The organism is Cysteiniphilum halobium (assembly GCF_003574425.1).
Classification (GTDB): domain Bacteria; phylum Pseudomonadota; class Gammaproteobacteria; order Francisellales; family Francisellaceae; genus Caedibacter; species Caedibacter halobius.
This window is the reverse complement of record NZ_QLIU01000012.1, coordinates 1-42289: the sequence shown is the minus strand read 5'-3', so window position 1 is coordinate 42289 and position 42289 is coordinate 1. Positions and strand designations below refer to the sequence as shown.

Here is a 42289-nt window from a genome sequence, read left to right as displayed (position 1 = left end):
TATTTTGGAACTACTATATATCATGCGGACACTATTTATTCTCAATCAATGTATGAGTAAAGGGTGAAAACACTATAAAAAATGAATTAACGCCTTAAAATCACTGGTGCCCACGTCAAAAGTACGCTAAAATGCGCCCGTTTTTGTGTTTAGCACAAATTCTAGAGCAACAATAATTAATATAGAAAATTTGGAGAATATTATGGTCGTAATTCGTATGGCTAGAGGCGGCGCTAAGAAGCGTCCTTTTTATAGAATCGTGGTAACAGACAGTCGCAAAGCGCGTGATGGTCGTCCTATCGAGCGTGTTGGTTTCTTTAACCCATTGGCAAAAGAACATGAAGAAAAAGTGCGTGTTGATCTTGAACGTGTTGACTACTGGTTAGGCACAGGTGCTAAGATGTCTGATCGTGTAACTTCTATCGTTAAAGAAGCGCGTAAAGCAACAGTACAAGCTTAAGTGATAATGAAAAAATAAGTTGATCCACCCTTCACCTCGCCCCTTGAGGGAGAGGTCGCAAAGCATAAGCGTCGCGGGTGAGGGGGAATTAAACTCAACTTATTTTTCATCAGTTGTTAAGTGCAAAACATTAAAAAGCACACTAAGTGCTTATGTTAAATTTTTAAGAAACGCCAATCACGCTCGTATCGTTGATTGGCGTTTTTGTTTTATGTATTTAATTTATTTAGCTAATTACAGAATAGGGTTGTTAAGATGTCACAACAAGATAATGTACAAAATGATGAGATGATCGTCATTGCTAAGGTGGGTGCAACGTATCGTTTAAAAGGAGAATTAAAGTTATATGTCTTGAGTGATTCGATTGAAACGGCATTGTCTTATGGTCAGTGGTATATCAAAAAAGCAAGTGATCGCAATTGGTCAGCATTGACAGGTGAAGCTGTCAGTCGCATAGGTGATAAGCTTGTAATTCAATTTGCCGATGCTAACGTTAAGGAAATTGCGGCTAAATATACCAATGCCTTATTAGCCGTGCCAAGATCGGTGTTAAAAGAGACAGCAGAAGATGAATACTACTGGGTAGACTTAATCGGTATGCAGGTTGTCAACAAAGAAGGGCAGTCATTTGGTAAGGTTGATGATATTTTAGATACAGGTGCCAATGAGGTGCTTTGTTGTAAATATAAAGATCAATCTTATTTGATCCCTTTTGTGAATGACTATGTTATTGAGGTCAATAAAGATCAGAAGCTAATAACCGTTGATTGGCAGTACGACTATTAAGAGTAAGCACAATGATTAACTTTGCAGCGATTACGATATTTCCTGAGATGTTTGATGCGATTACCCAGTATGGCGTTTCAGCACGGGCATTTCAGCTTGAAAAAGTGGGACTCACTACGATTAATCCGCGTCAGTTTGCAACAAATCGTTATCAGACGATTGATGATCGACCTTTTGGTGGAGGGCCTGGCATGGTGATGATGTATGACCCACTGCAAAAAGCTATTGTTGAAGCCAAAAAAAGATTGAACAAACCCGCTAAAGTTGTATACTTGTCGCCGCAAGGAAAACCGTTGACTCAGAACTTAGTTAAAGAGTTTGCTTGTGAAGATGCTTTAATCTTGCTTTGTGGTCGTTATGAAGGTATCGATGAGCGTTTGATTGAGCGTTATGTTGATGAAGAAATTTCAATAGGTGATTATGTCTTAAGCGGTGGCGAGCTACCGGCGATGACATTGATTGACAGCATCGTGCGCTTACTGCCTGGGGTGTTAAATGATCAAGCATCAGCTGTTGAGGATTCATTTTACGATGGTTTATTAGATTGTCCGCATTACACACGTCCTGCGACACATGTGGATGCAGGTGATGTACCAGCGGTGCTGTTATCTGGAGATCATCAAAAAATTCAACAATGGCGATATCAACAAAAGTTGAAACGTACTTTTTTACGACGTAAAGAATTGATTGAGTGCCTATGTCTATCGAATGAAGATAAGCAATATCTTGAGCAATTAGCGCAAGATGAAAAACAAAAATGTGATAGAGAATGCACAATTAGGAGAAAAAAATGAAGAATAAATACTTAGAAATGGTTGAAAACTCACAACTACGTACTGATTTGCCAACATTTTATCCTGGTGACTCAGTAACGGTTAATGTATGGGTAAAAGAAGGTGATAAAGCGCGTATTCAGGCGTTTAAAGGCTTCGTACTTGCGATTAAGAATCGCGGTATCAACTCAGCGTTTACTGTACGTAAAATGTCATCTGGTGAAGGTGTGGAGCGTACGTTTCAAACACATAGCCCAATTATTGACAGCGTTGTTGTCGAAAGACGTGCTAAAGTTCGTCGCGCTAAGCTTTACTACATGCGTGGCTTGACTGGTAAAGCAGCAAGAATCAAAGAAAAAGTATAATTTCAAGGTTGGCATTGCCAACCTTTTTTGTTTTTATGCAGTCAAATTTTGACATCATCAATCAATTTATCGATGATATCTGGCTAAGTGAAGGCTTAAGCCAAAACACTTTATCCTCTTATAAAACCGATTTAAACCATCTGCTTAAGTTCTATCAAGAGCATGATGTAGTAAATCTGAAACTTCCAGAGTTGCAAGCTTTTTTAGCCAAACGCCTAAATGATGGCTATAGTGCCCGATCTAATGCGCGAATGATTTCAACCTTGCATAAATTTTACAGCTGGTGTTACGCACAGCAAAAGATTACAACAGATCCAACACAGAAGTTAATATTACCCAAATTACCAAAGAGTCTACCTAAAGATCTTTCCGAGGAAGATGTAGAGAAGTTGTTGGATGCACCTGATTTAACGACAGATATTGGCATTCGAGATAAGGCGTTATTAGAGCTTATTTATGCCACAGGATTACGCGTCAGTGAATTGGTTAATTTAACCTTAGATGATGTTAATTTACGCCAAGGTGTTGTGCGTGTTATGGGTAAAGGTTCAAAAGAGCGCTTGGTGCCAACCGGTGAATATGCTTTGGAATATTTGCATAAATATATTAATGAGGTGCGTGATGGCTGGTTGCAGGGTTTAAAGCTCGATAAATTATTTGTATCACATCACCGAAAAGGTATTACGCGCCAGACTTTCTGGCATCGTATTAAGTTTTATGCTGATCTTGTCGGTATCAAAAAAGACATCTCGCCACATACCTTGCGCCATGCCTTTGCGACACATCTGTTAACCCATGGGGCTGATTTGCGCTCAGTGCAAATGCTTTTAGGGCATAGTAGTGTGTCGACGACAACGATTTATACGCATATCTCACAAGTGCGATTAATGAATTTATACAAGGAACATCACCCGCGTGCTTAACTTGTTTAAAGAGTTGGGAAGAAGAAAAGTAGCATGTATGGGACTGCAGTTAATATTTGCTCAAAAACACGTACCCTGAGCGTAAGTCGAAGGGCACGTTTGGAGGCAAGATGCTTAGTAATGATAGAGAAATAAGTTGTGTTATTTTTTCACCTCGCCCCTTGAGGGAGAGGTTGGGTAGCATAAGCTGCGCGGGTGAGGGGAATTATAGAGGTTTCAACTGACGCTAAGCCAACGCTTACATAGTAGTCGAGTACATAATACTCCAAGAAGTGTCTATTAAACTTCATCCTTTATTAAGATTTGATGCCTCAAGTAATTTACGCACTTTAACAATTTTGACCCAATAGATAATATAGATCACCACACAAGCAATAGAAGCAAACGGTGATATGATTGGAATAAAGGTAACAATTGGCAATATTACGAATGCTAAGCCTAGGATAAATAAGGTATCACCTCGCAGTTTAATGGTCATATCTTGATATTTTTTAAGTGCGTTGCCAACACCAAAGGGTAAAACGATCCATTGAAAAATATAACCGACGATTGGAATAAGAAAAAGCCAAGCAAACCATGGCTTGGTGACTTGTTTATCCTTGTCGATGATTTTCAGCAGCTTATATACACTCCATGAAAAGGCAATCGAGAAAATATAGAAAACAACAATCATAATTAATAGTGCAACAATCACGCCTAAAACAGCCTGTGGGTCACTTGAGAGTGTTGTGGTTTGGGTGGTAATACTGGTAATGCTTTCCTGACTCATTGTATTTTTAGCTCCATGTGTTTTTTAGAGTTTAATATATTGCAAGTATGACAAAGTCTTGCTATTTTTCAAATCTTACCAAGTTTTAAAAGTGCAATATTTTCATCACGATTAATATGAATGTAACTACCTGTGTTAAACCAGTCACCTAGGACGTAACGTGTATAGGTTTTTTCATGATGGATATTAAGTAAATGTGTGTGTCCATGAATGAGTAATTTATTTTCACCTAAATACCGCTTTATGCCTTTGGGGGTTACATCGATTATTTTGTACTTTGCATTTTTTTGTTTGCTTTTAGTGCGAATTTTTCGTGCGATCCGCTGGCGCATCTTTACCGATAACATGAGGTAAAGCTTTTTCATTAATGTATTGCGAACAAAGTGGCGAAATATTTGATAGCTTTTGTCATCTGTACACAATAAATCACCATGCATCAGCACAATTTCTTTGTGCGTTAATTGCAAAAGATACGGATCATCAATAAAGGTAATTTTTGCTTTTTGCGCAAAGCTTTTACCGATTAAAAAGTCGCGATTGCCATGCATAAAATAAACTTTTAATCCCTGGTCATGGGCATGAGCAAGTGCATTTATAATATCCTCTTGCATCTGGCTTAATATATCATCACCAACCCAGTAATCAAAGAAATCACCTAGAATAAAAAGTGCATTACCCACACTGCCAATATCATCTAGAAAAGTCTTAAATAAATGCGTTGTTTGTGGACGAGACTCACTTAAATGTAAGTCGGCAATAATATAGTAGTCAGTTATCGTCATGTTGTTAAAAGGGAGAGTTTAGTCTTTTTAGCTAGCGTTATGTACAGATCATAAATGTTATTCACACACTTGGTAAGTGCTTTTTTAGATTTGTGCCAGTTTTCTTAAGTTTATGTTAAGATTTTGCTTTTAATTTTGTTGTGTTTTTAAGCATAATTGATCTACTGATCAACAGATTTAAGTTAACCTAACAGTGAGGAGACATCATGAAAAAACTACTATTATCTCTTGGTTTAATTGCAGCATCTAGTGCTGCTTTTGCCGCTACCTATCAAGTTTATAATGAACCAAACACTAATGCTAAAGTGGTATCACAGCTAACTGACCAGAACCAAAATCAATACATTCAGTTTTATCAACAAGGTAATTGGATCAAAGTTGCTGATACGCAAACAGGGCAAGTTGGTTGGGTAAATACAGCACAAATCAAACATGCGCAAATGCAAACACAATACCAACAGGCAGTTAATGCGCTTAATATGCAACAAAAGCAGTTAGAGGAACAGCGCAAAGCATTTGAGCAACGATACCAACAAGCAGCACAGAATATTCAACATCAAATGCAGCAGTTGCAACAGCAAATGAAGCAAGCATCATCTCAAAATACACAAGCACAAAAAGCAGTTCAACCGGTGCAAAATAATATACCAGCAAATGCTAGTGGTGATAATACAAAGAATACTAATCAAGTACAGCGCTCATTTCATGCCGTGAGTATTCAAACCAATAAAGATGGCAAGACTGCTACAGTTACCAGGGAGTGGCTAGGCAAAGATGGCAAAATGCAAAAAGAAGTAAAACAAGTGCCGGTGAGTGAATTACAAAAGATGTCTTTGAATTTTTAATTGATAACTAAATACAAGCTCATTTTCTCAAGGGAAGATGAGATTATTTTTTATATATTTTTTATATTTAACTTACTTTCACAATACGTGAGCGCTGACTCATCATCACACTCACTAAAGCGCATACAGACAAGGTCGATAGAATAATAGCTAAAGGCAGCTGATTTTTTAATGGAATAAAAGCAGCTAAAGCCGTTAACAATCCGGCACCTAAATTTTGTGCACCCCCCAAGACAGCACCTGCAGTGCCAGCGATGCTTGGGAATTCCTCTAAAGCTTTGGTGGTTGCTGTAGGAAAAATAACCCCGCATCCTAAGAAATATAAACAGCCTGGCAATATAATGCTAAGACTGGTTACACCAAAAATGTAGTAGAATAAGCCCAGTGCAATACCACTAATTAATAAGGTAAAACAACCGATTAATAGTAAGCGATCAAGACTGTAGTATCTGGCAAGACGAGCCGAGAGGAAGCTGCCAAACATGTAACAAGGCAGAGGAATAATAAAAAATAAGCTAGCAACTGCTGGAGAAAACTGTAATACAGAAGTAAACAACGCACCAGAGCTGACTTCAAATACGGCAACACCACCATTAGCAACAATCAGCAAAATAAGATTGATAATAAAGTTGCCATTAGATAATACCGTTTTGTATTTGGCTAAGAGATTGCCTTTGCTTGATTTTTGCTGATTGGTTTCAGGAAAGAAAAGCCATTGAATGACAAGAAGCAAAATACCGTAAATTGTTAGAAAAACAAAAATAGCACGCCAGCTGTGAAGATCGGTAAAAAGTCCGCCTAGCAATGGTGCAATTAATGGGGCAAAGATAAGGGCAATGGCCATAATACTATTAGCGCTGTGAAGTTTCATGCCAGAATATAGATCACGCATAACCGTGCGTGCCATGACACCCGCCACAGCAATCCCACTGCCTTGTAGAAAGCTTGCAATCAAGAGGCTTACAAAATGGGTTGAAAAAACAGCTAAGATTGATCCTAATGTAAAAAAAACAATACCGATTAAAATCATTGGTTTGCGCCCAAATCGATCGGAGTAGGGGCCATAAAAAAATTGTAATAAACCATAGGGAAATAAATAACAGGCAATTACTGCTTGCATTCTACCAGGACTGACAGCAAATTCATTTGCCATTTGTGTCAGTGCTGGGACATAAATGGTATTGGTCATTTGCCCTGCAGCAGTGAGCAAAATAACAAGCAATAAAATATGATAAAAATGACGATCAAAAGTAGCCATGTTTATACTTCAAAAAATAGTCTCAGATGCATTTGCTGCCATCATAACGCAAACCATAAAAAATAATAGTGCTAGACACTTAAAAAACGTCGATTAATACTGTAATTAGATTAATGATATGTATATACTGCAACATTAAACTAAGCGGGATACTTATAGAACAAATGTTACTTACTTTAGATGTTGGCAATTCGCATATCCATGCGGGTGTTTTTGATCATGATGAATTAATATTACAATTTCGTTATACCACAGCATCAGCTCATGGTAGCTCTGATCAAATAGGTATTTTCCTAAGGCAAGCATTAAGCGAAAATAGTCTTGATCCAAATAAAATAACAGGAGTTGCGATTGCCTCTGTTGTACCGGCGATAAATTATTCGTTGCGTTCAGCTATTTTGAAATACTTTGAGCTTGAGCCATTTTTCTTACAACCGGGTGTAAAAACAGGTTTAAAGATGCAAGTAGCAACGCCCAAAGAAGTTGGTGCTGATCGAATCGCTGGATGTATTGCTGCTGTTGAGCTATTTCCTAACAAAGATATTTTGGTGATTGATTTGGGTACTGCTACTGTTTTTGATGTGGTACGCAAAGATAAAACCTATTTAAGCGGGGCGATTTTGCCTGGTGTTCGAATTTCTCTGGAAGCTTTAAGTAGCAATGCCGCCCAACTTTCTTCAGTGAGTATTGTCAAGCCGACAATGGCAATAGGCAAAGATACTGATACCAATCTCCAATCAGGTATTTACTATGGCCACTTAGGGGCATTAAAAGAGCTAAAATCAGTGATGATTCAAGAATTAAAAACAGATTCAAATGCTGTTATAACGATTGCAACTGGTGGTTTTTCTCAGCTGTTTAGTGTCCCTGGGTTGTTTGACGCCATTGTGCCGGATTTGGTATTACAAGGTATTAAAATAGCATTTGATAAAAATAAACAATAAAGTGAGCGCCATGATAAAAAAAATAAGTGCTCAACAAGCTGAGCAAGCGATTAAAACCTTATTAGAATATATTGGTGAAGACCCTTGCCGTGAAGGATTGATTGAAACTCCGAAACGTGTGATCAAGTCATATGCTGAATTTTTTAAAGGTTATGCGGAAGATCCAGATAAAATCTTGTCAAAAACGTTTGAAGATGTTGAGGGTTATGATGAGATTGTGCTTTTAAAGGATATGCGTTTGGAGTCATATTGCGAACATCATATGGTACCAATTATTGGTAAAGCGCATGTTGCTTATTTACCCAATGGCAAAGTTGTGGGCATTAGTAAAATAGCACGTGTATTGGATGTTTTTGCTAAACGCTTGCAAACACAAGAACGTTTGACAATGCAAGTTGCTCTGGCGATTGAAAAAGCACTAGCGCCCAAAGGTGTTGCTGTAATTATTGACTCAATGCATCAATGTATGACAACAAGAGGAGTGCATAAATCTGAAACTTCAACAGTAACAAGTTGTATGCGAGGGATATTCAGAAAAGATGAGAAGAGTCGCAGTGAATTAATGTCACTTATTTCCGGCTTATAAGAAAAACCAAAAAAACGCAGCAATAGCTTGGACTGAAAAATATAATCTGTATAATATTTGTATCGTAAGTTTTATTTTTAACACAAATGAAGAAGCTTTTTCTAAGTATTTGCTTTTTAATCACAGGTTGTGCAAGCACCCATCAGATTGTTGCTAATTCGATGCAAAAGACGGTGGCAGCACAGAATAATGATATTCACTTTCTTGATGGTTTAGTCAAATTACCAACTAATGCCACAGCTTATATGGCATATCCCAATAATGGCTATGATGACTTACATAGTTACCCCGAAAGTGCTAAAGAAACATTATTGGTTCTAAATGACGCCTTAAAAAACCATTTTAAAAAGTTGACTCTTGCATCACATTTCCAATCGGCACAATTTGAATATTTAGCAGCTCGTAGTCAAAAATATGATTATTTTATCTTACCTAGAATAGTCAAATGGACAGAGAGCTATACGCTATTGACTGGGGTTGCTGATCAAGTTAAATTAAGCATTAAGATATATGATCTAAGAACAAATCAGCTTATTGATGAAATTCACATCAAAAGTACCAGTTCCAAAATGCCAGGCTTTGAGAAAAAACCTATTGAGCTTTTACATGAACCATTAGCAGCAATAGCCAAAAATTTATTTATGCAAGGGAAATCATCAAATGTCTGATAATAATCAAAAGCTTCACGAAGCCTATACAATATTGCCAATAGAGTATGTAGAAAATAATAAGCGGCCATTTTTTCTAGAATGTGCAGAGCCTATGCTTGTTTATGGTGGACATGATGTTTTAAAGCGAGATTATTATATGCATTGTGAGGCATATCATGCGTGGCAGAATATGCAAAAAAGTGCTCAACTGGATAGCGTTAACCTTATGGTTGTTTCAGCTTTTCGCAGTTATCTCTATCAGGCAAATATTATTTTAAATAAATTAAATAAAGGGTTGTTACTAGAAGATATTGTAAGGATCTCAGCATTACCTGGGTTTAGTGAACATCATACCGGTTGCGCTTTGGATTTTACTTCAGATGAGGAATCAGAGCTTCTAACAGAAAATTTTGAACAAACTAAAGCATTTAAATGGTTGTCAGCGCATGCCAGTGAGTTTCGATTTACTTTAAGCTATCCGCGTGATAATACTTACGGTTTTATTTATGAGCCGTGGCATTGGTGTTATCAATTATCTTAAGTTGTGCTAAGATCCACGACCTCAGGGAATACTTATTTTTAGAATATGCAAAAACATTATGCACTTGTACTTGAATATGCAGGAACCAGTTATTGTGGTTGGCAGCGCCAAAAACATAGCAAGAGTGTACAAGAGTGCTTAGAAAAAGCATTATCGATTATTGCCAATGAATCGATTGAAGTCATATGTGCAGGTAGAACAGATGCCGGTGTGCATGCCACAGCACAAGTGATTCACTTTACTACCTCAGTGGTCAGACAAGAAAAGGCATGGGTATTAGGTGTTAATGCGCATTTACCCAGTGATATTAATGTTTCTCATGTCTATGAGGTTGATATAGATTTTAGTGCACGCTTTAGTGCGTTATATCGACGTTATCAATATGTGATCTATCAGAGTAAAACACCCAGTGCGTTATGGCATAAGCGAACAACTTGGATGAACCAGGTTTTAGATTTAAACAAAATGAACACAGCTTGCACATATTTGCTTGGTGAACAGGATTTTAGCAGTTTTCGTTCATCACAGTGCCAGTCAACAAGTGTGTATCGCAATATCCATCATGCATATTTTACTCAGCATGCTCAGTTTATTATTTTTGATATTCAGGGAAATGCTTTTTTGCATCATATGGTAAGAAATATCGTCGGATCAATACTAGAGGTAGGTTTGGCTAAAAAGCCACATGATTGGATCAAAGAGTTGATAGTAGCAAAAGATCGCACACAAGCCGGTATCACAGCATCACCACAAGGCTTATATTTAATTGAGGTGGGTTACCCCAAAGAATTAGGGGTTATTGCGTATCAGGAGGTGCCATTTAAGCATTAATAGAACGCCCCTCTTTGATAAAGGGTGAGGTGATAGGTCAAGTAAGTTATTTTTTGCATTATTATACAAGTGACAATATTTTTTGATGGATAGTGAGAATTTGAGGGTTAAGAGCAGAAATATCAGCATTATTTTCAATGACAAAATCACTAAATGTACGACGTTCATCATCGTTAATTTGACTTTGCACCATTAATAAGGCTTGCGCTTTAGTTTGGTTATCACGAATTACAATGCGATTGAGTTTTGCTTCAAGAGGGGCACACACGGAGATAATCTTCTTAAGATAAGGGTAGTTAGTCAATGTTTCTTTTGTTAACAGTGGAATATCTACAATCGTATAAATTGACTGACTTTGAGCAAGCCTTGATTCAATTTGTTGACGAATAATCGGATGCATAAGATCATTCAGCCAGGATCGTGCCGATGAATCATGACTTATGGCATTGCGTAATGCTTTTCTGTCAACAATGCCATCGGAGCTTATCATATGGTGACCAAATTTGTGCGTAATGGCATCGATGATTTCGGGTAATAAAATGACTTCTTTGGCAATTTGATCCGCACAGATAATATCAATGTTATAAAGTGTATTAAAAAGATTAGCAACCGTTGTTTTACCGCTGCCAATACCGCCAGTCAATGCCACGGGAAACATGTTTTAATATACCTTGTTATTTTTTCCTGATAGGATAGCGCTGTTTGCCTGATATGCATAGAGTAATTAAAGTAATTAAACACCTTAAGGGATGAATTATGCTTAAGACGATATTATCAAGCCACAATAGCACAACAAAACATCTTGTGAGCATTAAAGATTTAAAGCGCAATGATTTTGATCGGTTAATGCGTCTTGCGCATGATGCACAACAAGGCAAACTGTTAAATAGTTTAAGAGATAAGATTATCGCCAGTTGTTTTTTTGAGGCATCCACACGTACGCGTTTATCATTTGAGGCAGCTATTTATCGATTGGGTGCTAAGGTAATTGGTTTTGCTGATGCACATAATACTTCCTTTGGCAAGAAAGGGGAGAGCCTAACGGATACGATTCAAATGTTGAATGGCTATGCAGATGCGATTGTTATGCGTCACTTTGAAGCAGGAAGTGCCCAAATCGCTGCAAATATTTCATATATCCCTGTGGTTAATGCTGGAGATGGTGCTAATGAGCACCCTTCACAAACTTTACTTGATTTATTTACGATAGAGAAGAAGTTTGGACAAATTGATGGTATTAAAATTGCAATGATTGGTGATTTGTTCTATGGGCGTACCGTGCACTCATTAAGCTATGCATTGCTAAACTATCGTGATATTACAATTTACTATGTAGCACCTAAGGCCTTACAAATTCCACAAGAGATTTTAACTCAGTTTAAAAGTAAAAATATTAGCGTTCATTGTGTTGAAAACTTAGCAGATGTTATTGGTGTGGTTGATGTATTGTATATGACACGATTACAAAAAGAACGCTTTTCCGAAGAAGATGACCATATGATGGATTACGTCCTTACAGCGGATATGTTGGTCAATAGTGCACACGATGATTTGATTGTGCTGCACCCACTGCCACGTGTGCAAGAGATTTGTAGTTCAGTTGATACCACTAAATATGCCTGGTATTTCCAGCAGGCTAAAAATGGTGTGTTTATGCGCCAGGCCATTCTTTGTGATTTATTTGCTTAGAAGTAGAAATGCTCGACGAATGATGAAAAATAATAATGATCCATGTGTTATCAACTGGTCTGATTTGCATCTGCCTGACGGTTGGGTTGACACTTTAAATTTCAAATCACCGGTTTCATGGTTTAAGTTGATAAAAGCAATATGTTATCCAAAGCATAAAGCAGTTTACTTAGATCAAAAATTATTGCAGGAAATGCCCATTCCTAAGTATGTCTTGCAAGAGTTTCATAATATTCCTTGTGGTAATTACTCAAAGCTTTTAACTCGCGGTTATATCAAAGGATTTGATATTGCGATGCTTAATCAAGTTGATCCTATGCGAGAAAAAATAGCACAGTATCTTAAAGATTGTCATGCAGTTTTGGATATCGGTTGTGGTGGTGGCAACACTGCTCAGATAATTTATCAAAAAGGTATTAACGATATATGGGGTATTGATCCTAGTCCTTATTTACTAAAGCATGCTGCGTTAGACTATCCACATATAAAATTTATTCAAGGTATTGGCGAGTCATTACCATTTATCGATGAACGTTTTGATGGTTTAAGTGCTTGCTATGTATTACATGAAATCCCGCCAAAATATATCAAAAAACTCATTGCAGAAGCCTCACGTGTACTTAAAAAGGGTGGAGTGTTTGTCATTGCTGAACCATCACCGGTGCAGTATCAAGATAAAACATGGCAATTATTTAAAAACCATGGGATAAAAGGTGTTTATTTCAAATTGTTAGCACGCAAGTTAAATGAGCCTTTTGTCAAAGCATTTCATCAGCTGGATTTACATGCATTGTTTGTTGAAAAAGGATTTGAGATTGTCATCGATCAAAAAGACATGCCACATCGATTTGTTTGTGTGAGGAAGCTATAAAAGTTACTATTTTTCACTGCTTGATTTTAAAGCTAAGAAATTTAAAGCATTTGCAACATCAAACGCTTGAGTTTTATTGTAGATATAGATCTTATACAGTGCACGATTTGATGTGTTAATAATGTTGATAATGAAATAACTATTTTTCTTGTAAAGTTCAACTTTAGAGATTGAAGTATAGTAAATACGTTTATGTTTCTCATATGTCAGTGAAGATGATGAACTGCTTCCTCCAGCTATGACAGTAGTGGAGTTTAATATTGGAGTTGCGGAGCTATAACCTCTTCCACTGGCGGTGGTCGCTAAACCATAGGATAGTGATATGTAATCATCGTTAAAATAGACTGCTGCAGGCTTAAATTTTTCAGGTTGCTCCATAATAGCTTGTTCAATTATTGACTGAGCTTTGAGTCTGTTCTCAATAGACTGATTTGGGTAAGGGATAAGCTTCGCGCAACTTGATAATATTAAGATTAATAATATTGCAGTGATAAGTTCGTAATAGCGAGGGACTCTAACTAATTCATTTAATTTATTCATTAATTATTTGATCCTTAATCTCATTGCTGACTAATATTTGCAGTATAGATAAAGAAATGGTATTAATCTAAAAATGTTAAATTTTGGAAGTTATTACATTAGCTTTTAATGCTACGCCTGACATCCATAAACCATTGTCACAAACGTAAGTGTCAGTACTTGAAGTCGTGTTATTTTTCCAATTTGATTGGATATTAGCAACGGCATTGCCACCCATTTCTTTGGCTTGATTTTCTAAGCTTAGAAGTGCTGAGTAGAAAACCCAGTTACAAGAGGCAACAGGGTCTTTAGCAAAGGCATTAGAACGGCGACTTGTTGTAATTTCCCCTAAATCTTTAGCGCCAATAGGTGCTGAATTTTTACCGAAGTAAAACTTAAAATCATTGGTTTTCATTTTTACTTTTGTAGGCATTGACGTCAGTGCCTGATTAATATTGTAGTTGCCCAATCCAGTGTTTGATGAACAAGCACTAACAGCCAGGGCTGTTGTTACAATGAGCATGGATAAAGTTGTATCAATTAGTTTAAATCTTTTCATTTTTTAATAATTTAAGTGTGAGATCAGTGGTTGAATTATATCCGTATCAGAGCTATTGTAAATATATAAGTTGATAATCATCAAATAAAAGTTATGATATAAAACATAGGGTTATAAGTAAGTTTATTAATGAAAGCAAACCAAACTCCATCAGTTAAATATAGAGATAGAATTAAATCTTTAATGTTGATATTTAGGGATGACTTTTCGTATTTAATAAACGTAAACTATTAAATACAACTAATAAAGAGGCGCCCATATCAGCACCAATTGCCATCCAAATATTGGCAAGCTCAAGAAGTGCTAATACCATAAAAACAACTTTGAGCCCTAAGGCAAAGGTGATGTTTTGTTGGATAATAGCCCTAACACGTTTGGCATGTTTAATCAACCATGGCAATTTGGCTAGATCATCCGACATAAGCGCAATATCAGCCGTTTCAATAGCTACATCACTACCGGCATCACCCATAGCAAGACTTAAATCAGCAGTTGCTAAAGCTGGGGCGTCATTAATACCGTCACCAACCATAGCAACAATTTGATACTGTTGCTGTAATATTTTGATTTTTTGCACTTTATGCTCAGGTAAAAGCTCAGAATATACTTCATCAAGTCCAGCTTCTTTGGCAATAAACTGTGCAGCACCTTTATTATCACCGGTTAAAAGTGCTGTTTTAATACCTAGTGCATGTAATTGTGCCAAAGTTGCTTTAGCATTTTTCTTGATGCTATCAGCAACGGCAAACAAACCAAGAATGTGATCATTATTAGCAAAGATAAGCAAAGAATGCCCTGTTTTTTCTAGAGATAGAATCTGATCATGAAAAACGGTTAAATCGGATGTGATTTCCGTTTTCTCATGTAGATATTGATGACTACCAATCCAATAATGATGGCCATTAATCTGTCCAGTAATCGCTTTGCCTTTGATGACTTGAATCCCGGAAGCATTATATCTCTTATCTAATTTTAGTTCTGCCATTTTATCAAAAATCGCATGTGCTAGAGGATGATTACTACCTTCTTCTAAGGCTGCTGCAAGTTGCAATAACGCATTATCATTATACTCTTTTGAGATATTAATAATCGATTGAATAACCGGTTTACCTTGAGTAATCGTGCCGGTCTTATCAAAGGCAATTGCTTTGATTTTCGCTGGTAACTCAAGAAAACTGCCACCTTTGACTAGAATACCATGATGCGCAGCAGCGCTTAGACCAGAGACAATGCTCACAGGTGTGGAAATGACTAAAGCACAAGGACAAGCAATGACAAGAATCACCAAAGCTTCATAGATCCAGTTGTACCAGCTACCACCAAATAATAATGGCGGCACAATCGCCACTAATAGGGCAAATAGCATCATCAAAGGCGTGTAATATTTAGCAAATTGTTCCACCCACATTTCAGATTTTGCTTTATTGGCTTGGGCTAACTCTACTTGACGAATAATGTTTGATAGTGTTGATTCGGTGGCAAGTTTGGTTACTTTGACATATAACAGTCCATCTTCATTTAAACTACCGGCAAATACAGGATCACCTTGCTTTTTTTCAACAGGTAGTGACTCACCAGTAATTGGTGCTTGATTAATAAAGCTTTCACCTTCTTTAACAATACCATCTAATGGCACGCGTTCTCCAGGTTTGATAACGATGGTTGCCCCAATATTGACTTCCTCAACTTTTTTCACATCGATGTCTTTGTGATGTGTACAGTAGACATTGGCAGTATCAGGGGCTATTTCTAATAGTGCTTGAATGGCTTTGCGGGCTTTGCCAACACTCCATGATTCCAATAATGATGCAATGGAAAACAAAAATACAATCATTCCTGCTTCTAACCATTGACCTAAGAATATCGCACCAATGACTGCGATTGTCATCAAAAGATTAATATCAGGGCGTAAGCGTTTTAGTGCTGCCCACGCTTTAGGGTAAATAAATATCCCTCCGACAATCAAAGCTATGACATAGAAAATAATCGAGCTAACAGGCTGGGCATTTGCCACACCATGCTCACCAATAAGGGCATCTAAAAAACCGTGATAACTACCATGAATGATATAGCCTATTATTAAAAATAGTGCGCAAATCAGTGTTAATATGCTGCGTATATGTTTTTGCCAAAAGCTTTCACTGTTGGTTTGTTGTTTTATTTCATATTGTTGCCAACTAATAAATTGGTAACCTGTTGCCTTAAGCCTTTTTTCAATTTCATCCTGTGTGAATTGTTTTGTTTGATCGTGGATCATGAGCTTGCCTTTTAAGAGATTAAACTGCAAAAGGTCTTCATCTTTTACATAAGGGATGAGCTCACGTTTCACAACTGACACCTCATCTAAACAATCCATGCCATAAATCTTATATTCAAACATTTTATTTCCCCATTAATTGATTAATGATTTTCATCTGACCAGTGTTTATACATATCTTGTAAAATACAGTGCACATGCTCATCATATAAAGAGTAGAGTACTTGTTTGCCACAACGTTCTCCTTTAATCAGACGCTGTTGTTTCATTAACCTCAAATGGTGGCTAACCAGAGGCTGAGATATCCCAAGTTTTTCTACAAAATGATTGACCGGTGTTGCTTCTTTAGCACATAGGAACAAAATCCGCATACGGTTAGCATCACCCATGATATGGCATACATCAGAAATTCTTGTCAAAATAAGCTCATCAATATCACGCATTATAAATCCATAAAATTTTATATAAAAAATATTTTATATAATGTAGGTGAAAATGCAGGTGATGTAAAGTATATAGATGCAAAAAGAATGTAAAATGGTTTGTGTGCGGTAATATACCCACCATAAATCATTGTACAGAATTTCTTGTCTTGCATTTTCCGCACTTTTACCAAGTTGAATTTTGGCAATAGTCCTAGCTATTACTTGCAACCCAACTTGTCAAAATCCTCACAAACTGCTTCGCAACTAAGCACCGCAAAATAATTTACGATGGGTATATGAGAAAGGATTATAGAAAAACCGGCAATACCTGAAAGAGTTTTTCAATCGTATAAATATGATCAAGATCAGTAATAGTGACAATAACGTGGTCTCCTGATTCAATAACATAGTGATCATGTGCGATTAACACGGTATCATTGCGAACGATAGCACTAATAATAATTGCTTTTGGTAGATTGAGTTCACTGATTTTTTTACCAACAATTGGTGAGCTATCAGCAGTACCGTGTACGACAATTTCGCAAGCTTCAGCATGACCGCCATAAAGTGAGTATATATTAAGCATATCCCCTTTGCGCAAATAGGTTTGAATAACTCCAATGGTAATCCTTTGTGGTGAAATCGCACGATCAATCGTGTGTGTTTCATCAACTAAAGCGGCATAGCTTAGGCTATTAACTAGAGCTATGGTGCTTTTAGCCCCCATTTTCTTAGCGAGCATTGCTGACATGATGTTGGCTTCGTCATCATTTGTTACTGCACAGAAAAGATCGGTATCATCAATGCTCTCGGCATTTAATAACTCAGCGTCTGATGCATCTCCTGAGAGTACAGTAGTATTGTTAAGCGTCTCGGCAGCTAAATGACATTTTTCATAATTACGCTCAATAATTTTGACTAGATAATCGTTTTCAAGCTTTTTAGCAAGTCCCATGCCAATGTTGCCACCGCCGGCAATAAAGAGTTTGCGACACGCAGTTTGCTGTGGTTGGAATTCGCGTAAAATTGCAGGGATATTAATACGCTCCGCAATAAAGAATACTTCATCTTCTTTTTGCAAAACCGTATCAGCTGAGATAAGCAAGTTTTGTTTTTTGCGATAAATAGCAACAACACGTGCGTCAATATCAGGGAGCTCTTGTCTGAACTCACGAATACTCATGCCGTGCAATGGAGAGTCTTCAGCAATTTCGCTACCTGCCAGTTGCAAACGCCCATTAGCAAAATCAACAATTTGGAAGCTGCCGGGATGTTCAACTAAACGCACTAGGCGTTGTGTGACTAATTCTGATGGGTTAATAATAAGATCAATTGGAATATTGTCATTATTAAAAATTTGTGGGTAACGCGCGTAGTTTTTGTTACGTAAACGCGCAATTTTAGTTGGAATTTTAAAAAGACTATATGCAATCTGACAGGATACGATATTCACCTCATCATTATTAGTAACTGCAATAATCATATCTGCGTCATTAGCCCCTGCTTCTTCAAGAATGTTTGGGTGCGATGCTGAGCCACAGATTGTTTTGACATCAAAGTGATTTTGAATATGTCTTAGGCGTTCTGCTCTTTCATCAACCACACTGATATTGTGATCTTTTTGTAAGTTTTTAGCCAATGAACTGCCGACTTGTCCGGCACCTAAAATAATAATTTTCATAATTTTTCCTGTGTTTTATGACTTTTCCATAACACTTCAGCATGCTGATCCAGTTGGTTAAAAAAGCGTGCCAGTACAAAAAGATAATCAGATAAACGATTCAAAAAACTTAAAATAAGTGGGTTATGTGCTTTCGTTTGATCTTGGATCAAGGCAACATAGCGGCGTTCAGCTTTACGCGCTATGGTGCGCGCTTGATGGCTTAAAGCCGCACACTTTGAGCCGCCGGGTAAAATAAACTCTTTCAAAGGTGGTAAAGACTTATTCCACTGATCTATTTGTGCTTCAAGCGTGGTAACAGCGTGATCTGTTAATTGACTGAATTCAGGAAAAGATAACTCACCACCGATATTAAATAAATGGTGTTGAATATTTTGTAGTTGATTATTTATCTTAGTATGATTTGAAAAGGCGACAATAACGCCAATAGCAGCATTTAATTCATCAATCTGACCAATGGTTTCAATAATCGGTGTGCATTTGTTAATGCGGACATTATCCGATAGAGCAGTTGTGCCTTTGTCACCAGTTTTTGTGTAAATTTTGGATAGTCTATAGCCCATGGATACTTCCTTTAACGTTTATTAAGTCCAATAATATAGACCTCTCGTGAGCGGGCACGGGAAGCATCAGGTTTACGAATAACGACTTTTTGAAAACGTTCTTGCGCTGCTTTTACAAAAGGGTCAAAGCCTTCGCCTTGGAAAACTTTAGCTAAAAAGTTGCCACGTGACTTTAATACACTATCGGCAAAATCAAGAGCCAATTCAACCAGATACATCGATCCGGCTTGATCCGTATTACGATTGCCACTCATATTCGGCGCCATATCGGAGATGACCCAGTCAATAGATTCACCTTCGGTTAATTGCATTAAAGCCTCATAAGGCTCATCCTCAGTAAAATCCCCTTGGATAAAGGTTACATCAGGCAATGGATCCATCTCTAAAATATCTAAGGCGAAAACTTTGCCTTGAACACCAACAAAATCAGTTAGAACCTGAGACCAACCACCAGGAGCAGCGCCCAGATCAACAATGGTCATGCCAGGTTTAAATAGTTTATCTTTTTGTTGTAATTCTATGAGTTTGTAGGCAGCACGTGATCTTAGGCCATCTTTTTTAGATTGGGCAACGTAGTGGTCATTATGATGCTCATCAAGCCAGCGTTTGCTGCTTTTGCTATGTTTGTTTTTGGACATTAACAAATAAATGTATCGTGCTGATTAGTGCTGCTAGTATATCATCTACTATCTAGGAAAATATACAGTAGCTTACTTTTTCATTTTTTGATGTAGAAAAGAAGTAATGATGATTTCGTCTTGATTTTTAATCCAATAAGAAATTAAAAAAGGGAAGTCACATATAATATATTCTCTTAACTTGGGAATCTCACTTACCATACGTGAGGCATGTTGGTTTAATGAAATATACTTTAAAGCGCTTTCAATACTGTCAATGAAGCGCATAGCCACGACTTCATCCACATATTTTAAATACCAATCAATATAGTCTTCAAAGTCGTTAAGCGCCTCAAGTGACCAGTTTATTTTTTGCATTTACTAAATACTCGTGAAACATCGTGTTCCGTTGCAATCTGAGCATTCTTGGCTTGTTGCAAGCCGAGTCTCATTTTTTCAAGTTGCCAATTTCGTAGCTCTTGTTGCCTGCCAAGCTCTGCCCAATATAGAATTTGTTGCGGTACTGTGCGATAGCCTTTTTCTGCAAAGCTTCTGGTTTCATTGACAAATTCTTCAGGAAGTCTTACTGATATAAACCCCATGATAAAGCTCCAAAATTTATCTCATGTCAAAAGATTAGAGCAAATTATCGCAATTTGCAAATTTCCTCTATAAGATTGTTTTAAATTCGCTAATAGGTTGCTTTTTTAGATGAGTTTATCATTGTGATAAAGGTTGAGCAACATCGAAAATCAAGGCAAAGTAAACAATAAAAACACTCAGAAGCACCATGCCATTAAATACACTGGTGCGTCGTGAAGTAAAGGTAACCAAAGCAATTAAAAATGTCAGCACCATAATTACGATAGAGGTATTGTTTAGTCCTAGGATTAGGGGTTGACCAAGAACAAGACTAATGACAAGTACCGATGGCACCGTAAGACAAATCGTGGCAACTGCAGAGCCCATGCATAGATTAATAGAGCGTTGTAATTGATTTTTATAAGCAGATTGAATGGCACTAACACCCTCTGGTGTTAAAACTAAAAGTGCGATAATAAATCCCCCTAGCTTACTAGGAAGGCCTGCTTCTTGAATGCTAAACTCAAGAAAGCTAGCAAGGTTTTTTGACAGCGCGATCATTACTATAAGCCCAAGAAGCAACATAATAACATGATAAAGTACTGAGCCCATTGGATTGTGATGCTCCTCATCATTATCCTGCTCGTTGTTATATTGAAAATAATCTTTATGTGTCACGGTTTGCTTGACCAAAAAAACTGTATAAAGAATAACACAGACAATAATGACAACAATTGATTGACTCAAATTAAATGTTCCAGCATCTGTGGCAACGGTGTAATTAGGTAGTATTAAACAGACCGTTAATAAAAGAATAAGTAAAGAAATATAAATACTAGCACCTTCGGTATTATACATTTGTGTATTATGTTTAATGCCGCCGGTTAACAGACTCAGTCCCGCAAAACCATTAACGGCGATCATAATCACAGCAAACATTGTATCTCTGGCAAGGGTCGGGTCACCTTTGCCAATAAGCATCATGGTGATAATTAATGCCACCTCAATCGAAATAACAGAAAGGGTAAGAATCAAGGTGCCATAAGGTTCACCAAATTTTTCTGCTAACCAGTCAGCATGTTTGACAACATTAAAGGCGCAAACGAGCATTACCACAAAGATAATAAAGGTTGTTGCAGCTGTTGCAAAGTGACTGATGTTATATGGAGTCAACCCTGAGAAAGTCATATTTAGTAAAACAAAGAGGATAATGGGCAAAATTACGCCATATTCAGTTTTAATAAGGCTTATTAGTTTGTACATTTTACCTCCTGTTTATTAAGTTGTTTAAAAATCATCTTTTCTGTATGGCTTCTCTTTCAATAAGCTTAAGACTAAAAGTCTATTGTTCATCGCAAGAAGTAGCTAAAAATTTAGGGGCGAGTCATCGGGTGATACCATACAACCTTTAGTCAATTACTTGCAAGCAGTTTTTAAAAGAAGCTGGTAGAAAGGCTATTTTATTAATAATCTGAAGCTTGATTAGTAATGAATGAAAAATAAGTGAAGTTTTATTACCCCTCACCCGCGCAGCAAAGCAGCACGACATCTACTTCAAGGGGAGAGATAATAGTAGATATAACTTATTTTTTAAAAGCGTTCAGCTGAAGCTTGTTGCCAATATTTAGCATATTGCATTGGCAGATTATTATCATCTAATAAGCTATCTTTTTTAAGATATTGATAAACTTCATCAAGTGATTGCACTGTTTTTTCATTAATGCGGCGTATGACACGTGAAGCAGAAAGCTCACTTGGATTCTTAAGTCCCATAGCACCAACAATTTCGGTAAAGCTTTTAACTGTGGCATCATGAAAGCGATATACACGCTGTTTTTTATCGTCAATATCTAGTGCTTTATACAATCGCGGATTTTGTGTAGCAACTCCTGTGGGGCACGTATTACGATTACATTGTTTAGACTGAATACAGCCTAATGATAACATCATTGCTCGTGCACTATTGATGACATCAGCACCCAGCGCAATTCGTTTGACCATATCAAATCCCGTGGCAGTTTTACCACTAGCAATAATACAAATATGTTCACGAATTCCAGAGCCAACAAGCGCGTTATGGGCAAACGCTAAGGCATCTTCAAGTGGTACACCGATATGATTGACATATTCTTCAGGGGCGGCCCCTGTGCCACCTTCAGCACCATCGATGGTAATAAAGTCAGGGAAAATTTGTGTTTTCAACATGGCTTTGCAAATAGAAAAGAACTCGGTTTTGCGTCCAATACACAGTTTAAAACCAATGGGTTTACCACCTGAGAGCTCTCGCAGTTTTTGCACAAATTGACATAGCTCAACAGGTGTCGAAAAAGCAGTATGCGCAGGTGGAGATAAAACATCTTCACCCATCGGCACATCACGAATTTTAGCAATCTCAGGGGTAAGCTTTTCCTTGGGTAAAACACCACCGTGGGCAGGCTTTGCTCCTTGTGAGAGTTTAATCTCAATCATTTTGATATCATCATATTGTGCCTGAGTAGCAAACTTTTCCGGATCAAAGTGGCCGTTTTTAGTTCTAAAGCCAAAGTAACCTGTACCAATCTGAAGACAAATATCACCACCTTGGCGATGGTATGTTGTTAATCCGCCTTCGCCAGTATTATGACAAAAACCACCAAGTTTAGCGCCTTTATTGAGCGCGATAATCGCATTTTTAGACAAAGCCCCATAACTCATGGCAGAAATATTTAAGCGTGATGAAATATAAGGCTTTGTACATTGATGATTGCCTATTTGAATTTTAGGGTCAACATCTTTTGGGTGAATGGGAGCAAGTGAATGCAAAACCCATTCATAGCCTGGTCGGTTAATATTCCGTTCGGTACCAAAGGGTAGGGTGTCCTCAATGCCTTTAGCGCGCTGATATACTAAAGAGCGTGTTTGTCGATCAAATGGCCGTTCACTTTCATCCGTAGCAACAAAATATTGCTGAATCTCAGGACGGAAAAACTCCAAGATAAAGCGCATATGCCCAAGTACGGGGAAATTGCGTAGTATAGTATGTTTTTTTTGTGTCACGTCATAAATTGCAACGATAATCAGAGCAATAATAACAATACTCATCGTGACCTCACTGTGCAATAAAGCTAAAAAAGCAAGAATGACGAGTAAGACAATACCAAATCCAATATACCATTTTCTACGTTCTGAAATATGAAACATAAATAGTTCCTTAGCGTTTAGTCCTATGCTCATAGAATAATAGTGAGAAATATGAGAAATTCAATTTAAAACTACCATTGCTATAACTTGTAACATAACTGTAACAATTGGCATTTATACTTAAACAGTATTTAATTAAGCAGGAAAAATAGGTTTTGCGGCGAAGTGGAGATAAAAATTTTTTGAGATTAGTGATAGCTTTAGCATCGCTAACGCTGATCATTTTTGTGTTACTGTTAATGAGCCTTGTTGTATTTAGCTGGCCAAGTATTCGTGAGTATGGCATTTCTTTTTTATGGACAGATGCTTGGAATCCAGTTACTGAGAAATTTGGTGCCTATTCAGTTATTATTGGTACTTTAGTGACATCTATTTTAGCTCTTGTGATTGCGGTGCCTTTTAGTTTAGGAGTTGCTCTTTTGATCGATGAGTTATTACCTCGGCGCATTGGTAGAATTCTTGCACGATTAATCGAGTTGATGGCTGGGATTCCCAGCATTGTCTATGGTATATGGGGACTGTTTGTGCTTTTGCCGTGGATTAAATCTATACAATTGAAATTGATGCCTTTATCTATGTCCTGGCAGGTTAAGTTTGCAGCTCTTGCCAAAAGTGGCTCATTCTGGGCACACTTTGAACCTTTGGTGATGTTCTTTATCAAAAGCTTACCAACTGGAAGTAGCATATTTGCCGCTAGCATTATCTTAGCTATTATGGTTATTCCTTTAATCTCATCGGTGATGCGTGATGTTATCAGTGCGATTCCGCAAGTAACAAAAGAGGCGGCATTTGGTATTGGTGCAACCAAGTGGGAAGTGACCAAAAATGTCATTTTTCCGTATGCATTGCCTGGCATGATGGGTGCAATTATTTTAGGGTTTGGACGTGCTTTAGGTGAGACGATGGCAGTGACCTTTGTTATTGGTAATGTGCATAGTTTACAGGGGTTATTCATGCCTAGTGCAACCATCTCATCTGCTATTGCCAATGAATTTAATGAAGCTTTGGGCACACTATACCCTGCGGCATTGGTCGAAACAGGTTTGATATTGTTTTTAATAACCTTGGTGGTTTTGGTAATATCACGTTTGGTGTTAAAACGTTATAAAGTGGGTGTGGCATAATGAATACGATTGGACAAGTTGCACTTAAACGACGTATTAAATCAAATATATTTGTATCTCTTTGCTGGCTAAGTGCAATCATTAGTGTGTTTTTCTTATGTAGTATTTTGTATGAGTTGGTGATGCGTGGTATGCATAGCTTTAGCGGTTATATCTTCACGCACGATACTAGAGAGCTAGGACTTAGAAATGCTATCGTTGGCTCGTTGATGTTAACGATTGGTGCAATAGTGATTGCGACACCGATTTCGATTTTAACGGCAACTTTCTTTGTTGAGTTTCGACAGTTTAGACGAACGATTAAAGTTTTACGTTTTATCAATGATATGATGTTAAGCACACCATCGGTCATTGTAGGTTTATTTATCTATACACTTATTGTAGTTAATACTAGCTTTTCAGGTTATGCCGGAATTATTGCTTTGGCGGTTATTGCCATGCCGATGATTACGCGTGCTGCTGAGGATGTTTTATATCTTGTCTCCCCCATGCTAAAAGAATCAGCGATTGCTTTAGGTGTTTCAAAGTGGCGTGTGATTGTAATGATTGGGTTTCGCTCAGCAAAGACAGGACTCATTACTGCAGTAGTGTTAGCTACGGCAAGAGTGATGGGAGAAAGTGCACCTTTATTATTTACTTCGGCGAAAAACAGCTTTTTAAGTTTCAATATGGGGCAAGCAATTGAGAGTTTACCAGTGATGATTTTTGAAAATGCAATGCAGCCTTATCCGGAGTTTCAACAAGTAGCATGGACTGCAGCTCTTATCATCACTGTATTAGTATTAGTGATGAATTTAACGGCGCGTTGGATTGCAAAAGATAAATAACACGTAAATAATAAGAGATGAAGATGCAACAATCTATAGAGTTTAAAAATTTAGAAAACAAAGCAAAATCTCAAATTGATAATACCCAATTTGAGTCACACAGGAGGGTGTTAAATTTGCCAAATCAGCAATACTTAGCGGTGAAAAATCTTAACTTTTATTATGGTGACAGCAAGACATTACATGATATTAATGCAAGCTTTGCGCAAAATAAAATTACTGCCTTGATTGGACCTTCAGGTTCCGGGAAATCGACTTTGCTTAGAACTTTAAATCGTATTTATGAGCTGTATCCCAAGCAAAAAGCAACAGGGCAGATTTTGTTACAAGGACAAAATGTTTTAGAAAAAAATATTGATTTAAATCAATTACGTAAAGAAATTGGGATGGTTTTTCAAAAGCCAACACCTTTCCCGATGAGTATTTTTGATAATATTGCATTTGCCATTAAGCTACATGAGAAGCTAGCTAAAGCTCAGGTGCAACAGCGTGTAGAAGAGGCATTAAAGCAGGCAGCCTTGTGGGATGAGGTTAAAGATAAATTACAACAACAAGGCACACGACTCTCAGGTGGGCAACAACAACGGCTATGTATTGCACGGACGTTGGCGGTGAAACCTAAAATTTTGTTGTTGGATGAGCCTACTTCAGCATTAGATCCCATTTCAACAAAGAAAATAGAAAGGTTGCTGACGGAATTAAAGACTCAATATACCATTGTCATGGTGACACATAATTTAAAACAAGCTGAACGTTTATCGGACAGCACAATGTTTATGATCAATGGCGAGCTTGTCGAGTATGCCCCAACTGATGTATTCTTTAATACACCAAAAGATCCACGAACGGTTGATTATATTCATAATGAATAATGATTTTAAAACTCAAAAGGTAAGGATAAATCAATGAAGTTAGCAAAATACAGTAAAATGAAAAAAACGGTGATGGTTGCTGCTTTGACAGGAACTGCTGCTATTGTATTAACCTTAGCAGGGTGCAGTGAAAAAGCGCATGAAAGTGATGGTAAATCTACATCAAATCAATCAGTGATTATGGGTTCAGGCTCAAGTTTTATCTATCCTGCGATGTCACGCTGGGCAAATGAATATTATAATCAAACAGGTGTGAAAATAAATTATCAACCGATTGGTTCAGGTGGTGGACAACGTCAAATTTTTGCAGGTACTGTAAACTTTGCAGCGTCAGATCAACCATTGAATAATGCTGAACTTAAAAAATATAGCCTACTGCAGTTCCCAGCAATTGTTGGTGGTATTGTGCCGGTAATTAACATTCAAGGTATTAAAACGAATGAACTTGTTTTAAATGGTAAAGTATTGGCGAATATTTATTTGGGCAAAATTCAATATTGGGATGACCCAGCAATTGTTGCTTTAAACCCAAAACTACATTTGCCACATAATGCGATCATAACAGTGCATCGAGCAGATGGTTCAGGTACAACATATAATTTTACGCAATATTTAGCATCAGTTGACCCTCTATGGCGAAAGCAAGTGGGCGTTGATACTTCAGTGCAATGGCCTGTAGGAATTGGTGCCAAAGGTAATCAAGGAGTGGCCGCACAAGTGCAACAAGTAAGTGATAGCATTGGCTATGTTGAATATGCTTATGCCAAAACTGCCAATATTCCAACAGTTAAACTAATCAACCAGAATGGGCGAACAGTAACGGCAGATTTAAATAGTTTTGCAAGCGCTGCAAAATATGCATCATGGCAGGCAAAGAATAATTATAACCTGCTATTGATTAATCAGCCGGGTGATAATAGTTGGCCGATTGTTGCAACAACATTTGTATTATTACCAGAGAAAGCAAAACAGGGTATCAATCAGGATATCAAGCAGTTTTTTAGCTTTGCCTATTCTGAAAAAGGGGATCAAATTGCTAAGAAACTTGATTATGTTGGTATTCCACAAAATGTGGTTGCAGATATTAAAGTCTATTGGGACAAAGTATAGGTAAGGCGATTAAATATGCTTGAAGTTTTAAACTAGAAGTCTAAAGCCCCAAGCATAAAGTGTTAATTAGATTACCCAGTTGTTAAGTTATAGACCACGTTTGCTAAGCTTTGTAGTTGTAGCTTCTTAGCAAAGAGTATGTCCCCCGTTTTGTATTAAAGTGGGCGTTTTAGCTCAAATCTTTATTTATTATTTCCCTAATTTTTATGTGTTATTTCCTACACACATTTAAGTAAATTTGCCATAGAAGATTAAAGTTTTTTCACTACACTTAGTCTTGCAGAAGTAGCACTGCATCAAGTGTTATTGATGAAAAAAATATAAAACCCCGAAATATTTATATGTTTAATTATAATAAGAAATAAAAGAGGTGATTCTATGAATTGTTTAGATAAAGATTCAGTAAAACAACAAGTAATGTATCAATTAAGATGCCATCAATCTCCAGCGCTTGTGGCAATGATATTACATTTATCGTACACTTATGTGTGTCAAGTGCAAAAAGAGCTTAGTGTCGAAAAGGAGATTAATTAACGTGAAATTGATGCTCAGCATAGCGCGAATAGGAGCTGAGCCTCATATAGGCATCGCTTGGGTATTTTTGTTTTGTGTGATCAAAAACACCTGCATGAATATGCAAGCTGCCGATATTCTAAAAACATATTTAAAGCACCAATCCAGCGATAAGCGCTGACAAAAAACTAACCATAGTGGCGCCAAATACCAAGCGCCAGCCATGGCGTGAGACAAATTTAGCGCGCTCACCATTTAATGCAGCAACGGCACCAACGATAATGCCAATTGAGCCAAAGTTGGCAAATGACACTAAAAAAATGGAGATAATGGCAATGCTGTGCGTTGAGAAATGTGCTAGTTGATCTTTTAACGATAACATGGCAACAAATTCATTGGAAACTAGTTTGGTTGCCATAATACCACCGGCTTCAACGATTTCATTACTTGGAATGCCAAGAAGCCAAGCAATTGGGGAGAAGACATAACCTAATAATGTTTGGAAAGTAATACCAAAAATACCATTAAAAATGCCATTTAGCATGGCAAGTAGAGCGATAAAACCAATGAGCATCGCACCAACAATAATGGCGACTTTAAAACCATCGAGAATGTACTCACTTAGCATTTCAAAGAATGCTTGTTTTTTATCAGCATGTAGGCTCATATCTTCAAAGCTTTGCTCTTGTGCATAGTCATACGGATTTAAAATATGTAAAACAATAAAGGTACTAAGCATATTTAAGATCAATGCCGCAATAATATATTTAGAATCAAGAATCTGCATATATGAGCCGACGATACCAAGTGAGACAGTTGACATTGCCGTGGCTGCCATTGTGTACATTCTACGTTCTGAAATCTCGGATAGAATGTTCTTATAGGCGATAAAGTTTTCTGATTGCCCTAAAATTAGCGAGCTTAATGCGTTAAAAGACTCAAGTTTGCCCATGCCATTGATCTTGGATAAGATCCAGCCACCACCGCGAATAATAAGCGGTAACACTTTGAGATATTGCAAGATACCAATTAAAGCAGACACCAAAACAATCGGCATTAATACATTAAAGAAGAACACGAAACTGTCAGGCACAACCGAGCCAAACACAAATTTAGTCCCTTGCATTGCGTATTGCATCACATAGTCAAATCCACTTGATATAACATTGATGATATCAGCACCAGCCGCTGATTGTAATAAGAAATAAGCAACGATGATCTCGATAATAATCAGTTGTATAATAAAGCGTAATTTAATATTTTTACGGTTCATGCTAGCAAAATATAAAATGATAGCAAGAATGATTAATGCGAGTAAAAAGTGCAAAATTTTTAGCATTGTATGGTGATTCCCTCTTTTAGTTGAATTTAGGCAAACGGGCGCATCTTAATACTTTTGGATTAAAATGTCATGTAATTTAGGAATTTCAAATTGAAGCAATTGACCAACTAGAGCAAACCATTTACCATTGTCTATCATTTTGTTTTATAGATAATAATTGCTTCATGTACATCACACTTTTTATAAAAAAAGATTGCCCGTATTCGCACAGTGCACGCATTGCTTTGGAAGAGAAACGCATGAGTTTCAAAGTTGTTGAATTGGATGAAACCATTGATAAGGAAATGATTTTATCTTTAAACCCCGAGGGGACACTACCAATTTTAAAAGAGCGTGATTATGTCATTTATGATCCTGAAGTGGTGATGCTTTATATCGATGAGCGTTATCCCGCACCGTCATTATTGCCAAACTATCCCGTTGAGCGTGCGCGTACGCGCTTAGCAATGACGCGTATTGATCGTGAGTGGTATTCGCTGCTTAATTTTATTTTGTGTGGCACTGATCAGAAAAAGGTTGAGGAGGCTAAAATTGCATTGGTTGATAGTTTCAGAGCAATTGAACCAATCTTCTCAGAAAATGAATTTTTTATGTCAGACTCAATGACTTTAGCGGATTGCTCGCTGGCGTCATTATTACATGCTTTGCCTTCGCAAGGTATTCCATTGGATGAGTCATTAGGGGATATTACCAAATATGCTGAGCGTATTTTTGCACGTGAGTCATTTCAGCGTACTTTACCAAAACAGGTTAAGAAAGTTTACCGCCGTCACTAGGAGTTAATAGTATGTGGGCAGATCATGCCATTAATTATTTATTTTTCGTGCTCGAAGCCGCGACGATTGTTATTGCAATTGTTATTGCTTTTGGATTTGTCTTAGCCTTGTCGCTAAAGGGCAAAGCAAGCAATAAAAAAGGGCAGCTTATCATTAAGTCATTAAATGAAGTTTACCAACAGCGTCAAGAGCAGTTAGCGCGTGAAGTATTGAGTAAATCAGCATTTAAAAAAATGCATAAGGCAAATCAAGAGAAGCGAAAGCTTGTGCAAAAAGCTCAAAGTGATGAGCTTAATAAGGTCTTTGTTATTGACTTTAATGGTGATATTAAGGCTTCTCAAAGTGAAGCCTTAGCGGAAGAGATCAATGCTATTTTGCAGATTGCTCACAAAAATGATGAAGTGGTCATCCGCTTGGAAAGCCCAGGAGGTGCTGTCAATGGTTATGGTTTGGCAGCAGCACAATTAGCGCGCATCAAAGAAGCAAACCTTAAATTAACAGCAGTGATTGATCAGGTGGCTGCCAGTGGTGGTTATATGATGGCATCGGTTGCTGATACGATTATTGCCTCACCTTTTGCGATTGTTGGGTCCATTGGTGTGGTGGCGCAATTGCCAAATATTCACAGATTTCTCACAGATAAGGGTGTTGATGTTGAGTTGCATACTGCGGGTAAATATAAGCGTACCTTGACGGTTTTAGGTGAAAATACTGATGAAGGGCGTGAGAAGTTTAAAGAAGAACTTGAAGTTGTGCACAAACTCTTTAAAGAACATATTGCTCATTTTAGACCGAATTTGGATATTGAGAAAGTAGCAACTGGCGAATATTGGTTTGGGCAATCAGCCCTTGAGCTTAATTTGGTGGATGTGCTTAAGACAAGTGATGCCTATTTATTAGATAAATATCAATCTGGATCATTGAAGCTATTCCATATTGAATACAAAACAAAAAAATCGAAACTATCCAGTATGTGTCATAGTGTGTTAAAACTCTTCCAACGTGTTGGACCATGAGCGTCAATAGATGTCTGATATTGACCTAAGTGTTTTCCACACTGATTTTATTGCGCAAATTAGAGTCTTTTTAGCGCAAAATCGCCTAGCACATGGCATCTTATTGAATAATATTGATCATTTGTCACTTGAGCCATTACTGACTAAAATTACTGCTATTTTATTACAGCGTGATATAGCTGATGAGTTGGCTACAGCAGCTGATGTTTTTTATCTAAAGTCAGACGATGGACAAATCAAGATTGATCAAATCAAAAATCTGTTAGAAGGTATTTATCTGACAAGTCATGGCGCTAAAGCCAAGGTGATTATCCTTTGTCCATTGGAAGCCTTAAATGCTTCAGCCGCCAATGCCTTATTAAAGAGCTTAGAAGAACCCCCAGAGAATACTTATTTTCTGATGACAACCAATCAATTGCGGTGGATAATGCCAACATTGCGCTCGCGTGTGCAGGTATTTGATCTGGCATTGACACTGGAACAAAAAAAAGCGTATTTAGCGCAAAAATATCAAATGAATGATGAAGATGTTGCCAAAGCATTAGCCATTAGTAAGGCAGATCTTCAGGTTATTGATCGGATTAAGACGGATAAAGGTTTCTGGCAACTGCGCAAAGAGCTGATGCAGGTGATTCAGCAGCAACGATCACCTTTAGGATTAACAATCGATATCAATGCCTATTATCAGGACGCAATTTATTGGTTATCAAGCTTGTTGATTGATGCTTATTATTATCGATTCAACATATCACGCACTACATTAATACAAGATCAAAAGGATTTATTAGAAAATCTGGTTAATCGTTATGATCATATGGCTTTGTACGGATTTTATCAGCATCTGTTAAAGCTCAAAGCCTATGAAGGTAAACACTATAATGTCAATAAGCAGTTAGCCATTGAGAGTTTTTTGATAGAGTTGAGCGTGTAACTTAAGAGCAATTATTTTGGCTAAGACTAAATATTCACCCACAAGTGCTTCCCGTACCCTGAGCGTAAGTCGAAGCGATGCACTGAGCATCAGTCGAAGTGGGGAAGCTTGGGAAAATCACACTTCATAGAGGCTTCGACACTGAACACAGCAAAATGATTTACAAGCGGTATATGGTCATAGCCATTATTTTTTATGCTCAATATGCTTAGCAAGAAAAATGCCTTGCCCGACCACAAATACAACTGTAATGCCAAGCATACCAAAGAGCTTAAAGTCAACCCAGATATCCGTTGAAAAGCTATAAGCCACAAATAGATTAATCGCACCTAAAAACAAGAAGAATACCCCCCAGATATTATTAAGACGCTTCCAGATTTTTTGAGGTAGTTCAACGCTTTCCTCCATTAGGCGTTGAATAATTGGTTTTTGCATCAAATAAGTTGAGAATATAAAGATCACGCCAAATAACCAATTGACAATTGTGACTTTCCATTTGATGAGTGCTTCATCATGGAAATAAACGGTTGCTCCGCCTAAGATGAGGACTAAGACAAACGTCACAACATGCATCATTGATACTTTGCGATAGCGCACGATTTCATAGGCAAGCTGAATCGCTGTGGCAATAATAAGTGCGATAGTGGCGGTATAGATATCATACATTTTGTAAACGACAAAAAAGATGATAATAGGGAAAAAGTCAAAAAGCAGTTTCTTCATGTTCTCTCCAGAGAGGGTTAGTGATACACTTAGCACAAATTTTTGGATCAGTATAAAGTAAGAAGCTGCTATGAGCCAATACATTGAAATAAATCCTTACTCTTCGAATAAGGCGGTATTAGCAGAAATTGTTAATGCCTTGAAAGATGGTAAGGTCATTGCCTATCCAACAGACTCAGGCTATGCCTTAGGATGCAAAATGGGATTGAAAAAACCACTGCAGCAAATAAAGAAGATTCGTCATTTGGACGATAAGCATAATTTTACACTTATTTGTCGTGATTTATCTGAGATCGCGCAATATGCTAAGGTGGATAATAGTGCTTATCGTTTATTAAAAAGGGCAACCCCTGGAGGGTATACGTTTATTTTGCAAGCAACAAGTAAAGTGCCAGGGTTAATGCTTAATAAAAGCAAAAAAACCGTTGGTATTCGTGTGCCTGATCATCCGGTGCCATTGATGTTAACTGAAGCTCTAGGTGAGCCATTATTGAGTACGACCTTTATTTTGCCAGATCAGGATAATGCACTTGTTTATAGTGAAGACTTTGCCAATGAGACGTGTGCGCAGATGATTGATTATATTTTAGAGTCAGACTATTGCGGTTATGAGCCGACAACAGTGATTGATATGACCGAAGTCCCTGCGGAAATATTGCGTGTTGGCAGTGGTGATACCAGTATATTTGAATAATTTAGGAAGAAAATGCAGGATCAATATTATAGTATTATTAATGAACACTTATTACAGCCATTTGATTTGAATTTGGAAAAGTTAAAATCTCAACTTAATCTATTAAGTCAAAAGCAGATTGATTTTGGTGATTTATATTTGCAAAAAATCATCTCTGAGAGCTGGATGTTGGATGACGGTGTGGTCAAACATGGTAGTTTTGGCATTGAACAAGGTATTGGTGTTAGAGCCGTTTTTGATGGAGAAACTGGATTTGCTTATGCTGATGATTTGCATCTAAACACGATTGAGAAACTCATTAAAACCGCGCTTTACTTATTAAAAGACAGTGCCAATCCCTACAAGGTTGAGAAACTCAACACACCACACACTATTCGTCATTATCCGGCACTATCTCCATTGGATAGCATGCCTGCGGAAGATAAAATTGCACTATTGCATCAAATTAAGACTTATGCTAAATCATTAGATAGTAATATTGAGCAAGTCGCGGTTTCGATTGCGTCGAATATGGAAATGGTGTTGATCTTAAATACCGATGGCTTATGTGTGATGGATGTCAGGCCCTTGGTACGTATGAATGTCAGTTTGATTATGGTTGCTGATGGGACAAAAGAGTGCAAACGCGAAAGCTTTTCAGCCGGTGGTGGTGGACGCTATGACTATCATTACTTCACTGAGCATAATCTATGGAAATCGTATGTTGATGAGGCTTATCATGGAGCTAAAACAAACCTTGACGCAAAGCCAGCGCCCAGTGGTAAAATGCCAGTCGTTCTTGGTGCGGGTTGGCCCGCGGTACTCTTGCATGAAGCTGTAGGACACGGGCTGGAAGGTGACTTTAATCGCAAAAAAAGCTCACACTTTTCTGGTAAGATCGGGCAAAAAGTTGCCTCAGAGAAATGCACTGTTATTGATGAAGGATGTATTGCCAATCGCCGTGGCTCCCTTAATTTTGATGATGAGGGTATGCCAACTCAAAGAACCGTACTGATTGAAAACGGTATTTTAAAAGGTTATATGCATGATAGAATTTCAGCTAAAGCTTTTGGCGTGCCAGTAACTGGTAATGGTAGAAGACAGTCCTATGCACATCTACCACTGCCTAGAATGACTAACACTTATATGTTGCCAGGAATGGATGAGCTTGAACAGATGATTGAAAGTATTGATTACGGGATTTATGCTACCCATTTTAATGGTGGACAAGTTGATATTACTTCAGGGCAATTTGTGTTTGTGATGGATCAGGCATATTTGATTAAACATGGTAAAATCATGTATCCAGTAAAAGGTGCATCTTTGATTGGTCACGGTCCGGAAGTTATGCAAAAAATCTCGATGGTGGGCAGTGATTTTGCCTTAGATAAAGGCATTGGTGTATGCGGTAAGGATGGGCAGTCCATACCTGTAGGTGTTGGGCAAGCTAGTTTAAAAATCGATGAAATTACCGTTGGTGGTTGTGAATAATCTTCTTTTTAAATGACTAATTAGTGCCATGTGGGATTGATAAGACATAAATTTAGATAAATGGATGATATTAAAAGTATGAAGCAAGATCAAAGAGCAGAAGGCGTAAATGAAGCAAAAGAAATAAGTAGGGAAGAAAATAAAAAAGCTAGAAAAGCTAAAAAAGCAATATTGTTGGTTAATTTAGGAACGCCAGATTCATATCAAGTCAAAGATGTTCGCAAATATTTGAAAGAGTTTTTGTCTGATCGGCGTGTAATTGAAGCATCCCCTTTATTTTGGCAGCCGATTTTACGATTATTTGTTTTACCATTTCGCTCGCCTAAAACTGCTAAGCTTTACCAAAAAATTTGGTTTGAGGATAAACAGTTTTCACCATTGATGTACTACACGCAATCTCAGGCATGTAAGCTTGCCGATAAGTTAGGTAATCATATGATGGTTGACTTTGCAATGCGCTATGGTGAGCCATCGATTAAAGCAAAGATTGAAGCTTTGAGTATTCAAGGGGTTACTGAAATTACTATTGTGCCACTTTACCCGCAGTACTCAGCAACAACAACAGCTTCAGTTTATGATGAGGTTTTCCGTGTGCTGCAAACGATGCGTTATCAGCCAAATATTGTCGGTATTGCTCCGTATTATCAGCATCCTGCCTATATCGAGGCATTAAAGAAAAGTGTTATAAACCATCTAGCAACTATCGATTTCACGCCAGATATTTTGTTATTGTCATTTCACGGTATTCCACTGGAATGTGTGCAAAAGGGTGACCCTTATCAAATGCATTGCTTACGAACGTTTGAGCTACTTAAAAGTGCCCTTAGTGAAACAAAACTAAATATTCAAATGTCTTTTCAGTCTCGTTTTGGACCTAAAGAATGGCTTAAACCATACACAACGGAGGTATTAGCAAATCTTGCCAAAGAGGGTAAAAAAAATGTGTTAGTGATGGCGCCGGGATTTGCAGCTGATTGCTTGGAAACACTGGAGGAGTTAAGAGAAACAGAGTATGAGACATTCTTAAATGCCGGTGGTGGGCATTATGCCGTTATTCCATGCTTGAATGATCGTGATGGGCATATTGAGATGTTAAAAACCATTATTGGTGAGTAATACCAATGACGTCTTACAAACCAGAAGTTCTTCTTTGGTTTCGCCAGGATTTAAGAATTATCGACAATCCAGCGCTTAATGCAGCACTAACAAACGGTGTGGTTTTACCGATTTATATTGTTGATAATAATGATGCACAAGACTGGCAAATCGGTGCTGCAAGCAAAGTATGGCTTCATTATGCATTACAATCCTTAAATCAGACACTCAATAACCGACTGCAATTTTTTATAGGGGATCCTTGTGAGATTATTGCAGCGCTTACGCATCGCTATAACGTGAAGCAAGTATTTTGGAATCGCTTATATGCACCATGGCAAGTTGCGCGAGATAAAAAAATCAAGGCACAACTAAAAGCACAAGCAATAGAGGTGCATAGTTTTAATAGTAGTTTATTGTGGGAGCCGTGGGAAGTATTAAAGAGTAATGGCGAGCCCTATAAAATCTTTAGTTCCTTTAAGCGTCAAGCATTGCAAGTAATGCCACCAAGAGCACCGTTGGATGGGGGTAAAGAGATACATAACTGCTTGACCGAAGTTAATGTCAGCAACAGTAATTTAGCAGATTTGAACTTATTGCCTCAACATCACTGGGCAAAGGATGTATTAGATAATTGGCAAATTAGTGAGAAAGCGGCGCATCATTATTTGGATAGCTTTATTGAGCACTCTTTAAATGATTACCAAAATAATCGCAATATTCCAAGCTTAAGTGCTACGTCTAAGCTCGCGCCGTTTTTACATTTTGGGCAAATCTCACCACATATTATTTGGGACAAACTACACCAGACAGAGTGTGATAATAAGCAGAGCTATTTATCAGAGATTATATGGCGTGAATTTAATTACGCCTTACTTTATCATTATCCACAATTGAGTGATCACAATTGGCAGCAAAAGTTTGATCATTACCCATGGCAAGACGATCAGGCGCTATTAATAGCATGGCAGCAAGGTCAAACAGGTGTTCCAATTGTCGATGCGGGAATGCGTGAGCTTTGGCAAACGGGATTTATGCATAATCGCGTGAGAATGATTGTCGCTTCATTTTTGACAAAGAATTGTCATATTCATTGGCGCCATGGTGCTAAGTGGTTTTGGGATTACTTATTTGATGCGGACTTAGCTAACAATAGTGCCAATTGGCAATGGGTTGCCGGCAGTGGTGCCGATGCGGCACCTTTTTTTCGCATTTTTAATCCAGTCACCCAAGGGCAAAAGTTTGATGGCGATGGTGAGTATATTCGTCGCTATCTACCTGAATTGAGTCAACTCCCTAATAAGTATTTGTTCTCACCGTGGTTGGCACCGGAGAGTGTTTTAAAACAAGCTGGTATCACTCTTGGTGAAGATTATCCTTATCCAGTTGTTGATCTTAAAGTTTCGAGAGAGGAGGCTTTGGCTTACTATAAAAATTTGTAGTTTTAGCGTGTTTAAAAGTCTATTTGTGAAATAAAAAAGTGCATTATTATTTTTTTAAAGCTCAAAGTAGTTATGCAGCGGCTTGCCGCTTAAGTACCATGGGTTTAGCCCGTGGGTATCTATAATTAGCTTAGGATTGCCTCATTAAAATTTAGCGCTTAAAATTTTATCTAAAAACATGTGATGTTAAATAATTTGCTAGATATTATTCCAATTTTTAATGAGGTTGCTTGGACTTATCCTTAAATCATTTGTTCATTTGCCATAAAAACAGTACACTGGCGACTTCAAAATATGACTAGATGAAAAAGGATAAAAGATGATTCCTACACCTCATATTGAAGCAAAAAGCAAAGATGATTTTGCCAAAACCATAATCATGCCAGGTGACCCGCTGCGCGCTAAGCTTATTGCTGAAACATATCTTAAAGATATTAAGTTAGTCAATAGTGTACGTAATATGCTTGGATTTACGGGGACGTATAAAGGGAAAAAGTTAACGATTATGGCACATGGTATGGGAATGCCAAGTGCTGGAATATATACGGCTGAATTATTTAATCACTATGATATTGATCAAATTATTCGTATTGGTTCATGTGGCTCTTATGTGCCGGAGATTAATGTATATGATGTGCTATTAGTTACTGAAAGCTATTGCGAGTCTGACTATGTTGAGATCGTGACAGGGGAAATAACCAGGGTAGTAAAGCCAGACGCTGAATTAACAGCACATATTGCAGTAACAGCGGATAAATTAAATTTATCTGTGACACAAGTAAAGGTACATTGCAGCGATGTTTTTTATCGCAAAAACTTTGATGATTATATTAATATTTATAATGACCATGGTTGTAAAGCTGTCGAGATGGAGACGGCAGCAATTTTTGCCAATGCTAAAGCCTATGGTAAAAAAGCAGCTTGTCTTTTAACCGTATCAGATTCATTGGTGACGAAAGAGGTTACCACTAGTCAGGAGCGTCAAAATTCATTTACTAAAATGATTGAAATCGCCTTAGCAAGTGTGTAAGGCTATACTACCCTTTCTAGCATTTTTTAAAAAAGCAACTATTCTTAGCCGTGTAGGTTCGCAGATATTAACATAGGAGAATAGTGATGAAGTGTTGCAAACAATCAGGTTCAATCATCGGCTGCTTAGTGATAGGAATTATATTAGTTATCTTGAGTATTGTGTTGATTATTGGTGCATTTAGTTGGTTTCCGCCGGCACATAGTCTATATGATTTGAGTGAATCTGTTATCACTGGAATGTTAGGATGTGCAAGTTTAATCATTGGTGCAATTTTTATTGTTGTTGGAATTGTTCTTAATAAAATTGAAAAAAATAGCCAATAGCATTTACTTATATCATTCGTTATGCCGACATAGCTCAGTTGGTAGAGCAATTGATTCGTAACCAATAGGTCAGCAGTTCAATTCTGCTTGTCGGCACCATTTATTTCTGTAAAAACAATTTGAGCTTCTTGTCATAGATGATTATGTTGCATTGTATTAATACGCTATCAAATGAGCGTTTTCTTTTTGTGTCAATGTTTATTGTTGACTAGAATTAGTGGAAACACAGGATATTATGATAATTATAAAAATGGTGGGTCGTGCAGGATTCGAACCTGCGACCAATTGGTTAAAAGCCAACTGCTCTACCGACTGAGCTAACGACCCAAAGACAGGGCACATTATAGGGAATATGGAGTCAATTGCAATATGAAGATGAAAAAAAATGGCAAAAAGGGCAAAAATAATAAGCGTGTCCGAAATCTAGGCTTCAGCCTAATAGAAGGGATGATTGTCATTGCAGTTATGGCAATTGTTATAGCAGTTGCGGTGCCTTTGATGGTTGGTACTTTTGGACGCGCTAATTCAGAAATTTATTTAGATAAAGTTAAAGCGGCTTTAGAGTTAGGCAGAATCACCGCAATGTCAGAAGCAACTTCTGTATTTCTATGCCCTAGTAGTGATGGTGCTACGTGTGCGACAGTACCAGCAAGTAACTGGGGTAATAATCGCTTGATTTTATTTACAAGCTCAGATGGAGTTTCTACTGATGTTGATCGCATAATTACAACGATTGAACCTCCAACCACAGGAGAATATATGTCAAGTAGCAATGGTGACACAGTGGAGTTTAGACCCAATGGGTTATCCTCAACTGCTGTATCTTTATTTTATTGTGCTATTGTTGATGGACAAGGTGCAGGACGTTATGATCGGGAGGTAGTGATTAATATGATTGGTAGAATTCGGCTTGATATTTATAGTGATTCACAAATCTGCCCTTAAGGTTATTAATGCAATTGACAGACCAGCTCAGTTAATGCTTGCTCTACATCACCTTCTTGAATCCCTTTAACGAGTAAATCAATGGCAAAGCATTGATTAAAAAGCTTAGCATAATGGTGTTGACTAAATTGCTTAGATAGACGCGCATAAGCGGGTTGTCGTGCTTTCCAGATATTATTGCGGATAAAGGTTTGTTGCTGTTGTTGTGGTGTTTGTGTACTTAAGTTATAGCAAATGCGTAGTTCCTTTAAAAGTGCCCAAAGAATAATGGCATTTTCAACCCGCTCTTTGAATAGATGCTGTAATATCACCAGTGAGCGATTCATGTTTTGTTCAATTAGGCTTTGTGCTAAATCAAACACATCATAATTCATCGCATTCGATAAATACTCAGTGAGTGTCTTATCATCAAAATGTGTTTGTGGTTGATGCTGCAATAAAGTAATCATTTGATTGGCGGCAAACAGATTACCTTCGGTTTTTTGTGCTAAAAGCATGAGCGCATCTTCAGTTAATGTGATTGGTTGATTTAGAGAATTCAGCTCAAGTTTAATGAGTTTAATCGCCTCGTGAATACTAACTGGCCATACTTGGATATATAAAGCCTCTTGAGCAATTAATTGAAACCATTTGGTTTTTTGTTGCGCGCTTGTCAGATCATCAAATATCAACAAGAAGCGATCACTTTGTGAGATGTTGTTAAGGCAATCAACAAGCAGTTTTTGTGCATTCTTATCAGGTGCTTTAGTGATGGTTAATTGTAGTAAGCGCTCTTTGGCAAACAGGCTAAAGCTATTAAAATTACTTTGCAAGAAGTCATATTGCTGATTGATGATTTGTGTGCGCAGAGTCTCAAAGTTCTGTGCTTTATATTTGGCATTGATTTTTTCAATAAGTTTGTTTTTTTGATAAGGTTCTTTGCCGGTGATGACATAGCAAGGAAAATCTTTTTTTTCAATGGCTTTTAGAGCCTCTAGATAGTTGGTTGCTTTGATCATTGTTTTTATCTTTATCTTATCTTTCTCTTATCTTTGACATTGTGGGCAATAGAACGTATTTCGTTGATTGATAACAATCGACTCAATAGGTGCTAAGCAGATCTGACACGGTTGATCTTTTTGCCCATAAACTTGTAAAGACTGAGCAAAATAGCCAGGTTTACCGGTGGCATTTTTATAGTCTTTCAAGGTCGTGCCACCGGCTTTAATTGCTTGAAGCAAAGTGGATTGGATGGCATTGACAAGCTTGTTTATCTCATTTTTTGTTAAGGTGTTAGCAGGTTTCAATGGCGAAATACCAGTTTTAAATAGACTTTCACAAGCATAGATATTACCAACACCAACGACGATTTTGTTATCCATAATCACACTTTTTATCGCTTGTGTACGTGCTTTAAGTACGCGTTGCAAATAGCTACTATTAAAGTGTTGCGTTAATGGTTCAGGACCATAATTTAGAAAGTATTTGTGCTCTAAAGGGTTACTGTCGGTAATATCCCAATAACCAAAGCGTCGTGGATCATGATAAAAGATTGTCTGACCGTCATCTAATTGCAAGATAATATGATCATGCTTTTTATGTTGATACATATTACTATCAATGATTTGTAAAACGCCTGACATGCCAAGATGAATAATTAAGCTATAATCATCTAATGCAATAATCAAGTGTTTGCCGCGTCTTGAGATATCACGAATGCTTTGATGAGTGATTTTCTGACTAAGCTTAGGATCTAGTGGGTAGCGTAATTTATCAATATAGGTATGGGCTTTTATAATCTTGCGCTTTAAACAATATAAGCTAAGACCATTTTTAACCGTTTCAACTTCAGGTAGTTCAGGCATTTTTCTTTTGACCTATTTTGCTTTCGCTACCATTGATAAGACGTTTGATATTTTCGTGGTGGCGTAAGATCACAATAATAGCAATAATGATAAACGGCAGTGCGCTTTGAAAGCTAAAGATAAAAATCACACAAATAGCAGAAACTACTGTGGCAACTAATGCAGAGAGTGAAGAGTATTTGGTGATTAAAGCGCATATCACCCATGTGGCAAGAAAGATAATACCAATCAACCAATAAAACCCAAGAATGACGCCAATTAAAGTGGCAACGCCTTTACCACCTTTAAATCCAAAGAACACGGGAAATATATGCCCAATGACTGCAGCAAGTGCGACATAACCAGTTTCAGTTGCGTTCAGATGTAAAGCATGGGCAATAAGTACTGGAATGATGCCTTTAAGTGCATCACCTAAAAGGGTAATTGCGGCTGCCTTTTTGCCGCCTAGGCGTAAGACATTAGTCGCCCCTGGGTTACCTGAACCAATACTGCGCGGTGAAGGTAACCCCATAAGCTTACAGGTGATAATTGCACTGTTAATTGAACCGAATAAGTAGCCAATGATAAGCATTAAAATAAGTATCATGATTTTATAATGTATGATTTAAACTGCCCATGAGTTTCTGAATTTTTGCGTGTTAAGTCAAGTGCTTATTAGATAAGTCAGCAGCTCCCGCTGTGTTTTTTATTGTTGATAGCCTTAATAGGTGCTTTTTGAAAAAAATAAAATGCTCTGCCATCTTTAACAGCATT

Annotated in this window: 48 protein-coding genes and 2 tRNA genes; 29 read left to right on the top strand and 21 right to left on the bottom strand. The window is 37.5% G+C overall.

Going from position 1 to position 42289, the window contains the following annotated elements; all coding sequences use genetic code 11:
* Positions 1-202: 202 nt before the first annotated feature.
* The 5 genes from rpsP to xerD all read left to right on the top strand — a co-directional run bounded on the left by rpsP (position 203) and on the right by xerD (position 3307).
* On the top strand, positions 203-460 hold the full coding sequence (gene rpsP / locus DNK85_RS03095; RefSeq protein WP_117001349.1) for a 30S ribosomal protein S16: 258 nt from the start codon (positions 203-205) through the stop codon (positions 458-460).
* A gap of 255 nt (positions 461-715) precedes the next feature.
* Positions 716-1246: a ribosome maturation factor RimM gene (gene rimM / locus DNK85_RS03090; protein WP_119328119.1), complete on the top strand. Its 531-nt coding sequence runs from the start codon at positions 716-718 to the stop codon at positions 1244-1246.
* Between the two features lie 14 nt (positions 1247-1260).
* Positions 1261-2040 (top strand): tRNA (guanosine(37)-N1)-methyltransferase TrmD, encoded by a 780-nt coding sequence (gene trmD / locus DNK85_RS03085; protein ID WP_328587288.1) that lies wholly within the window; start codon positions 1261-1263, stop codon positions 2038-2040.
* Positions 2037-2384 (top strand): 50S ribosomal protein L19, encoded by a 348-nt coding sequence (gene rplS / locus DNK85_RS03080; RefSeq protein ID WP_119328117.1) that lies wholly within the window; start codon positions 2037-2039, stop codon positions 2382-2384. The genes trmD and rplS overlap by 4 nt, the downstream gene beginning before the upstream one ends.
* A 35-nt stretch (positions 2385-2419) precedes the next feature.
* Positions 2420-3307, top strand: a complete 888-nt coding sequence (gene xerD, locus DNK85_RS03075) for a site-specific tyrosine recombinase XerD (RefSeq protein ID WP_119328124.1) — start codon at positions 2420-2422, stop codon at positions 3305-3307.
* A 286-nt stretch (positions 3308-3593) separates the two neighbouring features.
* On the opposite strand, the gene DNK85_RS03070 is transcribed toward xerD, so the two are convergent.
* Positions 3594-4076 carry a hypothetical protein gene (locus tag DNK85_RS03070; protein ID WP_119328116.1) on the bottom strand — a complete coding sequence of 161 codons (483 nt, stop codon included), beginning with the start codon at positions 4074-4076 and terminating at the stop codon, positions 3594-3596.
* Positions 4077-4144: 68 nt separating this feature from the next.
* Complete coding sequence (locus DNK85_RS03065) at positions 4145-4858, bottom strand: UDP-2,3-diacylglucosamine diphosphatase (protein ID WP_119328115.1); 714 nt, start codon at positions 4856-4858, stop codon at positions 4145-4147.
* 206 nt (positions 4859-5064) lie between these two features.
* On the opposite strand from DNK85_RS03065, the gene DNK85_RS03060 reads away from it, so the two are divergent.
* Positions 5065-5703, top strand: a complete 639-nt coding sequence (locus DNK85_RS03060; RefSeq protein ID WP_119328114.1) for an SH3 domain-containing protein — start codon at positions 5065-5067, stop codon at positions 5701-5703.
* A 67-nt stretch (positions 5704-5770) separates the two neighbouring features.
* Here the strand turns inward: DNK85_RS03060 and DNK85_RS03055 are convergent, their stop codons facing one another.
* On the bottom strand, positions 5771-6961 hold the full coding sequence (locus DNK85_RS03055; protein ID WP_119328113.1) for a Bcr/CflA family efflux MFS transporter: 1191 nt from the start codon (positions 6959-6961) through the stop codon (positions 5771-5773).
* A 164-nt stretch (positions 6962-7125) separates the two neighbouring features.
* On the opposite strand from DNK85_RS03055, the gene DNK85_RS03050 reads away from it, so the two are divergent.
* The 5 genes from DNK85_RS03050 to truA all read left to right on the top strand — a co-directional run bounded on the left by DNK85_RS03050 (position 7126) and on the right by truA (position 10513).
* The gene (locus DNK85_RS03050) at positions 7126-7905 is read left to right on the top strand and encodes a type III pantothenate kinase (protein WP_119328112.1); all 780 of its coding nucleotides are present in this window, start codon (positions 7126-7128) and stop codon (positions 7903-7905) included.
* Positions 7906-7915: 10 nt separating this feature from the next.
* Positions 7916-8491, top strand: a complete 576-nt coding sequence (folE, locus tag DNK85_RS03045) for a GTP cyclohydrolase I FolE (protein WP_119328111.1) — start codon at positions 7916-7918, stop codon at positions 8489-8491.
* A gap of 86 nt (positions 8492-8577) precedes the next feature.
* Positions 8578-9159, top strand: coding sequence for a DUF4823 domain-containing protein (locus DNK85_RS03040; protein WP_119328110.1), 582 nt, complete (start codon positions 8578-8580; stop codon positions 9157-9159).
* Positions 9152-9682, top strand: coding sequence for a M15 family metallopeptidase (locus tag DNK85_RS03035; RefSeq protein ID WP_235842362.1), 531 nt, complete (start codon positions 9152-9154; stop codon positions 9680-9682). Before DNK85_RS03040 ends, DNK85_RS03035 begins: the two co-directional genes overlap by 8 nt.
* A gap of 45 nt (positions 9683-9727) precedes the next feature.
* Positions 9728-10513 carry a tRNA pseudouridine(38-40) synthase TruA gene (gene truA / locus DNK85_RS03030; RefSeq protein ID WP_119328109.1) on the top strand — a complete coding sequence of 262 codons (786 nt, stop codon included), beginning with the start codon at positions 9728-9730 and terminating at the stop codon, positions 10511-10513.
* A 61-nt stretch (positions 10514-10574) separates the two neighbouring features.
* Here truA and coaE read toward each other — a convergent pair whose 3' ends face one another.
* The gene (gene coaE / locus DNK85_RS03025) at positions 10575-11171 is read right to left on the bottom strand and encodes a dephospho-CoA kinase (RefSeq protein ID WP_119328108.1); all 597 of its coding nucleotides are present in this window, start codon (positions 11169-11171) and stop codon (positions 10575-10577) included.
* 98 nt (positions 11172-11269) lie between these two features.
* Between coaE and pyrB the strand changes: the two genes are divergently transcribed.
* A complete protein-coding gene (gene pyrB, locus DNK85_RS03020) occupies positions 11270-12202 on the top strand; it encodes an aspartate carbamoyltransferase (protein WP_119328107.1) in 933 nt (310 codons plus the stop codon).
* 19 nt (positions 12203-12221) lie between these two features.
* A complete protein-coding gene (locus tag DNK85_RS03015; protein ID WP_162896491.1) occupies positions 12222-13073 on the top strand; it encodes a class I SAM-dependent methyltransferase in 852 nt (283 codons plus the stop codon).
* A 6-nt stretch (positions 13074-13079) separates the two neighbouring features.
* Here DNK85_RS03015 and DNK85_RS03010 read toward each other — a convergent pair whose 3' ends face one another.
* From DNK85_RS03010 to DNK85_RS02960, 11 genes are all read right to left on the bottom strand, one after another.
* On the bottom strand, positions 13080-13613 hold the full coding sequence (locus tag DNK85_RS03010; protein ID WP_119328105.1) for a hypothetical protein: 534 nt from the start codon (positions 13611-13613) through the stop codon (positions 13080-13082).
* Between the two features lie 76 nt (positions 13614-13689).
* A complete protein-coding gene (locus tag DNK85_RS03005) occupies positions 13690-14151 on the bottom strand; it encodes an excinuclease (RefSeq protein WP_208123121.1) in 462 nt (153 codons plus the stop codon).
* A 193-nt stretch (positions 14152-14344) separates the two neighbouring features.
* Positions 14345-16531, bottom strand: a complete 2187-nt coding sequence (locus tag DNK85_RS03000) for a heavy metal translocating P-type ATPase (RefSeq protein WP_119328103.1) — start codon at positions 16529-16531, stop codon at positions 14345-14347.
* Positions 16532-16551: 20 nt separating this feature from the next.
* Positions 16552-16851 (bottom strand): ArsR/SmtB family transcription factor, encoded by a 300-nt coding sequence (locus tag DNK85_RS02995; RefSeq protein ID WP_119328102.1) that lies wholly within the window; start codon positions 16849-16851, stop codon positions 16552-16554.
* 289 nt (positions 16852-17140) lie between these two features.
* Complete coding sequence (gene trkA, locus DNK85_RS02990) at positions 17141-18514, bottom strand: Trk system potassium transporter TrkA (RefSeq protein ID WP_119328101.1); 1374 nt, start codon at positions 18512-18514, stop codon at positions 17141-17143.
* On the bottom strand, positions 18511-19077 hold the full coding sequence (locus DNK85_RS02985) for a cob(I)yrinic acid a,c-diamide adenosyltransferase (RefSeq protein ID WP_119328100.1): 567 nt from the start codon (positions 19075-19077) through the stop codon (positions 18511-18513). The genes trkA and DNK85_RS02985 overlap by 4 nt, the downstream gene beginning before the upstream one ends.
* 11 nt (positions 19078-19088) lie before the next feature.
* Positions 19089-19715, bottom strand: a complete 627-nt coding sequence (gene rlmE, locus DNK85_RS02980) for a 23S rRNA (uridine(2552)-2'-O)-methyltransferase RlmE (protein ID WP_119328099.1) — start codon at positions 19713-19715, stop codon at positions 19089-19091.
* Between the two features lie 72 nt (positions 19716-19787).
* Complete coding sequence (locus DNK85_RS02975) at positions 19788-20072, bottom strand: type II toxin-antitoxin system RelE/ParE family toxin (protein WP_119328098.1); 285 nt, start codon at positions 20070-20072, stop codon at positions 19788-19790.
* On the bottom strand, positions 20060-20296 hold the full coding sequence (locus DNK85_RS02970; RefSeq protein ID WP_119328097.1) for a hypothetical protein: 237 nt from the start codon (positions 20294-20296) through the stop codon (positions 20060-20062). Before DNK85_RS02970 ends, DNK85_RS02975 begins: the two co-directional genes overlap by 13 nt.
* A 118-nt stretch (positions 20297-20414) precedes the next feature.
* Positions 20415-21539 carry a calcium:cation antiporter gene (locus DNK85_RS02965; protein ID WP_119328096.1) on the bottom strand — a complete coding sequence of 375 codons (1125 nt, stop codon included), beginning with the start codon at positions 21537-21539 and terminating at the stop codon, positions 20415-20417.
* A gap of 327 nt (positions 21540-21866) precedes the next feature.
* On the bottom strand, positions 21867-23456 hold the full coding sequence (locus DNK85_RS02960; protein WP_119328095.1) for an FMN-binding glutamate synthase family protein: 1590 nt from the start codon (positions 23454-23456) through the stop codon (positions 21867-21869).
* Positions 23457-23647: 191 nt separating this feature from the next.
* Here DNK85_RS02960 and pstC point away from each other — a divergent pair, with 191 nt between their 5' ends.
* The 5 genes from pstC (at position 23648) to DNK85_RS11500 (ending at position 27923) form a co-directional block, all read left to right on the top strand.
* Complete coding sequence (pstC, locus tag DNK85_RS02955) at positions 23648-24580, top strand: phosphate ABC transporter permease subunit PstC (RefSeq protein ID WP_235842363.1); 933 nt, start codon at positions 23648-23650, stop codon at positions 24578-24580.
* A complete protein-coding gene (gene pstA, locus DNK85_RS02950; RefSeq protein ID WP_119328094.1) occupies positions 24580-25407 on the top strand; it encodes a phosphate ABC transporter permease PstA in 828 nt (275 codons plus the stop codon). Before pstC ends, pstA begins: the two co-directional genes overlap by 1 nt.
* A 23-nt stretch (positions 25408-25430) precedes the next feature.
* A complete protein-coding gene (gene pstB, locus DNK85_RS02945) occupies positions 25431-26279 on the top strand; it encodes a phosphate ABC transporter ATP-binding protein PstB (protein ID WP_119328093.1) in 849 nt (282 codons plus the stop codon).
* A gap of 33 nt (positions 26280-26312) precedes the next feature.
* Positions 26313-27389: a phosphate ABC transporter substrate-binding protein PstS gene (gene pstS, locus DNK85_RS02940; protein WP_119328092.1), complete on the top strand. Its 1077-nt coding sequence runs from the start codon at positions 26313-26315 to the stop codon at positions 27387-27389.
* A gap of 378 nt (positions 27390-27767) precedes the next feature.
* Positions 27768-27923, top strand: a complete 156-nt coding sequence (locus DNK85_RS11500; RefSeq protein ID WP_162896489.1) for a hypothetical protein — start codon at positions 27768-27770, stop codon at positions 27921-27923.
* Between the two features lie 130 nt (positions 27924-28053).
* On the opposite strand, the gene DNK85_RS02935 is transcribed toward DNK85_RS11500, so the two are convergent.
* A complete protein-coding gene (locus DNK85_RS02935) occupies positions 28054-29241 on the bottom strand; it encodes a NupC/NupG family nucleoside CNT transporter (RefSeq protein WP_119328091.1) in 1188 nt (395 codons plus the stop codon).
* 167 nt (positions 29242-29408) lie between these two features.
* On the opposite strand from DNK85_RS02935, the gene DNK85_RS02930 reads away from it, so the two are divergent.
* The 3 genes from DNK85_RS02930 to DNK85_RS02920 are packed head-to-tail and all read left to right on the top strand — an operon-like array spanning position 29409 to position 31967.
* Positions 29409-30020: a glutathione S-transferase N-terminal domain-containing protein gene (locus tag DNK85_RS02930; protein ID WP_119328090.1), complete on the top strand. Its 612-nt coding sequence runs from the start codon at positions 29409-29411 to the stop codon at positions 30018-30020.
* An 11-nt stretch (positions 30021-30031) separates the two neighbouring features.
* Positions 30032-31036, top strand: coding sequence for a protease SohB (sohB, locus tag DNK85_RS02925; protein WP_119328089.1), 1005 nt, complete (start codon positions 30032-30034; stop codon positions 31034-31036).
* 10 nt (positions 31037-31046) lie between these two features.
* Positions 31047-31967 (top strand): DNA polymerase III subunit delta' C-terminal domain-containing protein, encoded by a 921-nt coding sequence (locus DNK85_RS02920; protein WP_119328088.1) that lies wholly within the window; start codon positions 31047-31049, stop codon positions 31965-31967.
* 186 nt (positions 31968-32153) lie between these two features.
* Here DNK85_RS02920 and DNK85_RS02915 read toward each other — a convergent pair whose 3' ends face one another.
* A complete protein-coding gene (locus DNK85_RS02915; RefSeq protein WP_119328121.1) occupies positions 32154-32690 on the bottom strand; it encodes a septation protein A in 537 nt (178 codons plus the stop codon).
* A gap of 70 nt (positions 32691-32760) precedes the next feature.
* On the opposite strand from DNK85_RS02915, the gene DNK85_RS02910 reads away from it, so the two are divergent.
* The 7 genes from DNK85_RS02910 to DNK85_RS02880 all read left to right on the top strand — a co-directional run bounded on the left by DNK85_RS02910 (position 32761) and on the right by DNK85_RS02880 (position 38846).
* On the top strand, positions 32761-33384 hold the full coding sequence (locus DNK85_RS02910; RefSeq protein WP_119328087.1) for an L-threonylcarbamoyladenylate synthase: 624 nt from the start codon (positions 32761-32763) through the stop codon (positions 33382-33384).
* A gap of 12 nt (positions 33385-33396) precedes the next feature.
* On the top strand, positions 33397-34854 hold the full coding sequence (gene tldD / locus DNK85_RS02905) for a metalloprotease TldD (protein ID WP_119328086.1): 1458 nt from the start codon (positions 33397-33399) through the stop codon (positions 34852-34854).
* A 78-nt stretch (positions 34855-34932) separates the two neighbouring features.
* Positions 34933-35970: a ferrochelatase gene (gene hemH / locus DNK85_RS02900; protein WP_119328120.1), complete on the top strand. Its 1038-nt coding sequence runs from the start codon at positions 34933-34935 to the stop codon at positions 35968-35970.
* A gap of 5 nt (positions 35971-35975) precedes the next feature.
* Entirely contained in the window at positions 35976-37391 is a 1416-nt protein-coding gene (locus tag DNK85_RS02895; protein ID WP_119328085.1) for a cryptochrome/photolyase family protein, read from the top strand.
* A gap of 319 nt (positions 37392-37710) precedes the next feature.
* Positions 37711-38421, top strand: a complete 711-nt coding sequence (deoD, locus tag DNK85_RS02890; protein ID WP_119328084.1) for a purine-nucleoside phosphorylase — start codon at positions 37711-37713, stop codon at positions 38419-38421.
* A gap of 86 nt (positions 38422-38507) precedes the next feature.
* Complete coding sequence (locus DNK85_RS02885; protein WP_119328083.1) at positions 38508-38747, top strand: hypothetical protein; 240 nt, start codon at positions 38508-38510, stop codon at positions 38745-38747.
* Between the two features lie 23 nt (positions 38748-38770).
* A tRNA-Thr gene (locus DNK85_RS02880) sits at positions 38771-38846 on the top strand.
* A 152-nt stretch (positions 38847-38998) separates the two neighbouring features.
* Here the strand turns inward: DNK85_RS02880 and DNK85_RS02875 are convergent.
* Positions 38999-39074, bottom strand: a tRNA-Lys gene (locus tag DNK85_RS02875).
* Positions 39075-39116: 42 nt separating this feature from the next.
* Between DNK85_RS02875 and DNK85_RS02870 the strand changes: the two genes are divergently transcribed.
* Positions 39117-39692, top strand: coding sequence for a GspH/FimT family pseudopilin (locus tag DNK85_RS02870; protein WP_119328082.1), 576 nt, complete (start codon positions 39117-39119; stop codon positions 39690-39692).
* Between the two features lie 5 nt (positions 39693-39697).
* Here the strand turns inward: DNK85_RS02870 and holA are convergent, their stop codons facing one another.
* Genes holA through plsY form a run of 3 tightly spaced genes read right to left on the bottom strand, consistent with a single transcriptional unit; the run spans position 39698 to position 42122 of the window.
* A complete protein-coding gene (gene holA / locus DNK85_RS02865) occupies positions 39698-40690 on the bottom strand; it encodes a DNA polymerase III subunit delta (RefSeq protein WP_119328081.1) in 993 nt (330 codons plus the stop codon).
* A gap of 27 nt (positions 40691-40717) precedes the next feature.
* Positions 40718-41536: a bifunctional DNA-formamidopyrimidine glycosylase/DNA-(apurinic or apyrimidinic site) lyase gene (gene mutM / locus DNK85_RS02860; RefSeq protein ID WP_119328080.1), complete on the bottom strand. Its 819-nt coding sequence runs from the start codon at positions 41534-41536 to the stop codon at positions 40718-40720.
* A complete protein-coding gene (plsY, locus tag DNK85_RS02855) occupies positions 41529-42122 on the bottom strand; it encodes a glycerol-3-phosphate 1-O-acyltransferase PlsY (protein WP_119328079.1) in 594 nt (197 codons plus the stop codon). The genes mutM and plsY overlap by 8 nt, the downstream gene beginning before the upstream one ends.
* Between the last annotated feature and the right edge of the window lie 167 nt (positions 42123-42289).

Bases quoted from the DNA above. Each gene is read 5' to 3' on its own strand.
- DNK85_RS02895 (WP_119328085.1), top strand. From the start codon at position 35,976: ATGACGTCTTACAAACCAGAAGTTCTTCTTTGGTTTCGCCAGGATTTA.
- DNK85_RS03015 (WP_162896491.1), top strand. From the start codon at position 12,222: ATGATGAAAAATAATAATGATCCATGTGTTATCAACTGGTCTGATTTG.
- rlmE (WP_119328099.1), bottom strand. From the start codon at position 19,715: ATGTCCAAAAACAAACATAGCAAAAGCAGCAAACGCTGGCTTGATGAG.
- pstA (WP_119328094.1), top strand. From the start codon at position 24,580: ATGAATACGATTGGACAAGTTGCACTTAAACGACGTATTAAATCAAAT.
- DNK85_RS02965 (WP_119328096.1), bottom strand. From the start codon at position 21,539: ATGTACAAACTAATAAGCCTTATTAAAACTGAATATGGCGTAATTTTG.
- deoD (WP_119328084.1), top strand. From the start codon at position 37,711: ATGATTCCTACACCTCATATTGAAGCAAAAAGCAAAGATGATTTTGCC.
- trkA (WP_119328101.1), bottom strand. From the start codon at position 18,514: ATGAAAATTATTATTTTAGGTGCCGGACAAGTCGGCAGTTCATTGGCT.
- xerD (WP_119328124.1), top strand. From the start codon at position 2,420: ATGCAGTCAAATTTTGACATCATCAATCAATTTATCGATGATATCTGG.
- DNK85_RS02970 (WP_119328097.1), bottom strand. From the start codon at position 20,296: ATGGGGTTTATATCAGTAAGACTTCCTGAAGAATTTGTCAATGAAACC.
- holA (WP_119328081.1), bottom strand. From the start codon at position 40,690: ATGATCAAAGCAACCAACTATCTAGAGGCTCTAAAAGCCATTGAAAAA.
- rpsP (WP_117001349.1), top strand. From the start codon at position 203: ATGGTCGTAATTCGTATGGCTAGAGGCGGCGCTAAGAAGCGTCCTTTT.
- DNK85_RS03055 (WP_119328113.1), bottom strand. From the start codon at position 6,961: ATGGCTACTTTTGATCGTCATTTTTATCATATTTTATTGCTTGTTATT.
- DNK85_RS02885 (WP_119328083.1), top strand. From the start codon at position 38,508: ATGAAGTGTTGCAAACAATCAGGTTCAATCATCGGCTGCTTAGTGATA.
- DNK85_RS02915 (WP_119328121.1), bottom strand. From the start codon at position 32,690: ATGAAGAAACTGCTTTTTGACTTTTTCCCTATTATCATCTTTTTTGTC.
- folE (WP_119328111.1), top strand. From the start codon at position 7,916: ATGATAAAAAAAATAAGTGCTCAACAAGCTGAGCAAGCGATTAAAACC.
- DNK85_RS02985 (WP_119328100.1), bottom strand. From the start codon at position 19,077: ATGGGCTATAGACTATCCAAAATTTACACAAAAACTGGTGACAAAGGC.
- DNK85_RS02960 (WP_119328095.1), bottom strand. From the start codon at position 23,456: ATGTTTCATATTTCAGAACGTAGAAAATGGTATATTGGATTTGGTATT.
- DNK85_RS03000 (WP_119328103.1), bottom strand. From the start codon at position 16,531: ATGTTTGAATATAAGATTTATGGCATGGATTGTTTAGATGAGGTGTCA.
- DNK85_RS02975 (WP_119328098.1), bottom strand. From the start codon at position 20,072: ATGCAAAAAATAAACTGGTCACTTGAGGCGCTTAACGACTTTGAAGAC.
- coaE (WP_119328108.1), bottom strand. From the start codon at position 11,171: ATGTTTCCCGTGGCATTGACTGGCGGTATTGGCAGCGGTAAAACAACG.
- mutM (WP_119328080.1), bottom strand. From the start codon at position 41,536: ATGCCTGAACTACCTGAAGTTGAAACGGTTAAAAATGGTCTTAGCTTA.
- DNK85_RS02930 (WP_119328090.1), top strand. From the start codon at position 29,409: ATGTACATCACACTTTTTATAAAAAAAGATTGCCCGTATTCGCACAGT.
- hemH (WP_119328120.1), top strand. From the start codon at position 34,933: ATGAAGCAAGATCAAAGAGCAGAAGGCGTAAATGAAGCAAAAGAAATA.
- truA (WP_119328109.1), top strand. From the start codon at position 9,728: ATGCAAAAACATTATGCACTTGTACTTGAATATGCAGGAACCAGTTAT.
- pstB (WP_119328093.1), top strand. From the start codon at position 25,431: ATGCAACAATCTATAGAGTTTAAAAATTTAGAAAACAAAGCAAAATCT.
- rplS (WP_119328117.1), top strand. From the start codon at position 2,037: ATGAAGAATAAATACTTAGAAATGGTTGAAAACTCACAACTACGTACT.
- sohB (WP_119328089.1), top strand. From the start codon at position 30,032: ATGTGGGCAGATCATGCCATTAATTATTTATTTTTCGTGCTCGAAGCC.
- DNK85_RS03050 (WP_119328112.1), top strand. From the start codon at position 7,126: ATGTTACTTACTTTAGATGTTGGCAATTCGCATATCCATGCGGGTGTT.
- pyrB (WP_119328107.1), top strand. From the start codon at position 11,270: ATGCTTAAGACGATATTATCAAGCCACAATAGCACAACAAAACATCTT.
- tldD (WP_119328086.1), top strand. From the start codon at position 33,397: ATGCAGGATCAATATTATAGTATTATTAATGAACACTTATTACAGCCA.
- DNK85_RS03065 (WP_119328115.1), bottom strand. From the start codon at position 4,858: ATGACGATAACTGACTACTATATTATTGCCGACTTACATTTAAGTGAG.
- DNK85_RS03010 (WP_119328105.1), bottom strand. From the start codon at position 13,613: ATGAATAAATTAAATGAATTAGTTAGAGTCCCTCGCTATTACGAACTT.
- DNK85_RS03005 (WP_208123121.1), bottom strand. From the start codon at position 14,151: ATGAAAAGATTTAAACTAATTGATACAACTTTATCCATGCTCATTGTA.
- DNK85_RS02910 (WP_119328087.1), top strand. From the start codon at position 32,761: ATGAGCCAATACATTGAAATAAATCCTTACTCTTCGAATAAGGCGGTA.
- pstS (WP_119328092.1), top strand. From the start codon at position 26,313: ATGAAGTTAGCAAAATACAGTAAAATGAAAAAAACGGTGATGGTTGCT.
- DNK85_RS03070 (WP_119328116.1), bottom strand. From the start codon at position 4,076: ATGAGTCAGGAAAGCATTACCAGTATTACCACCCAAACCACAACACTC.
- DNK85_RS03035 (WP_235842362.1), top strand. From the start codon at position 9,152: ATGTCTGATAATAATCAAAAGCTTCACGAAGCCTATACAATATTGCCA.
- DNK85_RS03040 (WP_119328110.1), top strand. From the start codon at position 8,578: ATGAAGAAGCTTTTTCTAAGTATTTGCTTTTTAATCACAGGTTGTGCA.
- DNK85_RS02920 (WP_119328088.1), top strand. From the start codon at position 31,047: ATGTCTGATATTGACCTAAGTGTTTTCCACACTGATTTTATTGCGCAA.
- DNK85_RS02935 (WP_119328091.1), bottom strand. From the start codon at position 29,241: ATGCTAAAAATTTTGCACTTTTTACTCGCATTAATCATTCTTGCTATC.
- DNK85_RS02870 (WP_119328082.1), top strand. From the start codon at position 39,117: ATGAAGATGAAAAAAAATGGCAAAAAGGGCAAAAATAATAAGCGTGTC.
- plsY (WP_119328079.1), bottom strand. From the start codon at position 42,122: ATGATACTTATTTTAATGCTTATCATTGGCTACTTATTCGGTTCAATT.
- DNK85_RS02995 (WP_119328102.1), bottom strand. From the start codon at position 16,851: ATGCGTGATATTGATGAGCTTATTTTGACAAGAATTTCTGATGTATGC.
- DNK85_RS03060 (WP_119328114.1), top strand. From the start codon at position 5,065: ATGAAAAAACTACTATTATCTCTTGGTTTAATTGCAGCATCTAGTGCT.
- DNK85_RS11500 (WP_162896489.1), top strand. From the start codon at position 27,768: ATGAATTGTTTAGATAAAGATTCAGTAAAACAACAAGTAATGTATCAA.
- rimM (WP_119328119.1), top strand. From the start codon at position 716: ATGTCACAACAAGATAATGTACAAAATGATGAGATGATCGTCATTGCT.